This window comes from Acidovorax sp. ACV02, from assembly GCF_014851475.1.
GTDB classification, from domain to species: Bacteria; Pseudomonadota; Gammaproteobacteria; order Burkholderiales; family Burkholderiaceae_C; genus Acidovorax; species Acidovorax delafieldii.
Map to the genome: position 1 here is coordinate 1 of NZ_JACUZU010000003.1, position 57,289 is coordinate 57,289.

The following is a 57,289-nucleotide window of genomic DNA, read 5'->3' on the forward strand; positions in this document are numbered from 1 at the left end:
TCAGGCGCACGGCCTCTTCAACGGCGATTTCGTCAAAGGGGTTCATGCTCATCTTCACGTTGGCGATGTCCACACCCGTGTTGTCCGACTTCACGCGGACCTTCACGTTGTAGTCCACCACGCGCTTGACAGGGACCAAGACCTTCATTGCTGCGGCTCCTAGAGAGTTGGTTGAATTGACGTTTACGTAAACTAGAACATTCTATGTCGCACTGCAGCGAAAGCGCTACGGAGCCACCACACAGACTGCACAATCACAAAAAAGAACGATCGTGCTTTTTGTGAATTATAGGCGAGTGAACCCGGACAGTGTCTAGAGTTTGCTGTCGCCTGCGCTACCGGGCACCCGCCGGGGTATCACCCTGCACCGGATCAACTCGCCGAAGCCGGTGCTGGCGCGGGCGCCCCGCCCGGCGACATCGCTGCAGGGACTGCGCCATCGACCTGCACATGCATGACCCGCTGGGGGTAAGGGATTTCGATCTGGTGGGCCCGCAGCGCACTCAGGATGGCCCGGTTGATGTCCGAGCGCAGTCCCAGGGATCCGTTTTCAGGGTCTGCAATCCAGAAGCCCACGGTGAACTCCAGCCCATCGGCCCCGAAGGCCGACAGCGCGGCGCTGGGGGCGGGGTCGCGCAGCACGCGCGGGCTGACCAGGGCGGCATCGGTGAGCAACTGGGCCACCTGGTCCACATCGCTCTCATAGGCCACGCTGACCACGGTGGACATCCACACGCGCGGGTCTGACAGCGACAGGTTTTCCACCCGCTGGGTGATCAAGAGTTCGTTGGGCACGATGGATTCGCGCCCCGAAGGCGAGCGGATGACGGTGTAGCGGGCATTGATTTGCGTGATGCGCCCCTCGAACGTATCGAGCTTGACGTTGTCGCCGATGCGCATGCTGCGCTCGGCCAGGATTACAAAACCGCTCACATAGTTGGCCGCCAGCTTCTGCAGGCCGAAGCCAATGCCCACGCCGACCGCACCGCCCAGCACCGACAGCGCAGTCAGGTCGATGCCCACCGACGACAAGGCCACCAGCAAGCCCACAAACACCAGCAGCGCCCGCACCGCATTGCTCACCGCCTTGCGCAGCGACAGCTCGGCACCCGTGGCCGAGCGCAGCAGCCGCGACTCGATGGCTGCCGATATCCACAGGGCAATCAGCAGCACTGCCGCTGCGGTGACCGCCCCTTCGATGATGGTGCGCACCGACAGCGTCGCCCCGCCCACTTTCCAGTGGATCTGGTCCAGCTCGTCCAGCACCAGCGGCAGCAGCCCGGTGACCCACAGCACCATGCCCAGCCACGCCATCCAGGAGATGGAGCGCTCAATGGGCCGCACCCAGGCAGCGTCCGGGTAGGCCACCTGCAGCACCTTCACGCCAATGCGAATGACCACCAGCGCCACCAGCACCGGGATCGCAATCTTGAAAGCCGCCAGCGCCACCCAGTGGTGCAGCAGGGTGCGCGCGATGTAGGCCAGACTCAGCAGCACCAGCGGAAACAGCGCGCCATCCACGATCCGTACACCAAACAGGATGGAGCGCGGGTCGCCCCGGCGCAGGCCGCGCTGCAGCAGCGCCACCAGCCCCCAGGCCAGGCCCACGCAGACTGCCAAAACAGCCAGCTCCACCAGCACCGTGGGGCTGAGAAAGGCCTGCACCCACAGGCCCACATCGTCGAGCATCGGCTTGTCCATCGTGCTGTGCCTCAACGCTTCCAGGCGGGCTGGCGTTTTTCGGCAAACGCACGGGCGCCCTCCTGGGCGGCCGGGTCCATCATGTTGGTGGCCATGGTCTGGCCTGCCAGCTGGTAGGCGGCATCAATGCCCAGCTCGCGCTGCTGGTACACCAGCGCCTTGCCCATGGCCACGGCCACACGGGGCTTTTGCAGGATGGATTGCACCAGTTGCTCGACCTCGGCATCCAGCGCATCGGCGGGCACCACCCGGTTCACCAGCCCTTGCGCGAGTGCCGTGGGCGCATCCATGAAGTCGCCGGTGAGCAACATTTCCATCGCCCGCTTGGCGGGCACATTGCGCACCAACGGCACGCTCGGCGTTGCGCAGAACAGGCCGTAGTGGATGCCACTGGTGGCAAAACTCGCGCTGTCGGCCGCCGCGGCCAGGTCACACTGCGCCACCAGCTGGCAGCCTGCGGCCGTCGCCATGCCCTGAACCCTGGCGATCACGGGTACTGGCAGCTTGTGGATGGTCAGCATCATGCGGCTGCATTGCGCAAACAGCTTTTGGTAGTACGCCAGGTTCGGGTTCGCCGCCATGTCCTTGAGGTTGTGCCCGGCACAGAAGGCCTTGCCTGCTGCGGCCAGCACGACCACGCGCACAGCCTCGTCGCGGCCCGCTTCGTCCAGCGCCTGTTGCAGGGCTGTCAGCATTTCAGAGCCCAACGCATTGAAGCGTGCAGGGTCGTTCAAGGTGAGGGTGATCACACCGCGCGTATCACGGGTGATCAGCAGCAGCTCGTCAGAATTTGGAATCGTCATGTTGTTTCTCCTGTGCACAGCGATGCGAGGGGCGTTTGAAACAGGCGCGCATGAGGCCAGTGCCACCGTGGAGCTGGCTCCGCCAGGCCACGGGTGGCGTCCCCCTCAGGGGGGAGACGCCGCAGGCGGCTCAGGGGGAGTCAAAGATCAGCCAGAACCCGCAGATGCGCCTCCACGCTGCGCGCCAGCGGCCCCATCACGTAGCCACCCTCCAGGCACGACACGATGCGGCCCTTCGAGTAGCGCCGGGCCACGTCCTTCACGCGCTGGGTGATCCAGGTGTAGTCCTGCTCGGTCAGGCCCAGCTGGCCCATGTCGTCCTCGCGGTGGCCGTCAAAGCCCGCGCTCACAAAAATCATCTCGGGCTTGAAGGCCTCCAGCCGGGGCATCCACATCATCTCGATGATCTCGCGGATGTCCATGCCGCGTGTGTACGCGGGCACCGGCACGTTGACCATGTTGGGGGCGGGATCGTGGTCGCCGCTGTAGGGGTAGAACGGATGCTGGAAGATGCTCACCATCAGCGCCCGCGGGTCATTGGCCAGGATGTCCTCGGTGCCATTGCCGTGGTGCACGTCAAAGTCCACCACCGCCACGCGCTGCAGGTTGTAGCGCTGCAGCGCATATTTCACCGCCACCGCCACGTTGTTGAAAAAGCAAAAGCCCATCGCTTTGTCGCGGCAGGCATGGTGCCCCGGGGGGCGCACGGAGCAGAAGGCATTTTCGACCTCGCCTGCCATCACCGCGTCGGTGGCGGCCAGCGCAGCACCCGCAGCACGCAGCGACGCCTTCCAGGTGTGGGCGTTGATGGAGGTGTCGGTGTCAATCTGCGCATAGCTGGGGCCGCCGGCCATCAGCTCTTCGTTGAGCCGGTCAGACATCCCGCGCAAGGCGGCGATGTGCATGCGGCCATGGGCCAGTTCGATGTCGGCCAGCGAGGCTTCCGGGGCTTCGTAGCGCTCCAGCGCATCTCCCACGCCAGTGACCAGCAAACGGTCTTCAATCGCATCCAGCCGCTCGGGGCATTCGGGGTGGCCCGGGCCCATCTCGTGCTTCCAACAATCCCGATGGGTGAAATAGCCCGTCTTGCTCACAGTCTTGTCCCCGCGTCTCGCATTTTTTGCCGTTTTTCGGATAACGTCGTGCCATGAATGCACAGCACAAGATCAAATCGCTTCTGGATCAGCTTAACACGGTGATCGTGGGCAAAAAGGCCCAGGTTCAGGACTGCGTGGCCTGCCTGCTGGCGGGGGGGCATCTGCTCATTGAAGACGTGCCGGGTGTGGGCAAGACCACACTGGCGCACGCGTTGTCCCACACCTTTGGGCTGCAGTTTTCGCGCGTCCAGTTCACTGCCGACCTCATGCCCAGCGACCTGACCGGCGTGTCGGTATACGAACGTGGCAAGGAAGCCTTTGTGTTCCACCCCGGCCCGGTGTTTGCCCAGGTGCTGCTGGCAGACGAAATCAACCGCGCCAGCCCCAAGACGCAAAGCGCCCTGCTGGAAGCCATGGAAGAAAAGCAGGTGTCGGTCGAGGGCGAAACCCGCGCCCTGCCCCACCCCTTCTTCGTGATCGCCACCCAGAACCCACACGACCAGCTGGGCACCTTTGCGCTGCCCGAGTCACAACTTGACCGCTTCTTGATGCGCATCTCCATCGGCTACCCCGACCGCGCCGCCGAGCGCCTGCTGCTGTCGGGCGCCGACCGGCGCGACATGGTGAGCAGCCTGCTGCCCCTGCTGTCCGCCGACGAACTGGCCGAGCTGCAGCGCCAGGTGCAGGCCGTGCACACCGCAGACCCCCTGCTCAACTACGTGCAGGACCTGATCGCCGCCACCCGCTCGGGCCGCTGGTTCTTGCAGGGCCTGTCGCCCCGCGCGGGCATTGCCATGCTGCGCGCCGCCAAGGCCCAGGCGCTCATCAGCGGGCGCGACTATGTGGCGCCGGACGATGTGCAGGCCGTGCTGCCGCAAACCATTGCCCACCGCCTGGTGCCCGTGGGCGACGCCGGGCGCGGCGCGGTCGAGCAGGTGCGCGCCATGGTCGACGCCGTGCCGCTGCCCTGATCAATGGAATCCGCCGCCCACCCTTCCCTCACGACGACCACGGGCTGGCGCGGCCTGGCCGCGCGGCTCAGCCCCGTGGCGCGCCTTCGCAGGCGCTTCCAGCGCTGGTGGCAGGCACGCCTGCCGCTGTCCGACACGCTGCAGCTCACCCAGCGCAATGTCTACATCCTGCCCACCAGCTCGGGCTGGATGCTGGCGCTCACGCTCGTGGTGCTGCTGGTGGCCTCCATCAACTACCAGCTCAACCTGGGCTACCTGCTGACCTTTTTGCTGGCTGGCAGCGCGGTGGTGGGCATGCACATCTGCCACGCCAACCTGCGCGGGCTGACGCTGCACCTGAAGGCCCCCGAGCCACATTTTCTGGGCACCAGCACGGCGTTTGAGATCCAGCTGTCCAGTGATCGCAAGTCGCCGCGTTATGGCATTGCCCTGGCCGTGCACGGCACCGGCAAGGCCGAACACCACTGGGCCTGGACCGACGTGCCCGCCCAGGGCCAGGCCAGCGTGCAGGTGGCCTTCCAGCCCGGGCGCCGGGGGCTGCACCGCGTGCCCACACTGACGGCCGAAACGCGGTTTCCGCTGGGCACCTTCCGCGTGTGGACCTATTGGCGCCCTGCTGCCGAGGTGCTGGTGTACCCCGCGCCCGAGGTGCCGCCACAACCCCTGCCGCCGGGCGAGCCCCGCGCAGGGGGCACGGGCAACGCGCCGTCGCAGGGCATCGGCGAATTCGACGGCGTGCGGGCCTACCGGCGGGGCGACCCGCTCAAACTGGTGGTCTGGAAGAAGGCGGCGAAGTCGCTGGCCACCGGCACCGATGACCTGGTGAGCCGTGACGCGCAACAGGCCCAGCGGCACGAGCTGTGGCTGGACCTGGCCCACGCCGCCTTGCCCAACCATGAGGCACGCGTGTCGCGCCTGACGGCCTGGGTGCTGCAAGCCGACCGCCTGGGCCTGGACTATGGCCTGCGCCTGCCCGGCACCGAGATCGCGCCCGACACGGGGGCCGCCCACCGCCGCCGCTGCCTGGAGGCGTTGGCCCTGTGTTGACCTGCCACTGCCCATTCCTGCCGAATTTGGTCCCTATCGGCTCCAAGCGCATATTCTTATTGACCGAATAGCTATCAAATAAATAGCATCATGAAATCCATCCTCCCCCGTTCCACCGCTCAGCCATGACCCTGCGTCAGACGCTCAACGCACTGCCGCGCGACGCGCGCGACACGCTGTTCCTGCTCGTCGTGATTGCGTGGGTCATCGCCCCGCAGGTCAACGTGTTGCCTGTATGGGCGAGCCTGCTGGCGGCCGGACTGATGCTGTGGCGCGGCTGGCTGGCCTTCAAGGGCCGCCCGCTGCCGACGCGCTGGGTGCTGGCCGTTCCGCTGGTGATCGCGGTGGCGGGCACGCTGTACACCCACCGCACCATCCTGGGCCGTGATGCCGGGGTGACGCTGATCGTGATGCTGCTGGCGCTCAAGATGCTGGAACTGCGCGCGCGGCGCGACGCGCTGGTGGTGTTCTTCCTGGGCTTCTTCACGATGCTCAGCAACTTCTTCTTCTCGCAGTCGCTGTTCACGGCCGCTGCCATGCTGCTGGGGCTGCTGGGGCTGCTCACTGCGCTGGTCAACGCCCACATGCCTGTGGGACGGCCACCACTGTCGCAGGCACTGCGCACCGCAGGCACCATGGCGCTGCTGGGCGCGCCCATCATGGCGGCGCTGTTCATGCTGTTCCCGCGCATGGCACCCCTGTGGGGCATGCCCAGCGACACCATGAGCGGCCGCAGCGGCCTGTCCGGCGTGATGAAGGTGGGCAACATTGCCGAGCTGGCGCTGGACGACACGGTGGCCATGCGCGTGCGGTTTGACACCCCTGACGGCGCCGCGCCACCGCAGAGCGACCTGTACTTCCGCGGCCCGGTGTTCGGCACCTTCGACGGTGTCGAATGGCATCCGGTGTCGCCCCGCCCCGGGGATTATTCGCAGGCACGCGCCAGCACCGTCGCCAACCTGCGCGTGCAAGGCCAGCCTGTGCGCTACGAAGTGACGCTGGAGCCCCACCAGCGCCCCTGGCTGCTGCTGCTGGACGCCGCGGTGGACAAGCCCGCCGTGGCCGGCATGGAGACCTTCATGACGCAGGACCTGCAGTGGCTGACCACCCGCGCAGTGACCGATGTGGTGCGCTACAAGGCCGAAAGCTACCCACAGTTTGCCCATGGCCCCAGCGCCCCCAACGCCGCCCTGCGCACCTATACCGAGCTGCCCACCGGCTTCAACCCCCGCACGCTGGCGCTGGCCCAGCAACTGCGCAACGACCCCCAGCTCAACCCCAACCCCGCGCAAGACAACGCCGAGACCCTCGTCAATGCCGCCCTGAACCGCCTGCGCACCGGCGGATATGTGTACACGCTGGAGCCCGGCGTGTACGGCCAGCACACGGCCGACGAGTTCTGGTTTGACCGCAAGGAAGGGTTTTGTGAACACATCTCCTCGGCCTTTGTGGTGCTGATGCGTGCGCTCGACATCCCGGCCCGCATCGTCACCGGTTACCAGGGCGGCGACCGCAACCCCGTGGACAAGCTCTGGACCGTGCGCCAGAGCGACGCCCATGCCTGGGCCGAAGTCTGGCTCTCCGGCCGGGGCTGGGTGCGGGTGGACCCCACGGGTGCCGTGTCGCCCGGCCGCACCGGGGCCTTTCAGCGGCTGCGCGCCCCTCAAGGGGCGTTTGCCACCGCCATGGGCACGGTCATCAGCCCGGGTCTCGCGCAGAACCTGCGCGCCGTGTGGGAGGCCGTCAACAACAGCTGGAACCAGTGGGTGCTCAACTACACGCAAAGCCGCCAGCTGGACCTGCTCAAGTCCCTGGGCTTTGAGTCGCCCAGCTGGCAGGACCTGACCATGGTGCTGGGCATCCTGATGGTCGTGGCAGCCCTCGGAGGCATGGGCTGGAGCCTGTGGGAGCGCAGCCAGCACGACCCCTGGCTGCGCCTGCTGGCCCGCGCCCGCCAGCGCCTGGCCCGTGCAGGCATGGTGTTGCCCGACACCCTGCCGCCCCGGGCCATGGCCGAGCGGGTGCAGGCACAATTCGGCGCACCCGCTGCGGCGGTGGCCGACTGGCTGCTGCGGCTGGAACGCGTACGCTACGCCCCCCACCCCGAGGCCGCCCTGGGCGATTTGCGGCGGGAGTTTCGGAGCATCGCCTGGCCGAAACAGTGAATCATCCCCCTGAGCGGCTGCGCCGCTTCCCCCTTCTCTCGCGCTTTGCGCGGGAAGGGGGACGATGCCCTCGCTGCGGGGCGGCCCTTGCTTGGCATCCCTGGTCTTGGAGCGCGCCGGTATCAGACGCTGCAGGGTGCCACAACATGACGAACCATTGACATGAAGAAGACAGCACCATGGACCGCAGCAGCTATATTTTTGATAGCTGCCTGTGCATTACCCGCTAGCGCAAAGCCCGAAAATCAACCCAAACCGGCGTCCCAGAAAGCGCATGCCAAAGCCGGTCAGGCCCACCAGGGGCGGGCCAGTGCCAAGGCCCCTGTGCTCTACGCATCGCGCCCCGAGGCCATGGACTTTGCCGACGACCTGGCCGCGCGCCGCGACCTGGACCGCGAATGGGTGCGCCAGGCCATTGGGCAGGCGCATTTCCTGCCCCAGGTGCCCAAGCTCATGCTGCCGCCCGCCAAGGGCACGGCCAAGAACTGGCGCGTGTACCGCAGTCGCTTCATCGACCCCATCCGCATCCGTGCAGGCGTGCGTTTCTGGCAGGAGAACCAGGCCACGCTGGAGCGTTCCGAGCGCGAGTTTGGTGTGCCCGCAGAGATCATCGTGGGCATCATCGGGGTGGAGACTATCTATGGCCAGCAGATGGGTACCTTCCGCGTGATGGACGCGCTAGCCACGCTGGCGTTCGACTTTCCCTCCGCCCACCCGCGCACCAAGGAGCGCACCGAGTTCTTCCGCCGCGAGCTGGAGCAGTTCCTGAGCCTCACCAACCGCAGCAACACCGACCCGTTTGAGCCACGCGGCAGCTATGCCGGCGCCATGGGCCTGGGCCAGTTCATGCCATCGAGCTGGGTGCGCTATGCGGTGGACTTTGATGGCGACGGCCGCGTGGACCTGTTCAAGAGCCCGGCCGACGCCATTGGCTCGGTGGCCAACTACTTCCGCGGCCACGGCTGGACGCCCGGCATGCCCACGCACTTTGGGGTGCAGTTCGACAATGCGCGCCTGCAGCTGGACGACCTGCTCGCCCCCGACATCCTGCCCACCTTCAGTGCCGCGAGCATGTTGGCCAAGGGCGCCGTGCTGGACGCCCAGGGCGTGCAGCACACGGGCCCGCTGGCGCTGGTGGAACTGCAAAACGGCAACGATGCGCCCAGCTACGTGGCGGGCACCGAAAACTTCTACGCCATCACGCGCTACAACTGGTCGAGCTACTACGCCATGGCCGTCATCGAGCTGGGGCGCGAGGTGGCGGCAGCGCGCTGACCGCTGCCCCACCGCTGCGTACCACTCGCCGAACGGCGCAACCCGGGGGTTTCTGCGGGCTCGGGGCCCCCGCCCAGCACACTTGTGCAAGTCAGTCCACAATGCCCGGCTTTGACCGCTTGCACAGCGGCCCGGCCACGGCGGAACGCCCTGGCCCTCCCAGAGAACCCTCCCAATGCCTGCATCACCTTCTCCAGCACCCGACACGGACGCCATCGTCCGTGTACGCGGCCTGAGCAAAACCTACGCCGGCGGCTTTCAGGCACTCAAGAACATCGACCTGGACATCCGGCGCGGCGAGATCTTTGCCCTGCTGGGGCCCAATGGCGCGGGCAAGACCACGCTGATCAGCGTGATTTGTGGCATGAGCAATGCCACGGCGGGGTCCGTCACGGCCGATGGACACGACACGGTGCGCGACTACCGCGCAGCCCGCGCTGCCATTGGCCTGGTGCCCCAGGAGCTGCACACCGACTCGTTCGAGACGGTGTGGGCCACGGTGAACTTCAGCCGGGGGCTTTTCGGCAAGGCCCCCAACCCCGCGTACATCGAGAAAATCCTCAAGGACGTGTCGCTGTGGGACAAGAAGGACAACAAGATCCTCGCGCTGTCAGGCGGCATGAAGCGCCGCGTGCTGATCGCCAAGGCACTGTCGCACGAGCCCAAGATTTTGTTCCTGGACGAGCCCAGCGCCGGCGTGGATGTGGAGCTGCGCCACGACATGTGGCGCCTGGTGCGGGAACTGCGTGACGCGGGCACCACCATCATCCTGACCACCCACTACCTGGAAGAAGCCGAGGACATGGCCGACCGCATCGGCGTGATCCGCAAGGGCGAGTTGATCGTGGTGGAAGACAAGGCCGTGCTGATGCGCAAGCTGGGCAAGAAAGTGCTGGCCATCACGCTGCAGCAGCCCATGGCGCAAGTGCCCGCACCGCTCGCCCGCTGGCCTCTGGCCCTGAGCCAGGGCGGCACCGTCCTGACGTACACGTTCGACATGCAGCAGGAAGACACCGGCATCGCCGCCCTGCTGCGCGCCCTGACCGAGCACGGCATCGACTTCAAGGACCTGCACTCCAGCGAAAGCTCGCTCGAAGACATCTTCGTCAGCCTGGTGCACCAGGACAAGGTCCCAACCCCTTCGCCCCAGAAAGCGATCCCAGCATGACCGGTGTGAACCTGCATGGCGTGCGCGCCATCTACCGCTTCGAAATGAACCGCGCCTTCCGCACGTGGATGCAGAGCCTCATTGCGCCCGTGCTCACCACCGCGCTGTACTTCATCGTCTTCGGCTCCGCCATCGGCTCGCGCATGGGCGACATCGGCGGGGTGAGCTATGGCGCCTACATCATCCCCGGCCTGCTCATGCTGTCGCTGCTCTCCGAGAGCATCTCCAACTCGGCCTTTGGCATCTACATGCCCAAATGGTCGGGCACCATCTACGAGCTGCTGAGCGCGCCGGTCAACTGGGTGGAGGTGCTGCTGGGCTACGTGGGCGCGGCAGCCAGCAAGTCGCTGCTGGTGTCGGTGCTCATCCTGTCCACCGCCCGGGTGTTCGTTCCGTACGAGGTGGCGCACCCCGTCTGGATGGTGGGCTTTCTGGTGCTTACCGCCGTCACGTTCTGCCTGTTCGGCTTCCTCATTGGCCTGTGGTCGGACAGCTTTCAAAAGCTGCAGGTCATCCCGCTGCTGGTGATCACGCCGCTCACCTTTCTGGGCGGGGCGTTTTACAGCATCAGCATGCTGCCACCGTTCTGGCAGACCGTCTCGTTGTTCAACCCGGTGGTCTATCTCATCAGCGGGCTGCGGTGGGCGTTCTATGGCCATGCCGACGTGCACATCGCGGTGAGCACCAGCATGACCTTGGTGTTCATGGCCCTGTGCCTCGCCGTGGTGCGGTGGGTGTTCAAGACGGGCCACCGCATCCGGCGCTGAGCGCGATCACCCCGGGCGCCCCGGCCTCCCGCGGCGAATCCACGTTTCAGTAGCGCTGCATCTGGCAGCTGTGCGGCTGCTGCGCCTTGGCCGCTGCGATCTGCCGCACCACGCGGAAGCCGTAGCCCGAGCCTTCCACATCGAACTTCACGCCGGGGGCGCCTTTCTTGTCCATCACGCCCACCGCCAGGGCCTGCTGGAACTGGTGGTCGGCCGCACGCATGGTGCCGCCCTGGCCGGCCAGTTGCACGTTGGCCGACTCCATCTGGCGCGCGACGGCCACCACGTCGGTGCTGCCTGCACGCTCGATCGACTGGGCGAGGGCCTCCACCATCAGCTGCATGCGCATGTGCACGTAGTCGTCCTGCGGCTTGGGAAAGCGCGTGCGGAAGGATTGGTAGAACGCCTCGCTCTGCGCGCCCGGCACATTGGGCAGCCAGTCGGCCACGGCCACCACCTTGCCGATGCCTGCGTCGCCAATCGCGGCGGGAGCGCCCAGCGCGTTGCCGTAGAAGGTGTAGAAGCTGCCCTCGTAGCCCACGTCCCGCGCGGCCTTGACCAGCAGCGTGAGGTCGTTGCCCCAGTTGCCGGTGACCACGGCCTGCGCGCCGCTGGTCTTGATCTTGACGGCATAGGGCGCAAAGTCCTTCACGCGGCCGATGGGGTGCAGCTCTTCGCCCACCACGGCCACATCGGGGCGCTGGGCGGCCAGCTGCTTCTTGGCCTCGCGCAGCACGGCCTGGCCAAAACTGTAGTCCTGGCCGATGAGGTAGACGCTCTTCAAGGCCTTGTCCTCGCGCATCACCTCCATCAGCGCGGCCATGCGCATGTCGGCATGGGCATCAAAACGGAAGTGCCAGAAGCTGCACTTCTCGTTGGTGAGGATGGGGTCCACCGCCGAGTAGTTGAGGAACAGCACGCGCTTGTTTGGCTCGCGCTCGTTGTGCTTGTTGATGGCCTCGATCAGCACGGCGGCCGTGGACGACGAATTGCCCTGCAGGATGACCTGCGCACCATCGTCAATCGCGGCGCGCAGGGCAGACAGGGCTTCTTCGTTCTGGCCTTTGCTGTCGTAGCGCTCCAGCACCAGAGGGCGGGGGCCGCCGCTGCTGGCAGGCAGCTGCACGCCGCCGCGTGCGTTCACGCGCTCCATGGCCCAGTAGATGTTGCGGTACACAGCCTCGCCCGTGTTGGCAAACGGGCCCGACAGGCTTTCGATGAGCGCCAGCTTGACCGGCCTGGCCTGGTCCACGCCTGCCGAGGGCGGGGTCTGCGCTTGCGCGGCAGGCGCCAAGGCCACGGCGCCTGCAAGGGCCACTGCGGCTGCCCAAACGGTGTGACGTAATGCCGCAGCGCCTGATTTCAAGCCCACAGATTGCAATTTATTCATGGCATTTTTCCCTTGAAATGCGGCGTGGCCGCACACACCTCTCTGCCATGCGGCGACCACGTCGAGAGCCGCGCAGTGTATAGGAGTTACCCATGATCTTCGCCCCCGTGATCCGCCGCGCCGCTTATGCCCAAGCCCCCCGTTCCGCCGACCTGGCGCTGCAACGTTTTCTGATGGGCGCGCTGGCACACCCTGCCGCAGCACCCGCTGCGGGCTGCACCGTGACGCAGGACGAAAAGGCCACCACCTTGCAGCTGGACGTACCCGGCCTGGCCCGCGAACAGCTCTCGATCAGCATTGAAGGCCAGGTGGTGCAGGTGCAAAGCGTGGAAGGCGCACCGCGCAAGGTGCAGCGCGCGTGGGAGCTGCCCACCGAGATTGACGCCAGCGCCAGCACCGCCAAGCTGGAAAACGGCGTGCTGACCCTGACACTGGTCCGCCTGGAGCCCGTGAGCAAGGCCACCACGCTGACCATTCACTGAGACCGGCCGCTCCCAAGGCGATGGCGCATGACGGCCATTGCTATATTTTCAATAGCAATCAAGGCATGATGCACTAGCGCTTCATGCCTTTTTTGCTTGTTTTTTTCCAGGGCACCCGGTCAGGCGCCATTCGGCAGCCAGCCCACGGCCCTGCTCACTCGTGCCGTAGCGCATCGATGGGGTCCATGCGCGCCGCGCGCCGCGCCGGGAAGTAGCCAAACACCACACCGATCCCGGCCGAAAACACAAACGACAGCAGGTTCACGCCGGGGTTGAACAGGTAGGGCACGCCCATCAGCCCCGACAGTGCGAGCGACGCGCCCGTGGCCAGCACGATGCCGATGAGCCCGCCCAAGGCGGCCAGCACCACGGCCTCGATCAGAAACTGCAGCAGCACCTCGCGCTCCAGCGCGCCGATGGCCAGGCGCAGGCCGATCTCGCGTGTGCGCTCGGTCACGCTCACCAGCATGATGTTCATGATGCCGATGCCGCCCACCAGCAGGCTCACGGCGGCCACGGCGCCCAGCAGCGTGGTCAGCACCTTGGTGGTGCCCGAGAGCGTGTCGGCCAGCTGCTTGGTGTCGAGCACATTGAAGTTGTCTTCGTCCGAGTCCGATAGCTTGCGCAGCTCGCGCAGCAGTTGGGTGAGGCTCGTCTTCACCCGCTCGGGGTCGCTGCCGTCCTTCATGGACACCAGCAGCGTGTTCACCCGTGTGTTGCCCGTCACGCGGCGCTGCAGCGTGCGCAGCGGCACCAGCACGGTGTCGTCCTGGTCGTTGCCAAACGCACCCTGCCCTTTGGACGCCAGCACGCCCACCACCTCGCACGAAAACGCCTTCACGCGCAGCTGGCCGCCCACGGCATCGGCCGTGCCAAACAGCTCGCGTCGCACGGTCTCACCGATCAGGCAGACGGCGGCACCCGCGCGCAATTCCGCGTCGGTGAAGACGCGGCCAGTGCGCACCGTCCAGTTGCCGGTCTCCAGCCAGGCGTTGGTGCTGCCGATCACGCTGGTCGTCCAGTTGCGCCCGCCCACCACGGCGGTGGCGGCGGCGCGCGCCTCGGGCGCCACGGCCAGGATGCCGCCGATCTGCTGCGCGATCACGTCGGCATCGGTGTCCTTGAAGGCCGGGGCGCCCGTACCGCCGCCAGGCCCCATGCGTTGGCCGGGGCGCACCTGCAGCAGGTTGGTGCCCAGGCCCGAGATCTGGTTCTGGATGGCCAGCGTGGCGCCATTGCCCAGCGTGACCATGGTGATCACCGCGCTCACGCCGATCACGATGCCCAGGATGGTGAGGAACGAGCGCATGAGATTGCGCCGGATGGAGCGCAGCGCCAGCAGCAGGGTGTTGAGCAACATCAGTGGCCTCCCGCATCCGAACCGGCCACCGCCGGCTGGGCCGATGCCGCATCAGCGTCCAGGCCCTTGGGGTGTGGGTTGGCCGCATCGCTGTCCACCACGCCATCGACAAACCGCACGATGCGCCGCGCGTACTGCGCCATGTCGGGCTCGTGCGTGACCATCAGCACGGTGATGCCGTGGTCGGCGTTCAGGCGCCACAGCAGTTCCATGATCTCGACACTGCGCTGGGTGTCGAGGTTGCCGGTGGGCTCGTCGGCCAGCAGCACATCGGGCTCGGTGACGATCGCGCGCGCAATGGCCACGCGCTGCTGCTGCCCGCCCGACAGCTCGGCGGGCGTGTGGTGTTCCCAGCCTTTGAGGCCCACGGCCTCCAGCGCACGCGCGGCCGCCGCATGGCGCGCGGTGGCGGACTCGCCCCGGTACAGCAGGGGCAGCTCCACGTTCTCTTGCGCCGAGGTGCGCGCCAGCAGGTTGAAGCCCTGGAACACAAAGCCAAAGTAGCGCCGCCGCAGCCGCGCCCGCTCGTCGCGCGAGAGCGACTCCACATGCACGCCCTTGAACAGGTATTCGCCCGTGGTGGGCCGGTCCAGGCAGCCCAGCGTGTTCATGGCCGTGGACTTGCCCGAGCCGCTGGGGCCCATGATGGCCACAAAGTCGCCCTGCGCAATGTCCAAGTCCACGCCCTTGAGCGCCTGAAAGGCCAGCGCCCCTTCGCCATAGACCTTGGTCACGCCACGCAGGCGGATGATGGGGGTGTCGCCCGCCACGCTCATGGCTTGGCCCCTGCCGCGCGCTGGTCGGTGATCACGGCCATGCCGGGCGTGAGGCCCTCGCCCGTGACCTCGGTATGGCGGCCATCGCTGATGCCCACCTGCACATCAATGGGCTTGGCGGCACCGTCCTGCAGCACCCACACCTGCCGCGTCTTGCCCGCGCCATCGCCCGCCTCGCCCCCCGCACCCGGTTTGCGTGGGCCCGAGCCAGACCGCGGCATGCGCGGCATGAGCTGCGACATGATGCCGCCACCACTGCCGCTGCCCGACGCGCCGGGCTTGGCGCCACCCGCCCCGGGTTTCGCATCGGCCCCTGCGGCCTGCGCGGGCGTGAAGCGCAGCGCCGTGTTGGGCACCCGCAGCACATCCTTGCGCTCGGTGGACGTAATGGTGGCCGCCGCCGTCATGCCGGGGCGCAGGCTCATGTCACCGTTGTTCACTTCCAGCCAGGTGATGTAGGTGACCACGTTGTCCGTCTTGGTGGAGCCAAACGACACCCGCGTGACCTGGGCCGGGTAGCGGCGAGAGGGATAGGCACTGACCGTGAAGCTCGCGTCCTGACCCACCTTGACCGAACCCACATCGGCTTCGTCCACACTCACATCCAGCCGCAGCCGCGTGAGGTCTTCGGCCACGGTGAACAGCGTCACTGCTTGCAGCGAAGCGGCCACGGCGTTGCCAGGCTCCACCGTGCGCGTCAGCACCACACCGTCGATGGGCGAGCGGATGGAGGCCTTGGACAGGTTGGTTTCGTCGGTGGACAGCGCGGCGCGTGCGTCCTCGACCGTGGCGCGGGCGCTGGTTTCGTCAGCGCGGGCGCGGTCCAGTGTGGCGCGGCCTGCGTCCAGCTCGGAGGCCGAGGGCACCTTGCCGCCGGACAGGCGGGCCACTTCTTCGAGCCGGCCAAAGTTGGCAATGGCCTCCTTGGTGGTGGCCACAGCCTGGGCCAGGCGGGCCTGCGCCGACGCCAGCGAGGCACGCGAGCGCAGCACCTGCGATTCAAGCTTGGCGGTATCCAACTCCACCAGCAGCTGCCCTTTCTTGACCTTGTCGTTCACATCCACCAGCACATTGCGCACCGTGCCTGACAACTCGCTGCCAATGGTGACCGAGCGCGTGGGCTGCAGCGTGCCATTGGCCGACACGGTGAGTATGAGATTGCCCCGGCGCAGCTCTTCGGTGACATAGGTGGGTGCAGCGCTGGCGCTCTGGCGCGATTGCCAGGCGTACAAGCCACCGCCCACCACCACGAGCGCTGCCACCCCCAGCCAAACGGTAGTGCGCTGCCACCAACGGCGCGGACGGTCGGCACCCAGGAGTGCTTCGAGGCTGGACGGGGGAGAGGAAGGTTTATCAGTCATAAGATCAAATCAGTTACTCATAGCGCATGAAACTGGCGCGGCCAAAGTGCAGGCAGCAAGCCAAGGTCCGCCCCGCAGTGAGGGCTGCGTCCCCCAGCCCGCATTGCGCAGCAATGCGAGAGCGGGGGGAAGGCGCGCAGCGACTCAGGGGGGGCTTCATGTCTTCCAGCCGCCGCCCAGCGCCTTGTAGAGGCGCACATGGTCTGCTGCGACCGCAGCGGTGGTGGTGGCCACGCTCTCTTGCGTGGACAGCAGCGTGCGTTGCGTCTCCAGCACCGCCTGAAAGTCAATCAATCCGCTGCTATAGCGCTGCTGCGCCAGCAGCGCAGCGTTGCGGGCGGCGTCTGCGGCGGCCGTCAGTCGCTCCAGCTTTTCCCTGTCGCCACGCAAGGCCACCAGCGCGTTCTCCACATCCTGCAGTGCCGTGAGCACGGTGGCTTCGTAGGCCACACGGGCCTGCTCCAGCGCTGCAGACTGCACGCGCACCTGGGCGCGGGCGGCGCCCCCATCCAGCAGCGGGATGGACACGCTGCCCAGCAAGGCACTGGTCACCGCACCGCCGCCCGACAGCGCGCCCAGCGTGAGGGCGCGAAGGCCCAGCGAGCCACCGAGGGAGAAGCTGGGGTAGCGCGCCGCATCGGCCTGCGACACGCGCGCCAGGGCGGCTGCAATGCGCTGCTCGGCCGCACGCACATCGGGGCGCTGGCGCAGCGTCTCGGCCGGGATTGCCAGCGCCAGTTCTGCGGTGGGCTGCGGCACGGGCGCACCGGTGGCCATGGTTGCGTCGAGCGCGCCGGGCACCTGGCCTGTCAGCACGGCCAGGCTGTAGCGCGACTGAGCCAAGCTGGCTTCTAGGCTGGGAATCTGCGCGGCGGTCTGCTCGGCCGCTGCACGGGCCTGCTCGGTGACGAGCGAGGTGGTGAGCCCGGCCTGCAGGCGCCACTGGGTGATCTGCAAGGTCTCCTGCTGGCTGGCCAGGTTGCTGCGCGCAATGGCCAGGCGCTGCTGCAGCCCGCGCAGCTCGATGTAGTTAACGGCCACCTCGGCGGCCAGCGACACCTGCACGTCGGCCAGGCTGGCCTCTGCCGCGCGGGCATCGGCCTCGCTGGCGCTCACGCCGCTGCGCAGGCGGCCAAACACATCGGGCTCCCAGCTCGCATCAAAACCGGCCTGGAAGGTGTTTCCCGTGCTGTTGCCGGCCCGGCTGCGCTGCGCCGAAGCCGATGCGCCCACGCTGGGCAGCAGGCCGGCCGATTGCACATCCACCTGCGCACGCGCCTGCTGCAGCGCGGCCTGGGCGGTGCGCACGCTGGTGTTGGCGCGCAAGGCTTGCTCGACCAGCGAGGTGAGCACAGCATCGTCAAACCGCTGCCACCACTGGGCCAGGGATGTAGCCGTAGCCCCTCGCGCTGTGCCGTTGCCCCCCGCAGACCAGGCCGGGGAAACGGCCACTGCGGGCAATGCGCCATCCGTGGGTGCCAGGCTGGCACACCCCGCGGTGGCCAGCACGCAAAACAACAAGGCCGTTTGCCTCCACGGCACAGCACGCAAAGGTCGCGCTGCGCGGGCAGTGGGTGTGCCGGGAGAGGCCAGTGGGAGAAAACGCATGGGCAGTGGCTACGCAGGGGAAAACCCCATTGTGAGCAGCGATTGCGCCCACAAGGTACCCACTGGGTCAAGCCCGGGTAAAGAATTGATGCAAGGCAAAGGTCACGCCACTGCATGCCAATGCATGCACATGCGCATGCGTAGAGCGGGTGAGCGTGTTTTACCGCGCAGACGGCCCCACACGCAAGGGGCCGGGGTGCCGCTCAGTGCGCGAGCCGCGATTCGTCCCGCAACAGCACCACCGGCGCCAACGCGCCGGCCCGGTATTCGCTGGGGCTGCACCCCACATGCGAGCGGAACGCGCGGCTGAAATGCGCGCTGTTGCTGAAGCCCCAGGACAGTGCAATGTCGGTGACCGAGCGCTGCGCATGCGCCGGGTGTCGCAGGTCGCGCAGACAGGCCTCCAGACGGCGGCGCTGGATCATGGCGGCCAGGGTTTCCTCGTCATCAGCCACCGCGTTGTACAGGTGCCGTTTGCTGCAGTTGAGCGCCTGGGCCATGCGGTCGATGGTGAGGTCGGGGTCGCCCAGGTGCCGGTCGATGTATTGGCTGATGCGGTCGCGCAGGGCCTCGCGCTGCGACAGCAGGCTCTGCTGCCCGTTGCGCTCCAGCAGCGACAGCTGCACCAGGTGCGTGATCACATCGGCCACGCCGTCGGCGGCGGCGTCGGACATGGTGGGCAGCTCGGCAAACGCAGCGCGCATGGTGTCCCATGCCAGCCGCGACACGCCACTGGTGCCCGAGAACCGCTGCACCATCAGGTCATCGAGCTTGAGCTTGCGCTCGGGCAGTTGTTCCTTGGGGATCATCAGCACCATCTGGCGCACGGCCTCGGGGTTGCTCACGGCATAGGCGCGTGTGGTGTCGTACACGCTCCACTCACCCGGCGACAACCATACCTGGCGACCGTTCTGCTCGAAGCATGCGCGCCCTTCGAGCTGGGCCACCACCTTGATGTAGGCCCGGTCGCTGCCCCGGATGAGGCTGGGGGTGCGCACCACGCGGTGGCGGCTCACGTCCAGCTGGCACAGGTTCACATAGCCCGCCTGGCCCGAGGTGATGTGGCCTGCAAAGGCATCGTCACCAAACGCGTCGGACTCCAGCCCGCCAATCAGGCGCCACACCGCATCGCCCCACAGGTGCAGGCGGTCGCGCGCAGGCACGGCGTCGGTGGATACCTCGGTCAGGGGATGGGCCATGGTGTCTCCAGTGCGGGTTGCGCAAGCCTGATGGTTATGCGGCTGAATTATCGGACGCCCCGTTACCCCGTGCCACCGAGGGAAATCCGGGTAAACCCGCTGCCGCCTGCACGCAGAGGCAAGCGTTTTGTGCACGCTGAGCGCAGCGCGTATGAACGCGTCTGCCTACGATTCCCGGCACGGCGTGCACCACGCAGGCCCCATCCGAGGAGACACACAATGACAGCACACCAACCCTCCAAGCGCCAGTGGATCAAGGGCGCCGCCGCTACGGTCGGCACCCTGGCCGTGGCACCCCAGCTGTGGGCCCAGGGCAGCAGCGCGGCACCCGTGCGCATCGGCTACGCCATCGCCCGCACCGGCCCCTGGGCGGCCGGTGCCCAGGTGAGCCAGGAGCCCAACTACCTGCTGTGGGCTGAACAGGTGAACGCGGCGGGCGGCCTGAGCGTGAAGGGTACCAAGCGCCCCATCGAACTCATAGGCTACGACGACCGCAGCGAAACCGAGACCTGCGTGCGCACCTACGAAAAGCTCATGGGCAGCGACAAGGTGGACCTGATCCTGCCGCCCTGGGGTTCGGGCGCCAACTTCGCCATTGCACCGCTGGCCAACCGCTTCGGCTATCCGCTGCTGGCACCCACGGCGCTGTCGCGCAAGCTGATCGACATGAACCTGCCCTATTTCTTCTCGCTGCTGCAGCAGCCCGACAAGATGATGGGTGCGCTGGTGGACATGCTGGTGGCCAACAACGTCAAGACCATTGCCATCGTCTACATGGACGACCTGTTTGGCCTGGAGAACTTCGCCGCGCTGAATAACGCGCTCAAGAAGACCAGCATCCAGGTGCTGGAGCGTAAGAGCTACCCGCTGGGCGTGAAGGACCTGGCGCCCGTGCTGCGTGGCATCAAGGACCAGAACCCCGACGCCTTCATCGGCATCACCTACCCGCCCGACACCATACTGGCCAGCCGCCAGGCGCGCGAGGTGGGGCTGAACCCCAAGTTCTTCTACGCATCGGTGGGCACGGCCTTCCAGCTGTACAAGAACGTGATGCAGGCCAACACCGAAGGCGTGATCGGCATGGGCTCGTGGAGCGTGAAGACCAGCCCAGAGGCCAAGGCCTACTTCGACGCGCACGTGAAGAAGTTCAACAAGGAGCCCGACCGCTGGGCCAGCGGCCACGCCTGGGCAGGCCTGCAGATCCTGCAGCAGGCCGTGGAAAAAGCGGGTCTGGACCGCAAGGCCCTGCGCGAGCACATCGCCAAGAACGAGTTCCAGACCATTCTGGGCGGCATCCGCTTCCAGGGCAGCGAGAACGCGTCCATCCCCGGCACGGTGAGCCAGTGGCAGGGAAACGACTTCGAAGTCGTGTGGCCCAAGGACCGAGCCACCGCGCAGTTGAACACCGCGAAACCAGCCTGGAAATAACAAAGTGTCTCTGACTTCCTGGGCCGAACTGGTCGCCAGTGGCCTCATTACCGGCGGCATCTATGCGCTGGTGGCCATGGGCCTGAACCTGCAGTACGGGCTGATGCGCATCATGAACATCTCGCATGGCGAGTTCCTGATGCTGGGCGCATTCCTCACCTGGTCCGCGCACACTCTGTGGGGCATCTCGCCGCTGCTGCTGATGCCGCTGGCTTTCATCGCATTGTTTGTTTTGGGTGTGGCGGTGCATGCGCTGTGCTTCAAGCGCCTGGCGGCGCGCGCGCCGAACGTGGACGTGTTCGAGGCGCGCAGCCTGATGGTGGGCTTTGGCCTGATGTTCCTGGTGCAGAACACCGCGCTCCTGATCTGGGGTGGTGACCTGCGTGGGTACGAATACCTGGCCGACCCGGTGCAGATTGCGGGCATGCGCTTCACTGAAAACAAGCTGGTGCTGTTCGGCGTGGCACTGGCGCTGTCGGCCGCGCTGATCGCGCTGCTCAAGCTCACGCTGCTGGGCAAGGCGGTGCGGGCGCTGATGCAGTCGCCCACGGGCGCGCAGCTGGTGGGCATCAACACGCGGCGCCTGCACCCCATGATGTTTGGCATTGGCCTGGGCCTGTCGGGCGTGGCGGGGGCGCTGCTGTCGATGACGTATGAGATTTCTCCGTCGATGGGTGAGCCCTATACCGTGACGGCGCTGATCGTGATCACGCTGGGCGGCTTTGGCAGCCTGGCGGGCAGTCTGGCCGGTGGCTTGCTGCTCGGCGTGGTCGAGGCGCTGGGCATGCACTTCAGCAGCCCGTCTCTCAAGATGCTGCTGAGCTATGCAGTGTTCATCGGCGTGCTCATCTGGCGCCCCAACGGACTGTTCTCAAAGAAATGAGACACCCCCTGAGCCGCTTCGCGTCTTCCCCCTCTCCTTCGGGAGGGGGACGCCACCCCTGGCCTGGCAAAGCCAGTTCCACGGTGGCACTGAGCTGGACCGCGCCAGATTTGATCGCCCATTACGGGGCTGAACACAAAAGATAACTTCATGAAAAATCCATCTTCCAGACCATGGCTCGCGCTGGCAGTGGGCACGGCCGTGGTCGGCACCCTGCCCTGGCTGGTGTCCGAGTTCGTGGCCTCGGTGCTGCTCAGCTGCCTGATGTACATCGCGCTGGCCACCAGCTGGTCGCTGTTCTGCGGCGCCACGCGCTACCTCTCGCTGGCCACATCGGCCTTCTTCGGCATCGGGGCCTATGCCAGCGCCACATTGCTGGAAGTGCTGCCCTGGCCACTGGTGATCGTGTCCGGTGCGTTGATTGCCTCCATCGTGGCGGTTGTGATGGGCGCCGCCGTGCTGCACCTGCGCGGCACCTACTTCGCGGTGCTGACCTTCGGCATGACCGAGCTGATCCGCCACGCAGTCACCTTTGTCGAAAAGCAGGTATCGGGCACCGTGGGCCGCGTGCTCACGGTGGTGCCCAGCAACGAGACCGTGTACCTCACCGTGCTGCTGATCGCGGCGGCGGCCATTGCCACCGCCATTGCCATCCAGCGCAGCCGCTTTGGCCTGGCACTCTCCGGCATTGGCGCCGACGAGCAGCGCGCGCAGACGCTTGGGGTGGACACGCGACTGGCCAAGATCGCAGGCTTTGGCATCACCGCCGCCTTTGCAGGCGCCGTGGGCGCTGCCATGGCCGTGCGCTGGACCTACATCGAGCCCGCAGCCGTGTTCAGCCCCTTCATCGGCTTCCAGACCGTGCTGATCGCGTTGATTGGCGGCGCGACCAGCATTGGCGGCCCCATCCTGGCGGCCATCGTGTTCAGTCTGCTGGCCGAAACGCTGCGCCTGCAGCTGCCCTACGGCTACATGATGGTGCTGGGCCTGCTGCTGATTCTGTGCGTGATGTACTTGCCCAATGGCCTGGCCACGCTGTGGCAACGGCGCAAGCCTGCTGCGGAGGCGCACCATGGCTGAAGCACTTTTGACCATTGACAGCGTGACCGTGCGCTTTGGCGGCCTGACTGCCGTGGATGGCGTGAGCGCCACGCTGCACACGGGCGAGCTGATCGGCATCATCGGCCCCAACGGTGCGGGCAAGACCACATTCTTCAACGCCATCTCGGGCGTGCAGCCGCCCACATCCGGCACGCTGGTGAGCGGCAATGACAACCTCACCGGCAAGGGCCCGCACCACTATGCGGCTCACGGCATTGCTCGCACCTTCCAGACGCCGCGCGTGTTCCCCGACATGACGGTACGCGACAACGTGCGCTTTGGCATGCAGTTCGCGGGCCGCCACCGCCAGGGGCCCCAGGGCCTGCGCAGCGAGGAGGAAATCCTCGCCATGCTGGGCCTGGCGCACCTGGCCGACCGCTCCGCCGCCGACGTGACGCCGTCGCAGCAGCGCCTGCTGGAGATCGGCATGGCCCTGGGCACACGCCCACGCCTGTTGTTGCTCGACGAGGTGGCTGCGGGCCTGACAGAAGCGGAGGTCGATGCCATGGCCCAGCGCATTCGCCGCCTGCGCGACGACTGGGGCCTGACCGTGGTGTGGATCGAGCACGCAGTGACCACCTTGCTCAAGTACGTGGAGCGCGTGCTGGTGCTGCACCAGGGCCGCAAGATTGCCGACGGCACACCCGCCGAGGTGGTGCGCGACCCGCAGGTGATCGAGGCCTATCTGGGTGACGAAATGACCCACAGCGCAGAACACGCGGAACAAGGAGCCACGGCATGACCGGCGCACACCTGCTAGTGCAGAACCTGACCACGGGCTACCACGGCTTTCAGGTGCTGCAAGACCTGGCACTGGAAGCCGCGCCCGGCATCACCGTCATCGTGGGCCCCAACGGCGCGGGCAAGACCACGCTGCTCAAGGCCCTGGCGGGCCTGCTGCCGCGCCAGGGCGCGGTGACGCTCGACGGCCAGGCCGTGCCTGCGATGAACGCCACGGCCTGCGTGCAACGCGGCCTGGCGTTGGTCGCCGAAGGTCGCCAGCTGTTTCCGCAAATGACGGTGACCGAGAACCTGGAGCTGGGCGGCTGGCTGGTGCCATCGCGCGTGCGCGCCGAGCGGTTGCACCAGGCGTTTGAAGACTTTCCCCGCCTCAAGGAACGCGCCCATCAACTGGCCGGCACCATGAGCGGCGGCGAGCAGCAGATGGTGGCCGTGGCCCGCGCCATGATGAGCGGCCCGCGCCTGTTGATGCTGGACGAGCCCTCGCTGGGCCTGGCGCCACGCATGGTCGATGAGCTGCTGGCAATCGTGCAGCGCATCGCCGCACAGGGCATCACCGTGCTCATGGTGGAGCAGAACGTGCGCAAGGCGTTGCAGATTGCGCAGCGCGGCTATGTGCTGGAGCGCGGGCGCATCGTGGCCTCGGGCGAGGCATCGACCCTGCTGCAGTCCGACGTGGTGCGCCAGGCCTACCTCGGCGTGGCCTGAAATCTATGGAGCACCCCCTGAGTCGCTTCGCGCCTTCCCCCTCTCCTTCGGGAGGGGAACGCCCCCAGCGCGGCGGGGCTGCCCTTGCGCGGGGGCACTGGCCTCGGCACCGCCGGTTTCGGGAGCCGTAGGTCATCGCGAAAACCGTGCGGCGCTATCGCCTCCCATCATTTCGATTGCTTCTATTTTCTTTTTTGCCATCCAGGAGATTTATTCCATGACTGCCATTGCCATGTTGATCAACGGCGAGCGCGTGCAAGCCACCGGCGGCGCCACGTTTGAGCGTCGCAACCCGCTGGACGGTTCGGTCGCCACCACGGCACCCGCTGCCAGCGTGGCCGACGCCAAGGCAGCTGCCGACGCAGCCGCAAAGGCCTTCCCGGCCTGGTCGGCCCTGGGCCCCAACGCGCGCCGCGCGCTGCTGCTCAAGGCAGCACATGCGCTGGAGGCCCGCACGGTCGACTTTGCGGTGGCCATGGCGGCCGAGACCGGCGCCTCGGGCATGTGGGCCGGTTTCAACGTGCACCTGGCTGCCGGCCTGCTGCAAGAAGCCGCCGCCCTGACCACGCAGATTGCCGGCGAAGTGATTCCGTCCGACGTGCCCGGCAGCCTGGCCATGGGCGTGCGCCAGGCGGCGGGCGTAGTGCTGGGCATTGCACCGTGGAACGCCCCCGTCATCCTGGGCGTGCGCGCCATCGCCACGCCGCTGGCGTGCGGCAACACGGTGATCCTGAAGGGGTCGGAGCTGTGCCCCGCCACACACGGCCTCATCATCGAAGCGCTGCAGGAAGCTGGTTTGCCTGCTGGCGTGGTGAACTTTGTAACCAACGCTCCGGCGGATGCAGGCGCTGTGGTCGAAGCCATCGTGGCCCATCCGGCAGTGCGCCGCGTCAACTTCACCGGCTCCACCAAGGTGGGCCGCATCATTGCGCAGACCTGCGCCAAGTACCTCAAGCCCGTGGTGCTGGAGCTGGGCGGCAAGGCCCCCCTGCTGGTGCTGGACGATGCGGACATCGATGCTGCAGTCGCAGGCACCGTGTTCGGCGCATTCGCCAACTCGGGCCAGATCTGCATGTCCACCGAACGCATCATTGTGGACAACGCGGTGGCAGACGCGTTCGTGGCCAAGCTGGGCGAGCGCGCCAAGGCTCTGCCCCTGGGCGACCCGCGCAAGGGCCCGGTGGTGCTGGGCTCGGTGGTGGACATGGCCACGGTGCACCGCTGCAACGCCCTCATCGACGACGCACTGTCCAAGGGCGCCAAGCTGGTCTGCGGCGGCAAGAGCGACAGCACGCTGATGCAGGCCACGGTGCTCGACCATGTGACGGCCGCGATGGACATCTACCGCGAAGAATCCTTCGGCCCCGTCAAACCCGTGGTGCGCGTGAATGGTGTGGAGGAAGCCATTGCCTGCGCCAACGACAACGAGTTCGGCCTGTCATCCGCCGTGTTCAGCCGCGATGTGGCCAAGGCGTGGAATGTGGCCGCACGCATCGAGTCGGGCATCTGCCATGTGAACGGCCCCACGGTGCATGACGAAGGCCAGATGCCTTTTGGCGGCGTGAAAAGTTCGGGCTATGGCCGCTTTGGTGGCATGGCGGGCGTACGTGAATTCACCGAACTGCGCTGGATCACCGTGCAGACCACGCCGCGCCACTATCCGTTCTGAGCATCAAAAAAGGTAGCACCTAGCGCATGATTTAACTGCGCCAGGTGCCACTTTTCTTCAAAATCACACGGTGATGGCATCCAGCGGCCAGCGCGGCTTCACGTCAAAGGCGTAGTCGGTGTTGGCCTGCTGCTGCCCTGCCTGCAGCCGCATGGCCGCTGCCATGGCAATCATGGCGCCGTTGTCGGTACACAGGTGCAGCTCAGGGTAGTGCACGCGCACCTTGGCCGCAGCGCAGGCCGCATTGAGTTGCGCACGCAGGTGCCGGTTGGCCCCTACGCCACCGGCGACCACCACACGTTTCAGGCCGGTCTGCTTGAGCGCGGCCAGCGTCTTCTTCACCAGCACTTCGACAATCGCAGCCTCGGTGCTCGCCGCCAGGTCGGCCTTGCTTGCTTCCAGCTCATCGCCCAGCTTCTTGGCCTGCGTGAGCACGGCCGTCTTGAGCCCGGCGAAAGAGAAATCAAGGTTGCCGCTGTGCAGCAGCGGGCGTGGCAGCTTGAAGGCCGTGGCATCGCCCTGCTCAGCCAAGCGCGACAGCGCAGGGCCCCCGGGGTAGCCCAGGCCCATGAGTTTGGCGGACTTGTCGAACGCCTCGCCAGCCGCATCGTCAATGGTCTCGCCCAGAATCTCGTAACGGCCCACGCCATCCACCCGCATCAGCTGCGTGTGGCCGCCCGAGACGAGCAGGGCCACAAAAGGGAACTCTGGCGGGTCGGCGCTGAGGAAGGGCGACAGCAGGTGCCCCTCCAGGTGGTGCACGCCCAGCACCGGCTTGTTGAGCGCTGCGCCCAGCGCGCAGGCCACGCCAGCGCCTACCAGCAGCGCACCCGCCAGGCCCGGGCCGCGCGTGTAGGCCACCACGTCCACATCGGCCAGCGACTGGCCAGACTCGGTAAGCACCTGCGTGGCCAGCGGCAGCACGCGGCGGATGTGGTCACGGCTGGCCAGTTCGGGGACCACGCCGCCATAGGCCTGGTGCATCTCGATCTGGCTGTGCAGCGCATGCGACAGCAGCGTAGGCACGGCATTGCCCGTGGAACGGACCAATGCCACGCCCGTCTCGTCGCACGAAGATTCAATACCCAGGATCAGCAAGCTCATGCCCCGAGTGTAAAACCCGGGGCCGATCCGTCCCGGAGGGCTGTTTACCAGCGGTCCGACCGCATGCGCAACTCCCAGTTGCCGCTGCGCAGCTCGTACACACCCACGGCACCGTAGCGCTGCTCGCCCTTCTCATCCCAGGTCATGGTGCCAATCACCGGGGCATAGCCGTTGATGCTGTGCAGGGCCTTGGTGATTTCCTTGGGGTCGGCGGACTTGGCTTTCTGGATGGCTGCCGAAAGCACATACGTGCTGTCGTAGCTGTAGTGGCCACCGTAGGCCGGAGGCTTCTTGAAGGCGGCGATGTACTTTTCAAGGAAGGGCTTGCCGGTGGTGAACTCCTTGGCTTCCAGCACTGGCGAGGTGGCGTACAGCCCCTGCACGATGCCCGCGCCCTTGGTCATGTCGGTGGTCTTGATGGTGTCGCCACCCAGCAGGCTGACCTTGGTGTGGTCTACCTTCTTGAGCGCTTCGAGCAGCGCCAGGGCCTGGAAGTCGTTGAGGGTAGAGACAATCACCTCCACGTTGGCGGCCTTGAGCTCACCGGCCAGCTCGTCGAAGGCCACGGTCTTGTCGTCGAACGACTTGCGCACCACCACTTCCTTTTTCTCTGCCTTGAGCTGTTCGGCAGCGCCATCGGCGAGGCCCTTGCCGTAAGGGGTGCCGTCGTCCAGCGCGGCGTAGCGGTTGGCGCCCAGCTGCGTGGCCGCAAAGGAGCCGATGGCGCGCGCCTGCAAGGTGTCGTTGGCCACCATGCGGAACGTGGTGGGGAACCCGAGCTGCGTGAACTTGGGATTGGTGGAGATGGCGATCTGTGGAATGTCTTTGGCAGCGTAGATGGGTGCGGTCTCGATGCTCACGCCCGAGTTGAGGTGGCCCACCACGGCTACCACGCCCGCATCCACCAGCTGCTGGGCGACCGCCTTGCCGGTGGTGGCGTCGGCCTTGTCATCCACGGACACCACCTCCAAGGTCACGCGCTTGCCGTCCACGGTGTAGCCGGACTTGTTGAGTTCCTCCACCGCCAGCTTCACGCCATTGAGCAGATCCTGCCCCAGGGCGCCCAGCGGGCCGCTCAAGGGCTGTGCAACACCAATTTTGATGGTGTCCGGCACCTTGCCGCATCCGGTCAGGAGTGCAGCAGTCGCCACTGCGGTCAAGGCCAGGCTGGCCGAGAAGCGGCGCCGGTTCATGTGCTTGTTCATGCAAAAAACTCCATTTCAGTGTGTCTGTGTGACCAGATGTATATGCGACGCTCCGCTGGGTGAGCTACCGGGTATGCCCTCCCACGGTGTCAGTATTAGCAACTTTCAGGCCCCACAACGGGGGCCAGGGCACCCAGGCGTGGCGGGCCTGGGGCCGGTATGGGCCCTGCGTGAAAGCCCATCGCAACGGCGCTCTGGGGCCGTGCACCACCCCGGCGCACCAATTTGTGGCGTAAAAATTGCTTATGCTTACGGGTATGAATGAGGCTTTGCGCATCGTGGTGGTTGCCCCGGATCTGGCAGTCGCCGACCCTGACGACGAACACGCCGTGGAGCAGGCGGAACGGTCGCGGGCGCTGCGCATCGGGCTGCTGGAGAACAACTTCAACCTGGTGGCCACGCTGCCCGCCGACGTGTTTCTGAGCGAGCGCATTGCCCAGCTACAGCCCGACCTGATCATCGTGGACGCCGAGAGCGAGGCCCGCGACGCGCTGGAGCATGTGGTGATGGCCACACGCGACGAACGCCGCCCCATCGTGATGTTCACCAACGATGAAGACACCTCGCACGTGAAGGACGCGGTGGCGGCCGGTGTGTCTGCCTACATCGTGGCGGGCCTGGCACCGCAGCGCATCCGCCCCATTCTGGACGTGGCCATGGCCCGCTTCCAGCACGAACAGGCCTTGCGCGCCGAACTGGCCGACGCCAAAACCGAGCTCAAAGACCGCAAGACCATCGACCGCGCCAAGGGCCTGTTGATGCAGCGCCAGGGCCTGACCGAACAGGCCGCCTACGAAAAACTGCGCAAGACCGCCATGGACAAGGGCCTGAAGCTCGTGGACGTGGCCCAGCGCATGCTGGACGTGATGGATCTGCTGGGGTAAAACCAGATAACAACCCCCTGAGCGGCTGCGCCGCTTCCCCCTTCTCTCGAATGACTGCGTCATTCGGGAAGGGGGACGATGCCCTCGCTGCGGGGCGGCCCTTGCTTGGCATCCCTCGCCTGGGCCGCGCCCAATTCCAAGGCCCCTCCCAAATGGTGCGCCGCACAAAGGCAGTGCGACCACACTGATCACAACAAGAACATCCCTGCTGCAAGCCTTGCAGGCGTGTAGCGCTTATTGATCAAGCGCAGATAGCTATTCATTCCATAGCAACCAGCGCTCCAACATGGCGCAGCGCGCGCTGGCACGCGCTTTGCATTGCACAGTGCAAGACCAATGCAGGTCTGACCACTGACAGCACTGACCCAACGGCGGGCCGGTGCTGGCAAGGAGCCCCGGACCCGTTCCAGGCTCCACCCAGGACAAAGGCGTCCCCACCCGCTCCCGGCGTTGCTTTGATGCAGCCGGGCGCGGTGTGAGGACGCCTTTTTTGTTTTTCACGCCACCAGGGATGCCCCATGACCGATCTGTTGAAAACCAGCCTCAACCGCCGCACCGTGCTGCAGGCCGCCACCGTGGGCGCTGTGGGTGTGAGCCCCGCGCTGCGCGCACTCGTCCACGCAGCGGGCTCCGACGCCCCCGAGAAGAAGGAAGTCAAGATCGGCTTCATCCCGCTGACCGACTGCGCGAGCGTGGTCATGGCTTCAGTGCTGGGCTTCGACAAGAAATACGGCGTGACCATCGTCCCCAACAAGGAAGCCAGCTGGGCGGGCGTGCGTGACAAGCTGGTGAACGGCGAACTGGACTTTGCCCATGTGCTCTACGGCCTGGTCTATGGAGTGCACCTGGGCACCGCCGGTCCCAAGAAGGACATGGCCGTGCTCATGAATCTGAACAACAACGGTCAGGCCATCACCCTCTCCAAGGCCTTGGCCGACAAGGGTGCGGTGGATGGCCCGTCCCTGGCCAAGCTCATGGCCAGCGAGAAGCGTGAATACACATTTGCGGGCACCTTCCCCACAGGCACCCACGCGATGTGGATGCACTACTGGCTGGCAGCGGCGGGCATCAACCCGCTGTCGGGCGCCAAGCTCATCACCGTGCCCCCGCCGCAGATGGTGGCCAACATGCGCGTGGGCAACATGGACGGCTTTTGTGTGGGCGAGCCCTGGAACCACCGCGCCATCATGGATGGCATCGGCATCACGGCCAACACCACGCAGGATATCTGGAAGGACCACCCCGAGAAGGTGCTGGGCACCACGGCCGAGTTCGTCAAGAAGTACCCCAACACCACGCGTGCCGTGATGATGGCCGTGCTCGAAGCCAGCCAGTGGATCGACGCCAGCCTGTCCAACAAGATGAAGATGGCCGAGACCGTGGCCGGCAAGGCGTATGTGAACACGGGCGTGGATGCCATCAACCAGCGCATCCTGGGCCGCTACCAGAACGGTCTGGGCAAGACCTGGGACGACCCCAACCACATGAAATTCTTCAACGACGGCGCGGTGAACTTCCCCTACCTGTCGGACGGCATGTGGTTCCTGACCCAGCACAAGCGCTGGGGCTTGCTGAAGAGCCACCCCGACTACCTGGCCGTGGCCAAGGAAGTGAACCAGGTGGACCTGTACAAGTCGGTCGCCAGCGCCATGAAGATCAGCGTGCCCAAGGATGTACTGCGCACCAGTAAATTCATCGACGGCGTGGTGTGGGACGGCAAGGACCCCGCCAAGTACGCCGACGGCTTCAAGATCAAGGCCTGACGGCAACCCTGCCCCAGCGCCCGCCCGGCCACCCCGCAAGCAAGCCCTGCACAGGAGAAAACCATGGTCAGTGCCGTCTTTCACTCCCCGTTGGATGCAGCCCCCGTGGCCGCACAGAATGCTATGAATACTGTAGCTGCAAGCGCATCATCCACTAGCGCAAGAAGCCAAAAGGCTGCGATATCTGTCCCCAAGGCGCCTGCAACGCCCTCCAGCGTGGCCACTGGCCGCGACTGGTCCGCCCTCTCGCGCAGCTTCTGGCTGGCCGTGCTGCCGCCGCTGTGTGGCCTGGGCCTGCTCATCGGCCTGTGGGCGGTGGTCTCCACCACCACGGGCGGCAGCATCCCCAGCCCCAAGGACACCTGGCTGCAGGCGCTGGAAGTGTTCAGCAACCCCTTCTACCGCAACGGCCCCAACGACCAGGGCGTGGGCTGGAACGTGCTGATGAGCCTGCAGCGCGTGGCCATCGGCTTCGGCATGGCGGCGCTGGTGGGCATTCCGGCGGGGTTTGTGATCGGACGCTTCAATTTCCTGTCGCGCATGTTCAATCCGCTCATCAGCCTGCTGCGCCCCGTGTCGCCCCTGGCATGGCTGCCGATCGGTCTGCTGGTCTTCAAGGGCGCCAACCCGGCGGCCATCTGGACCATCTTCATCTGCTCCATCTGGCCCATGATCATCAACACCGCCGTGGGTGTGCAGCGCGTACCGCAGGACTACATGAATGTGGCCCGCGTGCTCAACCTGAGCGAATGGAAGATCGCCACCAAGATCCTGTTCCCCGCCGTGCTGCCCTACATGCTGACCGGCGTGCGCCTGGCCGTGGGCACCGCGTGGCTGGTGATCGTGGCGGCCGAGATGCTGACCGGCGGCGTAGGCATCGGCTTCTGGGTGTGGGACGAGTGGAACAACCTCAACGTCAAGAACATCATCATCGCGATCTTCGTGATCGGCATCGTCGGGCTGCTGCTGGAGTTTGCACTCATCAAGCTGGCCACCGCATTTACGTTTGAAGAGGTGAAAGCATGAACACGACAGCTCCATCCCCCCACCCTTCCATGAGCACCAAGTTCATCGAGATCCACGGCGTCGAGCAGACCTTCAAGACGGCCAAGGGCCTGTTCCCGGCGCTGCGCGACATCCACCTGACGATTGCCAAGGGCGAGTTCGTGGCGCTCATCGGCCACTCGGGCTGCGGCAAGTCCACCTTGCTCAACCTGATTGCCGGCCTGACCACGCCCACCAACGGCGCGCTGCTGTGCGCCAACAAGGAGATCAAGGGCCCGGGGCCGGAGCGCGCGGTGGTGTTCCAGAACCACTCGCTGCTGCCTTGGCTCACCTGCTTTGACAACATCTACCTGGCCGTGGAGCGCGTGTTTGGCGCCAAGGAAACCAAGGCCCAGCTCAAGGCCCGCACCGATGCCGCACTGGCGCTGGTGGGCCTCACCCACGCGGGCCAAAAGCGCCCGGGCGAAATCTCGGGCGGCATGAAGCAGCGCGTGGGCATTGCCCGGGCCCTGAGTATGGAGCCCCAGGTGCTGCTGATGGACGAGCCCTTCGGCGCGCTCGACGCCCTGACCCGCGCCAAGCTGCAGGACGAGCTGCTGGAGATCGTGGCGCGCACCCAAAGCACCGTGGTGATGGTGACCCACGACGTGGACGAAGCCGTGCTGCTGTCCGACAAGATCGTGATGATGACCAACGGCCCGGCCGCCACGATTGGCGAGGTGCTGACCGTGGACTTGCCCCGCCCCCGCAAGCGCGTGGAGCTGGCCGAGGACCCGCAGTATGTGCACTACCGCAAGGCGGTGATCGACTTTTTGTACACCCGGCAGGGGCATGTCGAGAAGGCGGCCTGACCCCGACCCAACGCTTGGCTCACTCGCGAATCGGCGTGACCGCCGGTGGTACTGCACAATTCAGCCTCCCCGCGCCGCCTGCTTGCGGCGTCTGGTAGCAACTTTTTTGTGAACCACCGCGTCACACCATGGCATCGCAGTTCCCATTTTTCCCGCGCTCGCCCGCATCAGGCAACAGTTTCAATATCGATCAGGCGTACCAACAGGCGCTGGCCTTGCATCGGGGAGGGCAAATTCAGAATGCCGCGAACCTGTATCAGCAGATCCTGCGAAAAAAACCTGAGCATGCGGGCAGCCTGCACATGCTGGGAGTGGTCGCACTCTCCAGCAGTGCTTTTGGGAAAGCCAAAGAGCTGCTGACCGAAGCCCGAAGGCTGCTACCCCAGGATGCTGGCGTCCACGTGAATCTGGCGCTGGCTCTGGCGGAATGTGGCCTCACCGACGAAGCACTTCAGTGCATCGACGAGGCTTTGGCCTTGAACCCGGCCATGCCGGCAGCACGCGTCAACCGGTTGGCGTTGCTGGTCAAGGCGAGCCGCTATGACATGGCGCTGCAGGATGCGGAGGCCCTGGCTTCGGCAGGCATTGATCATCCGGAAATTCAGATCAACCGGGGCATAGCCCTGCTGGAGCTCCAGCGCACTGAAGAGGCGGCCCGTTGCTTCGAAAAAGTATTGCAGGGCACCCCTCAGCATGCCAAGGCCCACAACAATCTCGCCAAAACCCTGATCGCCCTGGACCAGTTCGACGCGGCCATTGGCCACGCCAATCAGGCGCTGTCGATTCAGCCCCACTACCCCGATGCGGTGAGTACCAAAGCCCGCGCATTGGTCAAGCAACGCCTGCTCCCCGAAGCAGAGCTGCTTCTGAAAAACGCCTCGGAGACCTTCCCGCCAACGCCTGCATTGCTTCTGGACCATGCCAACTGCCTGATCGACCTTCGACGGTTCAAGGACGCCATCGCTCAGGTGGAACGCGCACTGGCCGGCGACCCGGAAAACGCTGTGGCCTACACGGTGGGCGGCCGCGCTCTCGCCGCCCTGGGCAGGCACGAGGATGCCATTGGAAATTTCGACAAGGCCTTGTCCATCGACCCCGGGCTGCATGCTGCGCGTTTTGCAAAAGCAGCATCGGAAATTGATTTGAAGCGGTTTCCCCAAGCCATCGCCAATTTGAAGGCCTGCGACACCGATCCATCCACACTGCTTCCCATCCAGATGCAGATTTGTGACTGGCAAGATTTTCAGAAGCGCAGGGAGGAACTGGGTGGGATCGCCATCGAAAACCAACGCAATCCTTTCCCATTTCTGGCCATGCTGGACAGTCCAGAGACGCATCTGCGGATTGCGCAGGCACACCTCGAACATCTGAATGCACGGCAAGCGCAACTGGTCGATTTTCCCCGGCGCGCGCCGGGGAAAATCCGTGTCGGCTACTTTTCCGCCGACTATTTTCATCATGCCACCACGCACCTGATGATGGAACTGCTGGACAGCCACGATCGAGAACGATTCGAGATACATGCTTTCTCCCTGGGACCTCAACGTTATGACGCTGCCAGAGAAAAAGTGGTCCAAAGTGTGGATGGATTTCACGACATCAGCGGCTTGACGGACAAGGAAGCCGCAGCGCTGAGCAGGTCGCTGAACATTGACATCGCCGTAGATCTCAAGGGATTCACCATGGACGGGCGATTGGGCCTTTTTGCCGAACGCTGCGCTCCCATCCAGGTCAGCTACCTCGGCTATCCGGGCACCACTGGCGCGGATTACATGGACTACGTCATCGCGGATGAAATCGTCATTCCATCAGACAAGCAGCGATTCTTCACGGAAAAGCCGGTCTACATGCCGCACAGCTACCAAGTGAACAACAGCCAGCGGGTGATCTCCTCACGCCAGTTCACGCGCACCGAATTGGGCCTGCCAGAGGACGCATTCGTGTTCTGTTGCTTCAACAACAACTACAAGATCCTGCCAGATACCTTCGACAGCTGGATGCGCATCCTGCAAGCAGTACCGGGAAGTGTTTTGTGGCTTTTCAAGGACAACGATGCTGCAGCTGAAAATCTGCGTAAGGAAGCCGAGCGCCGCGGCATCAGATCAGACCGTCTGGTGTTCGCGTCACGCCTACCGGCAGACGAGCATCTGGCCCGCCACAGCGCTGCGGACCTCTTCCTGGACACCCTGCCCTATAACGCTCACACCACTGCCAGCGATGCGTTGTGGGCTGGTTTACCTGTACTGACGCTGGCGGGCCAATCGTTCGCGGCCCGCGTGGCTGCCAGCCTGCTCACCGCCGTGAACCTGGACAGCTTGATTACGCAGACGCAGCAAGAATATGAAGCCACAGCCATTCATCTTGCAAACCACCGAGAAGCACTCACGGCGTACCGCACGGTGCTCCACGCGCAGCGCTCACTGTCACCCCTCTTCGACGGACGGCGATTCACCCATGACCTGGAGACCGCGTATCGCATGATGGTGGAACGCCACGAGTCAGGTTTACCGGGGGAAACCATTGTGGTACCACCTTGGTCACACACGGGTGGTTGAGTGCAGTGACGGAAGTGGCGTTCTTGGCCCTTTGCGGGAGCTGAGCTGAATTCAGTCAGTGCCCCCCGGTGATGTAGTTCTCCAACTGCTCAATGATGAATTTCTGCTCGGAGATGATGTCCTTGACCAGGTCGCCAATGGAAATCATGCCCACCAGCTTGCCGCCATCCACCACGGGCAGGTGGCGCAAGCGGTTGTTGCTCATAAGCTGCATGCACTGCTCGCTGGTCTGATCCGGGCGCACAAACATCACGGCCGAGGTCATCACATCCTTGACCTGGGTGACGGCTGAAGTGCGCCCCATGAGGGCGATTTTTCGGGCGTAGTCCCGCTCGGTGAAGATGCCGACGATGGACGAGCCCTCGGTCACGATGAGCGCGCCAATGCCCTTGTCGGCCATGAGCTGGAGGGCGTCCAGCACGGAAGCAGCAGGGCTGATGGTATGGACGGTGGCGTCGGGTTTGGACTGAAGAATCTTGGCGACTGCGGTCATGGAAACCTCCCTCGTGAAAACGGAAACGGGCACAGGGAGATTTCAGCCCATAAGGCCCGTGCGCGCAACCCACGCAAGCCCCATGTGCAGCGCTTTTTGATCATCTGTTGCACGGCGAATGCAATGGATGTTTCTGCGCGGTTGCATACCGCCTTGCGCGAAACAAACTGAAAAGAAGCGAAACCGCGGCGAGACGACGCCCCCGGCCTACCCCGGCACGATGGAGCCCATGTTCAACGCACCGACCACGTTCACCTCTGCGGCATCTGTTGCCTGCCAGCGCCCGGCGGATTCCATGGCAAACCGCCAGGGTTCCGAGGGCAGGCAGACACGGCAGACGGCCCGGGAGATTGTTTCCAATACTGGAACAGTTAGTTCGCGACTCAGTGGTTTTTCTCTGAACAGCACCGGCGTACAGTTCATCCCATCGATGAGCCGAACCCGCAAGGCGACTCACCGAACCCGGTGCGAAGCGAGTCGTTTCTGATCTTCACCCGGTTTTTTTGAGACGCTTTTTTAACTTCAAGGATTTCCATCATGAACAACACCGCACGTTTCCTGTCTATCGCCGCTGTTGCTGCTTTCGCTTCTTTCGGTGCCCAAGCCGACGAAGCTGACGCTTCGCAGTTCGCCACCCAATTCGAAACCAGCCGCACCCGCGCCGAAGTGATCGCAGAAGCCGCTACGGCTGTGCAAATGCGCAGCCAAGAGCCCGCAGGCTCCCGCGTGGTGACCTACAAGTCCACGGCTGACCGCGCTGCCGTGCGTGCCGAAGCTGCCGCACAAGCCATGCGCACTGGCCGCGTGGGCCCTGCTGAAGGCGGTTGATTCAATTTTTTGAATCCACAGCTTCACCCACCGCGTATTCCAGATACCTCGTCCCCATTTTTCGAATTTCACAGGAGTTTCATCATGAACAAGACTGCCCGTTTCCTCTCTATCGCTGCTGTTGCTGCTTTCGCTTCTTTTGGTGCCCAGGCTGACGAAGCCGATGCTTCGCAATTCGCCACCAAGTTTGAAACCAACCGCACCCGTGCTGAAGTGGCTGCCGAAGCCGCTACCGTGGCCCAGACCCGCTCCATCGAGCCCGCTGGTTCGCGTGTGGTGACATACAAGTCCACGGCTGACCGCGCTGCCGTGCGTGCCCAGGCTGCTGAAGCCCTGCGCACCGGCCAGATCTCGTCCGGCGAAATCGGCTCCATGTAATTCGCTGGGCCTGCACCACGGTGCAGGTAGAAGGTTGCAAATGCCAAAAGGCCGAGGCCCCTGCAGGGGCCTCGGCATTTTTTTGATGGTACTTCGCTAAAAAGAGAAGCTCGAAGCCCGCCCCGACAGCTTGGCGGCCGCCGAGGGTCTCCGCCAAGATTTACTTGCCCGCGCGCGCCTGGGCCACCGCTGCCTGTACGTCCTTCCACAGCGCTTCGCCCACGTTGGAGGCAATGCTGGCGTTCACGGCACTGAGCTTGTCGCGCATGCGGTTGGCTTCAGCTGCGGGCAGATCATTGACCTGCATGCCTTTGCCCTTGAGGTCAGCCAGCGCCTTGTCGGCCTCGGCACGGGTGTCCTGGCGCTCGAAGTCGCGGCTCTTCTTGGCGGCGTCGAGCAGCACCTTCTGCTCGGCCTTCGACAGGCCATCCCAGTACTTTTTACTCACCAGCACGATCCAGGGGCTGTAAACGTGGTTCGTCACCGTGAGGTACTTCTGCACCTCATAGAATTTGCTCGACAGGATGGTGTTGTAGGGGTTCTCCTGGCCGTCCACCGTCTTGGTTTCGAGGGCAGTGAAGAGTTCCGAGAACGGCAGCGGCACCGCGTTGGCGCCCAGGGTCTTGAAGCTGTCGAGGAACACGTTGTTCTGCATCACGCGCAGCTTGATGCCGTCCATGTCTTCCAGCTTGTTGACCGGGCGCTTGCTGTTCGTGAGGTTGCGAAAGCCGTTCTCCCAGTACACCAGGCCCACCAGGCCCTTTTCCTGCAGCTTGTCCATCACCTTCTGGCCCACAGGGCCGTCCAGCACCACATCGGCTTCCTTGGCGTTGTTGAACAGGAACGGCGTGTCCCAGATCGCCATTTCCTTGGTAATGCCCACCAGGGTCGCGGTGGAGCCCACCATCATCTCCTGCGCACCGCCGATCAGGGCCTGCTGCATCTGTACGTCCGAACCCAGTGCGGCGGCACCGATGGCGCGAATCTTCATCTTGCCGCCCGAGGCCTTTTCCACTTCCTGCGCAAACAGCTTGGTGGCCCGGCCCTGGTTGGAGTCCTCGTTCAAGCCGTAGCCAAAACGGATGATGCGCGGCTTGAAGTCTTGCGCTGCGGCCTGGAACGAGCAGGCGATGGCAGCGACCGACAGGGCGGCCAGCAGGGTGCGACGGAAAGTTTTCATGGTTGTCTCCATTGGCAAGAAAAACGGGGAAGAGGAGCAGGCAAACGGCTAGCGCAGCCAGACGACGGGCGCAGTCACGATCTGCGGGAAGACCACCAGCAGCGCCAGGATCAGCACGTAGGTGATAAGAAACGGGTTCACGCCCTTGATGACGCTGTGCATCGAGATGCGCCCCACCCCGGCCACCACGTTGAGCACCGTGCCCACGGGCGGCGTGATGAGGCCAATGGCGCCGTTGAGCACGAACATCAGGCCGAAATACACCGGGTCGATCCCCGCCTTGACGGCGATGGGTAGCATCACAGGCGCGAAGATCAGGATGGTGGGCGTGAGGTCCAGCGCCGTGCCGATGAGCACCAGCACGATCATCATCACGGCCATCAGGAGGCGCGGGTTCTCCACCAGCGGGCCCAGCCAGCTGGTCAGCACGTTGGGCAGGTCGGCCAGCGTGATCATGTAGCTGGCCACCTGGGCACCAGCACACAAAAACATCACGATCGAGGTCGTCTTGGCCGCCCGCACCAGCACGCCGTAGATGTCGGCCAGCTTCATCTCGCGGTGGATGAACAAGGCCACCACCAGCGCATAGAACGCAGCCACCACGGCGGCCTCGGTGGGCGTGAACACGCCGGTCTTCATACCGCCGATGATGATGAGCGGCATCAGCATCGCCCAGAAGGCGCGCACGGTGGCCCGCAGGCGGTCCTGAATGGGCAGGGGCTCGCCCTTTGGCAGGTCCATGTCGCGCAACACCCAGCGCCAGGCAAAGATGAGACCCACGCCCATCATCAGCCCCGGCACTATGCCCGACACGAACAGCGCCGAGATCGAGGTGTTGGTCGTCACACCGTAGATCACAAAGGGCATGGACGGCGGAATGATGGGCGCGATGATGCCGCCCGAGGCAATCAGCCCGGCGGATGTGTTCATGGGGTAGCCCTGCTGGCGCATCATGGGCAGCAGGATGGTGGCCAGCGCTGCGGTGTCGGCCAGGGCCGACCCGCTCATGCTCGCCATCAGCACCGCAGCGCCAATGGCCACATAGCCCAGCCCGCCCCGGATGTGCCCCACCCAGGCCTGCGCCATGTCGATGATGCGGCGGCTGATGCCGCCTGAGTTCATCAACTCACCCGCCAGGATGAAGAAGGGCACGGCCAGGAGCGGAAAGCTGTCCACCCCGGCCACCAGGTTCTGTGCAAGCAACTGCGCATCCCAGAAGTCGAGCACCCAGGCCATGCCTGCGCCCGTGAGCACCAGGGCGAGGCCCATGTTCATGCCGGTGCCCATCAGCACCAGCATGCCAAGCGAAAAAACAAGAAAAGCCTGCGCTTCGGGTCCCATGGTCACTCCACCTCAGCGCCATGACCGAGGTCCAGCGGCTTGCGTTGAATCAATTCGATGGTTGCCATCACACCAATGGCCACCGCGCACAAAAAGGCCGGCAGCGGCAGCAGCGCCGCCGGGTAGGCCATGACGACCGAGCGGCTGCCCATGCCCACCACCACCTGCTGCCAGGCCCCCCAGGCCAGCATCGCGCTGGCGGTGATTACCAGCAGCCGGATCACGGCCGTCAGCAGGCCAAAGGCCACCGGGCGCTTGGCCAGCAGGCCTGCCAGGCTGGTGAAGGCCATGTGTTCGCCTGCCGGATAGGCCGCTGCGGCACCGATGAACACCATCCAGACGAACAACAGGCGCGACAGTTCTTCACTGGCTGCCACGCCGCTGCCAAAGCCGTAACGCAGCACCACGTTGATGAACACGGCCACGGCCATCACGCCCAGGCAGCTGGCCATGAGCACCTGGGAGATCCGCGCAAAGCGGCTCTGAGGCACGGCATGTTGTGCAGGGGAACTCATGCGGTCTCCTTCGTTGCCAGCCAGGCTGAGGCCTGTTGTTGCAGGGTGGGCAGGTCCAGCAATCCATCCAGGCGCAGCACGCCCGTTTCGCCCACGGGGGATTCCAGCGTGGCGAACTGGCTGTCCACCAAGGCACTGGAGAAAAAATGGGTGCCCGCGCGGGCGGCCACCCGCTGGCCGGCGTTGGCGCGGTCGATCTCCAGAAAGACAAAACGCAACCCGGGGCAAGCATTGCGCAAGCGGTCCCGGTAGACCCTCTTGAGCGCAGAGCAGGTCAGCACCACCCCGCGCGGCTGGTCCTGCAGCAGCTGTCCCAACGTGGCCAGCCAGCCTTCACGGTCCGTATCGGTCAATGCAATGCCCTGGCGCATCTTTTCGCGGCTGGCGGGGCTGTGGTGGTCGTCCCCTTCGATCAGGGGCAGGCCCTCGGCCTGGGCCAGGGCGGAACCCAGGCTCGACTTGCCGCAGCCCGCCACGCCCATGACGACCACAAAAGCCGGTGACGCTTGAAAACTCATATTGGTAGCGCTATCCAAACAATCCATAAAAAAGGCATCCGCTCTGGATGCCGCACCATCTGTGGCAACTTCTGCAACTTGATCCAAAATGGTTCCTGTCGCGTTGCCCATCAGCTTGGACAGCGCTATCCTAACCAGATCAAACCCAACCCCCATGAGGGTTAACCCTTGAACAAACCCGAGACAAAACGCCGCTCCAGCGGCCGCATCACGCTGAGCGACGTGGCCAAGGCCGCCGAGGTCAGCCCCATCACTGCCTCCCGCGCCCTGCGGGGAGAACGCGGCGTGGCGCAAGAACTGGTGCAGCGCGTAAAAGCCGCCGCTGAGCAATTGGGCTATGTGCCCGACCCCGCAGCGCGCGCACTCGCTTCACAGCGCAGCGTGCAGGTGCCGGTGCTGGTGCCGCTGCTGTCCAACGCGCTGTTTGTGGACGTGCTGGAGGCCGTGCACCGCACGCTGTTCCCGCAGGGCTACCAGGCGCTGATCGGCGTCACGCATTACGACCCGCAAGAAGAGGAGCAGCTGCTGCGCACCTACCTCGCGCACCGTCCGGCCGGGCTGCTGGTCACCGGCTTTGATCGCACCGAGGCAGCGCGCCACCTGATTGCCGCCAGCGGCGTGCCCTGCGTGCACCTGATGGAGATGACCTCGGCCCCCGGCGTGTTCTGCGTGGGGTTTTCGCAGCAGGATGCAGGCCACAGCATGACGGACCACCTGCTGGCGCGGGGCTACCGAAAGATCGCTTTTGTAGCCGCCCAGCTGGACCCCCGCACCATGCAGCGCGCAGAGGGCTACCGCCGCTGTCTGCGCGAAGCGGGCCTGTACGACCCCAAGCTGGAGCTGCTGAGCCCGCAGCCTTCATCGATGCGGCTGGGTGGGGAACTGCTGGAAGAGCTGCTGCGCACCCGCCCCGGTGTCGATGCCGTGTTCTTCTGCAATGACGACTTGGCCCAGGGCGGCCTGCTGGCCGCGCAGCGCCTGGGTCTGTCGGTGCCCGGCCAAGTGGCCATTGCGGGCTTTAACGACCTGGCAGGCAGCGACCAGATGCTGCCGCCGCTGACCACGGTACACACGCCACGCTCCGCCGTGGGCGAGGCCAGCGCACGCATGCTGCTGGCGCTGATGCGCGGCGAGGTGCCAGAGCACAACTCGGTGAATCTGGGGTTTGAGCTGACGGTGCGCGAGAGCACCTGACCCCTCTCTCCGCGGCGCCCACCGGACGCCACAGCGCCGCCCAGACCTACGCCAAGACCCGGCGGCAGCGCGGTCGCTCGTCTCGCGCAGACAACCCATCCCCTCACTATCGCTCAGGCCAGGGTGAGCGCCGTCGCACGCCACAACCGTCGCGTGCGCCCCCCCCACTTTGCCCACCTTTGAGCTCACGCCTCCTACCGGCTCTGCAGACGGGACGAGACCCTGACAGTCACGCAGCGTACGCCGTCGCGGCGGCCCCCCTACCCAGCATGCGACTCGGAGTCAGCGCACAGAGCTCTCGCCTCAATTTAAGACAATATATTTTCACAAAGGCAACAAGAAGTTTTTATCAAAGGTGCTCTTATTTACCGATAAATCTATCGATTTCCTGGAGAAATTCGGGTTAACACCTATCTCACTACAAACGACAACTGTTTGACACATTCAATTTGCATCACTACGATAAGCAAATATGTTGTCTTAATTGCCTTCTGCTGTTGTAGCAGGGGGTGTGCCCCGAACTACTCAGGAGAGAACCATGCGCAATCTGAATGGAAAGACCGTGATCGTGACCGGCGGCGGCGGCGGCATTGGTGGGGCCACCAGCCGCCGCTTTGCCGAAGAAGGCGCCAAGGTGGCTGTGTTCGACATGAACCTGGAGGCTGCGCAGAAAGTGGCCGAAGGCATCCAGGCTGCAGGGGGCGTGGCCCAGGCCTTCCAGTGCGATATCACCCAGCGCACCCAGGTAGACACCGCCGTGGCAGCGGCCGAAGCTGCCCTGGGACCCATCGATGTACTGGTCAACAACGCCGGCTGGGATGTGTTCAAGCCTTTCACCAAGACCGTGCCTGCCGAGTGGGACAAGCTCATTGCCATCAACCTGACGGGTGCACTGCACATGCTGCACGCCGTGCTGCCCGGCATGGCAGAGCGCAAGACCGGCCGCATCGTCAACATCGCGTCCGATGCGGCGCGCGGTGGTTCGTCCGGCGAGGCGGTGTACTCCGCGTGCAAGGGAGGGCTGGTGGCCTTGTCCAAGACGCTGGCCCGGGAGCACGCCCGCCAGAACATCACCGTCAACGTGGTCTGCCCCGGCCCCACCGACACCGCACTGCTGGCCGGTGTGGCTGAAGGCGCCCGCGACCCCGCCAAGCTGCTTGAAGCGTTTCGCAGCGCTATCCCCCTGGGCCGCCTGGGCCAGCCCGATGACCTGGCCAGCGCCATTGCCTTCTTTGGCAGCGATGACGCGGGCTTCATCACCGGCCAGGTCATCAGCGTGTCGGGCGGCCTGACCATGCACGGTTGATCCCCGGATACCTCCTTACCTTTACCGAGAGAACACCATGAATTTCGAAGACATCCTGTACGAAGTGCGCAACGGCGTGGCCTGGATCACCATCAACCGGCCCGACAAGATGAACGCCTTTCGCGGTCAGACCTGCGACGAAATCATCAAGGCGCTGAACAAGGCCGGCTATGACCGTGATGTGGGTGCCATCGTGCTGGCCGGCGCTGGCGATCGCGCTTTCTGCACTGGCGGCGACCAATCGGCCCACAGCGGCAACTACGACGGCCGCGGCACCATTGGGCTGCCTATGGAAGAGCTGCACACCGCCATCCGCGACGTGCCCAAGCCCGTGATCGCCCGCGTGCAAGGTTTTGCGATCGGCGGCGGCAACGTACTGGCCACCATCTGTGACCTGACCATCTGCTCCGACAAGGCGCAGTTCGGTCAAGTCGGTCCCAAGATGGGCTCAGTGGACCCCGGCTACGGCACGGCTTTCCTGGCCCGGGTCGTCGGAGAAAAGAAAGCGCGCGAGATCTGGTACCTCAACCGCCGCTACAGCGGCGCCGAGGCCGTGGCCATGGGCCTTGCCAACTTCTGCTTCCCGCACGACGAGCTGGATGCAGAAGTGCAAAAAATTGGTGAAGAGCTGTGCGAGCGCAGCCCCACCGCGCTGGCCATTGCCAAGCGCAGCTTCAACGCCGACACCGCCCACCAGGCCGGCATTGCGGGCCTGGGCATGTATGCGCTCAAGCTGTACTACGACACCGAAGAGTCGCGAGAAGGCGTGAACGCTTTGAAAGAGAAGCGCAAGCCCGAATTCCGCAAGTACGTGAAGTAAGCAACCGCCGGAGAAGAACGATGAACCCGAACCCGTACATCAACGAAGACCTGCAGGCACTGGCTGAAACGGTGCGCCGCTTTGCGCAGGAGAAGGTCGCGCCTGGCTTTTTGGAGCGCGACAAGACCCGGGTGCTGGACCGCGCCCTGCTGCGTGAAATGGGCTCGCTCGGGTTCATCGTGCCGGAGTTGCCCGAGCAGTTCGGCGGACTGGGCATGGGGTGTCTGGCTGCGGGCGTGATCCACGAGGAGATTGCCCGCGCCGACCTGAGCTTCTCGTACCTGAATCTGCTGGCATCGCTCAACGCGCAGATCCTGTCCAAGTATGGCAACCCTGACGTGGTCGGCCCCTGGCTGCAGAAGCTCATCCAGGGCGAAGCGATCTGCGCCATCGCCCTGACTGAACCGCGTGGCGGCTCCGACGCCGCCAACTTGCGCCTGAAGATAGACCGGGACGGCGACCACTACGTCATCAACGGTGAAAAGACCTCCATCTCCGCCGCCGACCAGGCCGACATCACCGTGGTGTTTGGCCGCACCGGCACACCCGAGCAGGCCGCGCATGGGGTGACCGCCGTGCTGGTGCCCATGGATACACCTGGCATCACCACCAACCGCTTTGACTGCCATGGCCAACGCGCCATTGGCCGCGGCTCGATCTTTTTCGAGAACGTGCGCGTGCCCATCAGCCACCGCCTGGGCGACGAGAACAAAGGCTTCGTGCAGGTAATGCACGGCTTTGACTTCTCGCGCTCGCTCATCGGTCTGCAATGCCTGGCCGTGGCGCGCGTGGCGCTGGAGGAAACCTGGGAATACATCACCCAGCGCCAGGCCTTCGGCCAGCCGCTGTCGGCGTTCCAGGGCGTGACGCATCCGCTGGCGCAGTACGACACCGAGGTCGAAGGCGCTCGCCTGCTGTGCCTGCAGGGCCTGTGGCTCAAGGACAAGGGCCTGCCGCACACCGCAGAAGCCGGCATGGCCAAGTGGTGGGGCCCCAAGCTGGCCTACGACGTGATCCACCAATGCCTGCTGTGCTTTGGCCACGGCGGCTACGACCGCGGACTGATGGAGCAGCGCCTGCGCGACGTGCTGGGCTTCCAGATCGGAGACGGCACGGCGCAGATCATGAAAACCATCATCGCCCGCGCCCGAGCCGGCCGCAAGTTTGTGCCTGCCTGAGCGCCCCCCCCCAAGTCACCACAGCTCACTGCAGGCCACGGATCACCCACAACAACACCAGGAGACAAGACCATGGAATTTGACGCTGTACTGCTACCCCCGCGCCGCACGCAGCGGGTGGCCGAAGGCCACTGGCGTGACCGCACCATCAACGATGCGCTGGACGCCTGCGTGGCCACCTGCCCCGACAAGCTGGCGCTGACCGCGCTGCAAGTGGAAACGGGAGCCACCACCCGCTTTACCTACCGCGAGTTGGCACGCATGGCTGATCGCATTGCCGTGGGCCTGGCGCGCCTGGGCGTGGGCCGGGGCGACATCGTGGCGTGCCAGTTGCCCAATTGGTGGCAGTTCACGCTGACCTACCTGGCCTGCTCGCGCATCGGTGCCGTAATGAACCCGCTGATGCACATCTTTCGCGAGCGCGAACTCTCGTTCATGCTGCAACATGGCGAGGCCAAGGTGGTGATTGCGCCCAAGACCTTCCGGGGTTTTGACTTTGAGCAAATGATCACCGCCCTCCAGCCCGCCCTGCCGCACCTCAAGCATGTGGTGGTGGTCGGTGGCAGTGGTGCCAACAGCTTTGACGCCCTGCTCAGCGGTCCCGAATGGGAACAGCAGCCCGATGCGCAAGCCATCCTGACCGCCCACCGCCCCGGCCCCGACGAAGTCACCCAGCTCATCTACACGTCGGGCACCACGGGCGAGCCCAAGGGCGTTATGCACTCGGCCAACACCGTGATGGCAAACATCATCCCGTACGCCGAGCGCTTGCACCTGGATGCCGACGACGTGGTGTTGATGGCCTCGCCCATGGCACACCAGACGGGCTTCATGTACGGCCTGATCATGCCCATCCTCCTACGGGCCAGTGCCGTGCTACAGGACGTGTGGGAGCCCACCAAGGCCATTGCAATGATCAATGCAGAGAAGGCCAGCTTCACCATGGCCTCCACGCCGTTCCTCACCGATCTGGCGCGTACGGTGGCCGACAGCGGCGTAGCCGTACCCAGCCTGCGCACCTTTTTGTGCGCTGGCGCGCCCATCCCCGGTCCGCTGGTGGAACAGGCGCGCAAGGCGCTGGGCGCCAAGATCGTCTCGGCCTGGGGCATGACCGAGAACGGCGCTGTCACGCTCACCCGTCTGGAGGACGACGATGAACGCTCTTTCAACACCGATGGCTGCCCGCTGCCTGGCGTGGAGATCAAGGTGGTGGATGTGGACGGCAACGCCTTGCCGGCAGGCGAGCCCGGCAAGCTGCTGCTGCGCTCGTGCTCCAACTTTGGCGGCTACCTGCACCGAGCGCACCTGAACGCCACCGACGCCGACGACTGGTTCGACACCGGCGACCTGGCCCGCATCGACGAGCGCGGCTACCTGCGCATCACCGGCCGCAGCAAGGACGTGATCATCCGCGGCGGCGAGAACATTCCGGTGGTTGAAGTCGAGTCGCTGCTCTACCGCCACCCCGCCATCGCCATGGCGGCCATCGTGGCCTACCCTGACGAGCGACTGGGCGAGCGGGCCTGCGCCGTTGTGGTGCCCAAGCCCGGGCAGACCATCGACCTGCCAGGCCTGGTGCAGTTCCTCAAGGACCAGAAGATCGCCGTGCAGTACATCCCCGAGCGCCTGATCGTGCGAGACGTGATGCCAGCCACACCGTCCGGAAAGATCCAGAAGTTCAAGCTGCGCGAAATGCTGCGCGAACAGGTTGCCTGAAGGATGCCACCGTTTTCCCGTCGATCACTACACAACAAACCAGCAGGAGACAGCGACATGCTTACACGCCAACCTTCCCCCATCCGCAGACGCCTCATCCAGTCTGCCGCCCTGGCACTCTGTGTCCTGGACGCCATCGGCACGGCGCATGCGCAGGCCTGGCCCACCAAGCCGGTCAAGATCGTGGTCGGCTTTGCCCCAGGCGGCACCACCGATGTGATGGCACGCGTCATGGCCCAGTCGCTCACCGAAGCGCTGGGCCAGCCCGTCGTGGTGGACAACAAACCTGGCGCCAGCGGCAACGTGGCAGCGGCCGAAGTGATTCGCGCACCTGCAGACGGCCACACCTTCCTGATTGCGCCTACTTCGTTCGAAACGGCCAACCCTTTCCTCTTCAAGCAGAGCATTGCCCCGGCCAAGGACCTTACGCCCATCGCGGGCGTGGGCCGCAGCCAGATGTACCTGGTGGTCAAGCCCCAGTCCACCTTCAAGGACGCCAGGGAGTTTGTGGCCTATGCCCGCGCCAACCCGGGCAAACTGTCGTACTCCTCCGCAGGCCCCGGCACGCCACCGCACCTGGCGGGCGAGCTGTTCAAGAAAGTCACCGGCGTGTTTGCAACGCACATCCCTTACCGGGGCGCAGCGCCTGCATTGCAGGATGTGATGGCCAACCAGGCGGACTATGTCTTTGACCCAGGCATTGCGTTCCCGCACGTGCGCGCAGGCAAGGTACGCATGCTGGCCGTGGCGGGGGCCAAGCGGTCGTCGTTCTTCCCGGATGTACCCACGCTGGCAGAGCTGGGCTTCAAGGGTGCGGAGCTGGACATCTGGTTTGGCATGTGGGCCCCCAATGGCACGCCTGCAGACGTCACGGCCCGCATGGCCCGGGAGATCGCCAAGGTGCTGGCCCTGCCCAGCACCAAGAACCGATATGAATCGCTGGGCGCCGAGCCCGTGGGCCTGGACAACGCCGAGTTCCGCACCCTTCTGACCGAAGAGACCAAGCTGCTGTCTGGCCTGATCCAGGAAGCCAAGATCAACATCGACTGACCTGACCACCCGCCACTCCCACCATGAACGACGCTTTGGTACTGACGGAAACCCGGGGCCGGGTGGGTGTGATCACGCTCCACAGGCCCCAGCAGCTCAACGCACTCAACGACGCCCTGATGGACCAGCTGGGCGCCGCCCTGCTGGCCTTCGATGCGGAAGACGAAGTCGGCGCCATCGTCCTCACCGGCAGCACCAAGGCATTTGCGGCCGGTGCCGACATTGCAGCCATGGCCGACTGGTCGTTCATGGATGTGTACCGTGGCGCCTTCATCACCCGCAACTGGGAGACCATTCGCCAAGTACGCAAACCGGTACTGGCGGCCGTGGCAGGCTTTGCCATGGGCGGCGGCTGTGAGCTGGCCCTGGCCTGCGACATCATCGTTGCCGCTGAATCAGCCCGGTTTGCGTTGCCTGAAATCAAGCTCGCCATGCTGCCGGGCGCGGGGGGCACGCAGCGCCTGCCGCGCGCCATCGGCAAGGCCAAGGCGATGGACATGTGTCTGTCGGCCCGCATGCTCGATGCGCAAGAGGCCGACCGCTATGGTCTGGTCTCGCGCGTCGTACCCGACGCGGAGTTGCTGGACCGCACGCTCACCCTCGCGGCGCAGATTGCCGGCTTCTCGCTGCCCGCACTCATGGCCATCAAGGCATCGATCAACCGCGCCTGGGAAAGCCCGCTGACCGAAGGCATTCTGTTTGAGCGCCATGCGCTGTACGAGCGCTTTGCCAGTGCCGACGCCCACGAAGGCATGCACGCGTTCCTCGACAAACGCGCCCCCGCATTCGAACATCGCTGAGCTGAAGGCCCCGGTTGCCCCCAACCGGCAGCGGGAAGTCCTTGGCAGGCTCAGCCCTCGGACTCAGCGCCAGTATCCAGGCGCTGCATGTTGTCCAGCAGCTTGAGCAGGTAGTGCAGCGTGTGGGTGATGTCTCCCACCGAGAATTCGTCCAGCGCCTGCTCGTAATAGGCATCGATCTTGGGCCGGGCCTTGACCAGCCACGTCATGCGTCCGGACTCGGTCATCTTGATCAGGCGGGAGCGGCGGTCCTTCTCATCGGTCTCCATACAGATGTGGCCATCGCGCTCCAGGCGTCCAATCACCCCCGCGAGGTTCTGGCGGCTGACCAACAGGTAACGCGCCAGCTCGTTCACCCCCATACCCTGCTGCGCTTCTTCGCGCGAAAGGGCACCCAGCACCGCCCATTGCTGCGTGGTCAGCCCCTCGCTCTCCACCGCTCGCGAACCGGTTTTATGCAACAAGTTCGCACATTGATACAGCCGAAAAAACAACCGGTTAGCCAGCTCCATGCGGGCGATCTGTGCTTTGGAATCAGGGTGGTGCATGCGTGAGTTCTTAGTGGGTTATGCAGACTGCAACCGCGCGGCAATCAAGTCAACATATTGTCTCACTTCAACATCCACCCCGCACCACTCCATCACGATCTACCCAACCACCGGTTTTGTCTCTTGCCCTTTGAACTGAATGAGTCCATGCACGCGGTGCGCAACACAGTCATTGGCGATCTGCCGCTGATCGAAATCCACAACCCACCGAAAGCGGTCGCGCAACGGGCCAACGCCCTCGGCACTGGGAGCGGGCGGACCATAGGGGAGACAACACCGTCATCGAGCGCTGTAGCGCGTGTGGTTGATTGGGCCCTCAGGCCGCCGCCAGGGCCCTGCTGCTGGATGAGGCCTTCATCTCCTTGCGCAGCGCCACAGCATCGCGCGACTGGGTGGGTGCCGACGCGTCGATGCGGAACACCTGCACCGTCTCGGTCATGGTCTGCGCCTGGCCATTGAGCTGCATGGCCGAGGCGGCGTTCTCTTCCACCAGCGCGGCGTTTTGCTGCGTGATGGTATCGAGCTGCGCCACGGCCGAGTTGACCTGCGAGATGCCGCTGAGCTGCTCGTTGGAGGCGCTGTGGATCTCGCCAATCAGTGTGTTGACCCGGCGCACCAGCTCCAGCGACTCGGTCATGGTTTTCTGCGCAGCGTCGGTTTTTTCATGGCCCTCGGTCACCTTGGTGGCCGAGTCGTCGATGAGCTGACGGATCTCCTTGGCGGCCGAGAGCGTGCGGTGCGACAGGCTGCGCACCTCGGAGGCCACCACCGCAAAGCCCCGCCCCTGGTCCCCGGCGCGCGCAGCCTCCACTGCGGCGTTGAGGGCAAGGATGTTGGTCTGGAAGGCAATGGAGTCGATCAGCTGCGTGATCTCGCTGATGCGGCCGGATGCCGCCTGGATCTGCTTCATGGTGCTGGCCACACCGTCCACAGCGGCACTGCTGCGCTCGGTGACCTGGGTGGCCTGGGTCGCCAGCACCGTGGCCTGGCGCGCGGATTCGGCGGTTTGCTTGACGGTGCCGGTGATTTCTTCCATCGACGCGGCTGTCTGCTGCAGGTTGCTGGCCTGCGCCTCGGTGCGCGACGACAGGTCCTGGTTGCCCTGGGCAATCTCGCGGGTGGAGACCTGCATGTGCTCGCTCTCCTGCCGGGCGTCCCGCACGATGGACAGCAGGTTCACGTTGAGCTGCGCCAGCGCCTTTTGCAGCTGGCCCACCGTGTCGCTGCGCGATGCCGATATCTTCTGGGTAAGGTCGCCCGCGGCCATGCGGTTGGCCCACAGCAGCATCTGCGACAACGGCGCCACCGTGACCTGGTGCAGGTAGACCGCCATGCCCAGCGCCAGCACCACCACCCCCAGCCACGCGGCCCCTGACGCCAGCGACAGCGTGTGCCCGCCCAGCAAGGCGGCGCACCACGAAGCCACCACCAGCAGCAAGGTACACACCATCATCTTGCCCATGGGCCCCAGCGCCAGAGCCCGGGCCACACGTCCCCACAGGGTGTCTTTGACCAGTTGCCCGGCCGACAGCCGGTGCACCAGCGTGCCCGCCTGCTTTTCGGCCTGCATCTGCTTGTACAGCGACTCGGCCGCCTGGATCTGTTCGCGCGTGGCTTCAGTGCGCACCGACATGTAGCCTGTGGGCTGGTCACCCTGCATGAGCGGGGTGACGTTGGCCATCACCCAGTAAAACGTACCGTCCTTGCGCCGGTTCTTGACCGGGGCCGACCAGGGAATGCCCTTGGCGATGGTCTCCCACATGTCGCGGTAGGCCTCCTCGGGCATGTCGGGGTGTCGCACGATGTTGTGGGGCTGGCCCAGCAACTCTTCCTTTTCGTAGCCGCTGACCTCGATGAACATCGGGTTGCAGTACAGGATGCGGCCCTTGAGGTCCGTGGTGGACACCAGAGTCTGGCCCTTGGGAAACGCATATTCGTGCTGGCTGACCGGCAGATTGACGCGCATGGGAACCTCTTCGGGAGGACTGGTTGCCCTGTTCTGGAGAGCAACGCAACAGTGGAAGATGCCGATTTCATCGTACGCGCAATCGGCGTGATTTGAAACAAGTTGTTGGTGCCGCCGCACACCATCTCCAACTTGGTGCAAAACACCAACACAGCACGCGTTGCCGCGCTGTAGTGCACCAATGTGAGCACCGAATGGGTGAATCTGCTTCCATTTCGATAGCCTCCAGCGCAATAAATACCTGCACATTCGCTGGTTTTTTGCCCAAACAGCTGCTTGCACGGGCACTGGCATAGCCATTGCTTGCCGTAAGGCGCGGCCAACGCTGGCCGCATGTCAGCCCGGTGCAATGGCGGATTGGGCGAACAGGACGTTGGCGTCTTCATGGAGTGCGTTGGGGCTGGTCAGCCCGCGCGGTCCGTGTGGACGCCTTTTTGTTTTCTGGCCGGGCGAAGGGGTCACCCCCTCAGCCCTTTGCACTCACACCCATGCATTACTTCAGAGAGTTCCTCAAATCCGGCCACGCGCCCACGCTGTGGGCGTCGTTTCTGTACTTCGGCTTTTCGTGCGCGGTGTGGGTCATCAACGGTGCGATGGCGCCGTTCATCCGCGAGAGCTTCCAGCTCTCACCCACCCAGATGGGCATGATGCTGTCCATCCCCATTTTTGCGGGAGCGCTGATGCGGTTTCCGCTGGGCATCCTGGCGCAGTACATCGGCCGCAAGAGCGCCACCCTGGTAGAGATGGCCGGCATCTTTTTGGCCATGGGCTATGGCTACTTGTTCGTGCACACCTTCAACGACCTGCTGGCGCTGGGCATCCTGCTGGGCGTGGCGGGAGCGAGCTTTGGCGTGGCGCTTTCGCTGGGCTCGGGCTCGTTCCCACCGCGCTACAAGGGCCTGGCCATGGGCATCGTGGGCGCAGGCAATGTGGGCACTGCCGTGGCCGCGCTGCTGGCGCCTGCCCTGGCGCAGAAGTTTGGCTGGCAGGCAGTGTATGGCTTTGCCGCCGTGAGCGTGGCCGCGCCCGCCGTGGTGATGGCGGTGTATGCGAAGGAACCGCCGGACCTCGCGCCCCACGCCACGTTTCGCGAACACATTGCCTGTCTCTTTGAAAAAGATGGCTGGGCGTTCAGCCTGATCTACGCCGTGACCTTTGGGGGCTTCATCGGCCTGACGGCCTTCCTGCCCAGCTACTTCTACGACCAGTTTGGCGTGAGCAAGGTGCAGGCAGGGCAACTGACCATGCTGGCCGCCTTTCTGGGTGCGGCACTGCGGGTGATGGGCGGCTGGCTGTCCGACCATTGGGGCGGCGTCAACACGCTCACGGGTGTGCTGGCCATCACCGCCGTGAGCATGGTGCTGTGCGGCCTGGCCGAGAACTCGCTGCCGGTGACGATGCTGCTGTTCCTGGTGTGTTTTGCGGCACTGGGCGCGGGCAACGGCGCGCTGTTCCAGCTGGTGCCGCTGCGCTGGCCGCTGTCCACGGCCGTCGCCGGCTCGATGATTGGCGAGATCGGCGCGCTGGGTGGCGGCCTCATCCCCAACGGCATGGGCTTTTCGCGCCAGTACACCGGCACCTACCTGTGGGGCTTTGTGGGCATTGCGGTGTGCGCCGCTGCCATGCTGGTGCTGTTGCGGGTTATGCAGATCCGCTGGACCCGCACGTGGGCAGAAAAGGGCGGTCGGGCACGCAGTGCCTGAGCCGGCGTAGCCAGCCAATGCGCAGCATTGCCCGCGTTTTCGCCAGAAGGGGGGCCGTGCCCGGGGCGCGTGAACGTCCGTAGTCAGTCAACGCGCCGACCACCCCACATTTCAAGCCCAATCGCCACCAAGCGCATTTCTCATATGCGTCGATAGCTATATTTTCAATAGCAAATCCATCGATCTCATCGCGGCAAAAACAGCAGCCAATACACCAGCAACAGGTTCACCAGCACACTCACCGCCAGCGCGATCTTCCACAGTGCCGTGGCATCGCGCTGCATCAGCGGCTGCGGGCCAGGGGCGGACAAGGGGCGCGAAGCCCCCCGCTCCAGGGCCAGCAGCAGTTCCTCGGCGGTTTCAAAGCGTTGTGTGCGCTGGCGGGCCACAGCCTTCAACGCGATCTGGTCGAGCCAGATGGGCACGCTGGGGTTGTGGCGGCTGGGGGCCAGCGGGTCGCGGTGGTAGCGGCCCAGCTGGTACTGCACCACCTCGCCATAGGGCAGGCGCCCATGGCTCAGCACCTGATACAGCGTGACGCCCAGGGCGAACAAGTCGCTGCCCGCATCGGGCAACTGGCCGGCGGGGTCCCCGTTCTTTTCATAGCCCGGCCACTGCTCGGGGTTCATGTAGCTGGGGGTGCCCGCGTGCAGGCGGCGCGTGGCCTCGGGCTCGCGCCCCGACAGGGCCACGCCCAGGTCCAGCACCCGCAGCACACCGTCGTCGCCCAGGTGCAGGTTGTCGGGCTTGATGTCGCGGTGCACCACCCCTTGCCGATGCAGCCAGCCCAGCACCTGCGCCGCCTGCATCACCACCGACACGGCCTGCGGCACGCCCAGGTGCTGGCGGCCGCGCAGGCGCTGGCCCAGGGTCTGGCCCGCATGCCAGTCATAGAGCAGATAAAACGCACTGGCGCCGGGGCTTGCACCGCCCTGCTCTGGCGGCCAGGTGTTCAGGCGCGCAAGGTGCACCGCCGCGTGGCCGGACTGCATGCGCCGGGCCACCCAGGCCTCATGCGCCAGGGTGGCGCGCTCCTGCGCATCGTGCGCGCGGGCGGGCACCAGCGTCTTGAGCGCGTACAGCCGCTGCGTGGCCGGGTCGCGCACCTGGTAGATGCGGTGCACGCCGCTGTCGGCCACCAGCGCGGTCACCACCAGGCCATCCACCGGCTCGCCCACCTTGAGCAGCGGCAACACTGGCAAGTGCTGCGCCCGGCGGGACTCATCCTGCAAGGTGGCTTCCAGCGCCCCCTGCACCCGCACCACCAGCGCGGTCACGTTGTCGGTGCTGCCCCGGCGCAGGGCTGCGCGCGTGATCTCCTCGCTCAGCGCCTGGGCGCTGACGGCACTGGCGGCGTTGGCATCCTGCGGCTGCAGCAGCAACTGGCGCAGTTCACGCTCGGGCAGGCTGCCGTGCACGCCATCGGACAGCAGCACCAGCAGGTCGCCGCTGTGCAGTTCGCCCTGGCTGTAATCCACCACCACATGGTCGTCCAGGCCCATGGCGCGGGTGAGCTGGTGCGCCAGGTCACGCTGCGCCATCACATGGTCGGTCGTCAGCAGTTGCAGCCGGCCGCCCCGCAGCAGATAGGCACGCGTATCGCCCACATGGGCCAACGTGTACGACTGGCCGCGCAGCACCACGGCGGTGAGCGTGGTCAGGCCCACGGCGGGCTGGCGGCGCCGGTTCATCGACGCCAGCCAGCCGTTGTGCGCGCTCAGGATGCGGTCCAGCGCCACGGTGGTGTCCCAGGTGTCGGGCGTGGCGAAGTAGTCGTTGACCAGGGTGTTCACCGTGGTCTGTGCGGCTTCGCGGCCCTTGCCTCCGGTGCTTACACCATCGGCAATGGCAGCGATGGCGCCGCGTTCGCGCTCGCGCCCCTGCCCCTGCACCAGGGCGGCAAAGTCTTCATTGACTTCGTTGCGCCCGGCCTGCGAGGTGTGGCCGATGTCCAGTTCAAAACTCATGCACCACCTCCATGCAGGTTCCATGCCCAAGGTGGTGCATGCACGCACCGCGCCGCGCAGCCGAGCCACCCGTCAACACCCAAAACTCCGCCCTCGGCAGCGCGGACAACACCGGATCACCCCACATCAGTGCACAAACTCTGGCACGGGCATTGCTTACCCGAAGCAACGGCCCAGCTGGGCCACGCAATTCAGCGGTGCAACGGCGCACCAAGGGGTTGTATGGACGAAGGCGTCCCCACATGCGGTTTCGATGGAATGTCGGAGCTGCATCGTGTGGACGCCTTTTTTGTTTTTTGCATCGCCCAGGCGATGGAACCGACGGAGTCACGATGAAAAAGCTCAAACTGGTGATGGTGGGGAACGGCATGGCCGGTGTGCGCACGCTGGAAGAGCTGCTCAAGATTGCCCCCGATCTGTATGACATCACGGTCTTCGGGGCCGAGCCGCACCCCAACTACAACCGCATTCTGCTGTCGCCGGTGCTGGCTGGCGAGCAGACCATCGACGAGATCATCCTCAACGACTGGCAGTGGTACGCCGACAACCACATCACGCTGCACACCGGCTTCACCGTGACCGATGTGGACCGCGTGCGCCGCGTGGTGAGCGCAAGCAGCAAGGACGGCGATGTGATCACCGCCGAGTACGACCGCCTCATCATGGCCACGGGCTCCAACCCCTTCATCCTGCCCGTGCCCGGCAAGGACCTGAAAGGCGTGCTGGCCTACCGCGACATCGCCGACACACAGGCCATGATCGACGCAGCCGCCACGTACAAGCACGCGGTGGTCATCGGCGGCGGCCTGCTGGGCCTGGAAGCCGCCAATGGCCTCATGAAGCGCGGCATGACCGTGAGCGTGGTGCATGTGATGCCCTCGCTGATGGAGCGCCAGCTCGATGACGTGGCGGGCAAGATGCTGCAGAAGTCGCTGGAAGACCGTGGCATGCGCTTTTTGATGGGTGCGCAGACCCAGGAGCTGGTGGGCAATGCCGAAGGCCGGGTGGCCAGCGTCAAGTTCAAGGACGGCACCGAAGTGCCTGCCGACCTGGTGGTGATGGCCGTGGGTATCCGCCCCAACACGCAGCTCGCCGAAAAGATGCGCCTGCACGTGAACCGCGGCATTGTCGTGAGCGACACGCTGCAGACCACCACCGACGCCCGCATCTATGCCGTGGGCGAATGCGCGGCACACCGGGGCATTGCCTATGGCCTGGTGGCCCCGCTGTTCGAGCAGGGCAAAGTGCTGGCCAACCACTTGGCCGAGTTCGGCATCGGCCGCTACCAGGGCTCGCTCACCTCCACCAAGCTCAAGGTCACGGGCATCGACCTGTTCAGCGCGGGCGACTTCCAGGGCGGCGACAACACCGAAGAGATCGTGATGAGCGACCCCTTTGGCGGCGTGTACAAAAAGCTGGTCATCAAGGACGACAAGCTGGTGGGCGCCTGCCTCTATGGCGATACGGTGGACGGCAGCTGGTACTTCAAGCTGCTGCGCGATGGCCGCAGCGTGACCGACATTCGCGACAAGCTGATGTTTGGCGAATCGCACCTGGGCGACACCGGCCACCAGGGCCAGAGCAAGGCCGCCGCCATGCAGGACAGCGACGAGGTCTGCGGCTGCAACGGCGTGACCAAGGGCGCCATCTGCAAGGCCATCAAGGACAAGGGCCTGTTCACGCTGGATGAAGTGCGCAAGCACACCAAGGCCAGCGCATCGTGCGGATCGTGCACGGGCCTGGTCGAGCAGATCATCATGTTCACGGCCGGTGGCGACTACAGCGCCACGCCAAAGACCAAGGCCATGTGCGGCTGCACCGACCACGGCCACCAGGCGGTGCGCGACGCGATCCGCGCCAACAAGCTGCTGAGCATTGGCGATGTGTTCAAGTTCATGGAGTGGAAGACGCCCAACGGCTGCGCATCCTGCCGCCCCGCCGTCAACTACTACCTCATCAGCACCTGGCCCAAGGACGCGAAGGACGACCCGCAAAGCCGCGCCATCAACGAGCGCAGCCACGCCAACATCCAGAAAGACGGCACCTACAGCGTCATCCCCCGCATGTGGGGCGGCGAAACCACGGCCGACGAGCTGCGCCGCATTGCCGACGCGGCCGACAAGTACAACATCCCCACCATCAAGGTCACGGGGGGCCAGCGCATCGATTTGCTGGGCGTGAAGAAGGAAGACCTGGTCAACGTGTGGAAGGACATCGGCATGCCCAGCGGCCATGCCTATGCCAAGGCACTGCGCACCGTGAAGACCTGCGTGGGAAGCGAGTGGTGCCGCATGGGCACCCAGGACAGCACCCAGATGGGCAAGGACCTGGAGCGCGCCATGTGGCGCATGTACGCCCCGCACAAGGTCAAGTTTGCGGTGAGCGGCTGCCCGCGCAACTGCGCAGAAGCCGGCATCAAGGACGTGGGCATCATCGGCGTGGACAGCGGCTGGGAGATGTACGTGGCCGGTAACGGCGGCATCAAGACCGAGGTGGCGCACTTCTTCACCAAGCTGAAAACAGCCGAGGAAGTGCTGGAGTACACCGGCGCGTTCTGCGAGCTGTACCGCCAGGAAGGCTGGTACCTGGAGCGCACCGTGCACTACGTGAGCCGCGTGGGCCTGGACTATGTGAAAAAGCGCATTCTGGAAGACCACGAAGGCCGCAAGGCGCTGTGGGAGCAGCTGCAGTTCGCGCTGGACGGCGAGCCCGACCCCTGGT

48 protein-coding genes and 1 pseudogene (1 of these 49 cut by a window edge) are annotated in these 57,289 nt (G+C 65.1%); 29 read left to right on the forward strand and 20 right to left on the reverse strand.

Annotation, left to right across the window (positions count from 1 at the left end; genetic code table 11):
- From IB236_RS07360 to IB236_RS07375, 4 genes and pseudogenes are all read right to left on the reverse strand, one after another.
- Positions 1–148: pseudogene (locus tag IB236_RS07360) on the reverse strand (electron transfer flavoprotein subunit beta/FixA family protein); the annotation flags it as partial.
- A 224-nt stretch (positions 149–372) separates the two neighbouring features.
- A complete protein-coding gene (locus IB236_RS07365) occupies positions 373–1,701 on the reverse strand; it encodes a mechanosensitive ion channel family protein (RefSeq protein ID WP_192419817.1) in 1,329 nt (442 codons plus the stop codon).
- An 11-nt stretch (positions 1,702–1,712) separates the two neighbouring features.
- Complete coding sequence (locus tag IB236_RS07370) at positions 1,713–2,504, reverse strand: enoyl-CoA hydratase (protein ID WP_192419819.1); 792 nt, start codon at positions 2,502–2,504, stop codon at positions 1,713–1,715.
- 140 nt (positions 2,505–2,644) lie between these two features.
- The gene (locus IB236_RS07375; protein WP_056058384.1) at positions 2,645–3,550 is read right to left on the reverse strand and encodes a histone deacetylase family protein; all 906 of its coding nucleotides are present in this window, start codon (positions 3,548–3,550) and stop codon (positions 2,645–2,647) included.
- 101 nt (positions 3,551–3,651) lie between these two features.
- On the opposite strand from IB236_RS07375, the gene IB236_RS07380 reads away from it, so the two are divergent.
- The 6 genes from IB236_RS07380 to IB236_RS07405 all read left to right on the forward strand — a co-directional run bounded on the left by IB236_RS07380 (position 3,652) and on the right by IB236_RS07405 (position 10,994).
- Entirely contained in the window at positions 3,652–4,572 is a 921-nt protein-coding gene (locus tag IB236_RS07380) for a MoxR family ATPase (protein ID WP_056058381.1), read from the forward strand.
- 3 nt (positions 4,573–4,575) lie between these two features.
- Positions 4,576–5,619, forward strand: coding sequence for a DUF58 domain-containing protein (locus IB236_RS07385; RefSeq protein ID WP_056058379.1), 1,044 nt, complete (start codon positions 4,576–4,578; stop codon positions 5,617–5,619).
- Positions 5,620–5,744: 125 nt separating this feature from the next.
- Positions 5,745–7,784: a DUF3488 and transglutaminase-like domain-containing protein gene (locus IB236_RS07390; protein WP_192419823.1), complete on the forward strand. Its 2,040-nt coding sequence runs from the start codon at positions 5,745–5,747 to the stop codon at positions 7,782–7,784.
- A 162-nt stretch (positions 7,785–7,946) separates the two neighbouring features.
- The gene (mltB, locus tag IB236_RS07395) at positions 7,947–9,059 is read left to right on the forward strand and encodes a lytic murein transglycosylase B (RefSeq protein WP_192419825.1); all 1,113 of its coding nucleotides are present in this window, start codon (positions 7,947–7,949) and stop codon (positions 9,057–9,059) included.
- A gap of 175 nt (positions 9,060–9,234) precedes the next feature.
- Entirely contained in the window at positions 9,235–10,227 is a 993-nt protein-coding gene (locus IB236_RS07400; protein ID WP_192419827.1) for an ABC transporter ATP-binding protein, read from the forward strand.
- 5 nt (positions 10,228–10,232) lie between these two features.
- The gene (locus IB236_RS07405; RefSeq protein ID WP_192420555.1) at positions 10,233–10,994 is read left to right on the forward strand and encodes an ABC transporter permease; all 762 of its coding nucleotides are present in this window, start codon (positions 10,233–10,235) and stop codon (positions 10,992–10,994) included.
- Between the two features lie 46 nt (positions 10,995–11,040).
- Here the strand turns inward: IB236_RS07405 and IB236_RS07410 are convergent, their stop codons facing one another.
- Positions 11,041–12,384: a branched-chain amino acid ABC transporter substrate-binding protein gene (locus IB236_RS07410; RefSeq protein WP_192419829.1), complete on the reverse strand. Its 1,344-nt coding sequence runs from the start codon at positions 12,382–12,384 to the stop codon at positions 11,041–11,043.
- 92 nt (positions 12,385–12,476) lie between these two features.
- On the opposite strand from IB236_RS07410, the gene IB236_RS07415 reads away from it, so the two are divergent.
- Positions 12,477–12,866, forward strand: coding sequence for an Hsp20/alpha crystallin family protein (locus tag IB236_RS07415; protein WP_056744019.1), 390 nt, complete (start codon positions 12,477–12,479; stop codon positions 12,864–12,866).
- A 154-nt stretch (positions 12,867–13,020) separates the two neighbouring features.
- Here the strand turns inward: IB236_RS07415 and IB236_RS07420 are convergent, their stop codons facing one another.
- The 5 genes from IB236_RS07420 to IB236_RS07440 all read right to left on the reverse strand — a co-directional run bounded on the left by IB236_RS07420 (position 13,021) and on the right by IB236_RS07440 (position 19,170).
- Positions 13,021–14,226, reverse strand: a complete 1,206-nt coding sequence (locus IB236_RS07420; protein ID WP_056744017.1) for an ABC transporter permease — start codon at positions 14,224–14,226, stop codon at positions 13,021–13,023.
- On the reverse strand, positions 14,226–15,002 hold the full coding sequence (locus tag IB236_RS07425; RefSeq protein WP_056744015.1) for an ABC transporter ATP-binding protein: 777 nt from the start codon (positions 15,000–15,002) through the stop codon (positions 14,226–14,228). Before IB236_RS07425 ends, IB236_RS07420 begins: the two co-directional genes overlap by 1 nt.
- Positions 14,999–16,363: an efflux RND transporter periplasmic adaptor subunit gene (locus IB236_RS07430; protein ID WP_056744013.1), complete on the reverse strand. Its 1,365-nt coding sequence runs from the start codon at positions 16,361–16,363 to the stop codon at positions 14,999–15,001. Before IB236_RS07430 ends, IB236_RS07425 begins: the two co-directional genes overlap by 4 nt.
- A 156-nt stretch (positions 16,364–16,519) precedes the next feature.
- Positions 16,520–17,971, reverse strand: a complete 1,452-nt coding sequence (locus tag IB236_RS07435) for an efflux transporter outer membrane subunit (RefSeq protein WP_225581026.1) — start codon at positions 17,969–17,971, stop codon at positions 16,520–16,522.
- 203 nt (positions 17,972–18,174) lie between these two features.
- Positions 18,175–19,170 (reverse strand): helix-turn-helix domain-containing protein, encoded by a 996-nt coding sequence (locus IB236_RS07440; protein ID WP_056744009.1) that lies wholly within the window; start codon positions 19,168–19,170, stop codon positions 18,175–18,177.
- Positions 19,171–19,389: 219 nt separating this feature from the next.
- On the opposite strand from IB236_RS07440, the gene IB236_RS07445 reads away from it, so the two are divergent.
- From IB236_RS07445 to IB236_RS07470, 6 genes are all read left to right on the forward strand, one after another.
- Positions 19,390–20,598 (forward strand): amino acid ABC transporter substrate-binding protein, encoded by a 1,209-nt coding sequence (locus IB236_RS07445; protein WP_056744007.1) that lies wholly within the window; start codon positions 19,390–19,392, stop codon positions 20,596–20,598.
- Positions 20,599–20,602: 4 nt separating this feature from the next.
- Positions 20,603–21,481: a branched-chain amino acid ABC transporter permease gene (locus IB236_RS07450; protein ID WP_192419831.1), complete on the forward strand. Its 879-nt coding sequence runs from the start codon at positions 20,603–20,605 to the stop codon at positions 21,479–21,481.
- A 150-nt stretch (positions 21,482–21,631) separates the two neighbouring features.
- The gene (locus IB236_RS07455) at positions 21,632–22,561 is read left to right on the forward strand and encodes a branched-chain amino acid ABC transporter permease (RefSeq protein WP_056744004.1); all 930 of its coding nucleotides are present in this window, start codon (positions 21,632–21,634) and stop codon (positions 22,559–22,561) included.
- The gene (locus IB236_RS07460) at positions 22,554–23,324 is read left to right on the forward strand and encodes an ABC transporter ATP-binding protein (RefSeq protein ID WP_056744002.1); all 771 of its coding nucleotides are present in this window, start codon (positions 22,554–22,556) and stop codon (positions 23,322–23,324) included. Before IB236_RS07455 ends, IB236_RS07460 begins: the two co-directional genes overlap by 8 nt.
- Positions 23,321–24,031 carry an ABC transporter ATP-binding protein gene (locus IB236_RS07465; RefSeq protein WP_056744001.1) on the forward strand — a complete coding sequence of 237 codons (711 nt, stop codon included), beginning with the start codon at positions 23,321–23,323 and terminating at the stop codon, positions 24,029–24,031. The genes IB236_RS07460 and IB236_RS07465 overlap by 4 nt, the downstream gene beginning before the upstream one ends.
- A 217-nt stretch (positions 24,032–24,248) precedes the next feature.
- Positions 24,249–25,700: an aldehyde dehydrogenase gene (locus IB236_RS07470; RefSeq protein WP_192419833.1), complete on the forward strand. Its 1,452-nt coding sequence runs from the start codon at positions 24,249–24,251 to the stop codon at positions 25,698–25,700.
- 63 nt (positions 25,701–25,763) lie between these two features.
- Here IB236_RS07470 and tsaD read toward each other — a convergent pair whose 3' ends face one another.
- Together tsaD and IB236_RS07480 are read right to left on the reverse strand one after the other, a co-directional pair.
- Entirely contained in the window at positions 25,764–26,804 is a 1,041-nt protein-coding gene (gene tsaD / locus IB236_RS07475; protein ID WP_192419835.1) for a tRNA (adenosine(37)-N6)-threonylcarbamoyltransferase complex transferase subunit TsaD, read from the reverse strand.
- Between the two features lie 44 nt (positions 26,805–26,848).
- Positions 26,849–28,009, reverse strand: a complete 1,161-nt coding sequence (locus IB236_RS07480; RefSeq protein ID WP_056743995.1) for a branched-chain amino acid ABC transporter substrate-binding protein — start codon at positions 28,007–28,009, stop codon at positions 26,849–26,851.
- Positions 28,010–28,266: 257 nt separating this feature from the next.
- Here IB236_RS07480 and IB236_RS07485 point away from each other — a divergent pair, with 257 nt between their 5' ends.
- The 5 genes from IB236_RS07485 to IB236_RS07505 all read left to right on the forward strand — a co-directional run bounded on the left by IB236_RS07485 (position 28,267) and on the right by IB236_RS07505 (position 35,067).
- Positions 28,267–28,893, forward strand: coding sequence for an ANTAR domain-containing response regulator (locus IB236_RS07485; protein ID WP_056058325.1), 627 nt, complete (start codon positions 28,267–28,269; stop codon positions 28,891–28,893).
- 518 nt (positions 28,894–29,411) lie between these two features.
- On the forward strand, positions 29,412–30,656 hold the full coding sequence (locus IB236_RS07490; RefSeq protein ID WP_056743994.1) for a CmpA/NrtA family ABC transporter substrate-binding protein: 1,245 nt from the start codon (positions 29,412–29,414) through the stop codon (positions 30,654–30,656).
- Between the two features lie 63 nt (positions 30,657–30,719).
- Positions 30,720–31,682, forward strand: coding sequence for a nitrate ABC transporter permease (ntrB, locus tag IB236_RS07495; protein WP_056743992.1), 963 nt, complete (start codon positions 30,720–30,722; stop codon positions 31,680–31,682).
- The gene (locus tag IB236_RS07500; protein ID WP_056058319.1) at positions 31,679–32,512 is read left to right on the forward strand and encodes an ABC transporter ATP-binding protein; all 834 of its coding nucleotides are present in this window, start codon (positions 31,679–31,681) and stop codon (positions 32,510–32,512) included. The genes ntrB and IB236_RS07500 overlap by 4 nt, the downstream gene beginning before the upstream one ends.
- A 128-nt stretch (positions 32,513–32,640) precedes the next feature.
- On the forward strand, positions 32,641–35,067 hold the full coding sequence (locus IB236_RS07505; protein ID WP_192419837.1) for a tetratricopeptide repeat protein: 2,427 nt from the start codon (positions 32,641–32,643) through the stop codon (positions 35,065–35,067).
- A gap of 55 nt (positions 35,068–35,122) precedes the next feature.
- Here the strand turns inward: IB236_RS07505 and IB236_RS07510 are convergent, their stop codons facing one another.
- The gene (locus IB236_RS07510; protein ID WP_192419839.1) at positions 35,123–35,560 is read right to left on the reverse strand and encodes a CBS domain-containing protein; all 438 of its coding nucleotides are present in this window, start codon (positions 35,558–35,560) and stop codon (positions 35,123–35,125) included.
- 537 nt (positions 35,561–36,097) lie between these two features.
- Here IB236_RS07510 and IB236_RS07515 point away from each other — a divergent pair.
- Both IB236_RS07515 and IB236_RS07520 read left to right on the forward strand, forming a co-directional pair.
- On the forward strand, positions 36,098–36,388 hold the full coding sequence (locus tag IB236_RS07515; protein ID WP_056058312.1) for a DUF4148 domain-containing protein: 291 nt from the start codon (positions 36,098–36,100) through the stop codon (positions 36,386–36,388).
- Positions 36,389–36,472: 84 nt separating this feature from the next.
- Entirely contained in the window at positions 36,473–36,766 is a 294-nt protein-coding gene (locus IB236_RS07520) for a hypothetical protein (RefSeq protein ID WP_056058309.1), read from the forward strand.
- A gap of 160 nt (positions 36,767–36,926) precedes the next feature.
- Here IB236_RS07520 and IB236_RS07525 read toward each other — a convergent pair whose 3' ends face one another.
- From IB236_RS07525 to IB236_RS07540, 4 genes are read right to left on the reverse strand one after another with little or no spacing between them, the layout of a single operon-like run.
- Positions 36,927–37,946, reverse strand: coding sequence for a TRAP transporter substrate-binding protein (locus tag IB236_RS07525; protein WP_192419841.1), 1,020 nt, complete (start codon positions 37,944–37,946; stop codon positions 36,927–36,929).
- 48 nt (positions 37,947–37,994) lie between these two features.
- Complete coding sequence (locus tag IB236_RS07530) at positions 37,995–39,287, reverse strand: TRAP transporter large permease (RefSeq protein ID WP_192419843.1); 1,293 nt, start codon at positions 39,285–39,287, stop codon at positions 37,995–37,997.
- A 2-nt stretch (positions 39,288–39,289) separates the two neighbouring features.
- Positions 39,290–39,802, reverse strand: a complete 513-nt coding sequence (locus tag IB236_RS07535) for a TRAP transporter small permease (protein ID WP_192419845.1) — start codon at positions 39,800–39,802, stop codon at positions 39,290–39,292.
- On the reverse strand, positions 39,799–40,320 hold the full coding sequence (locus IB236_RS07540) for a gluconokinase (protein WP_225581027.1): 522 nt from the start codon (positions 40,318–40,320) through the stop codon (positions 39,799–39,801). The genes IB236_RS07535 and IB236_RS07540 overlap by 4 nt, the downstream gene beginning before the upstream one ends.
- 168 nt (positions 40,321–40,488) lie before the next feature.
- On the opposite strand from IB236_RS07540, the gene IB236_RS07545 reads away from it, so the two are divergent.
- The 7 genes from IB236_RS07545 (at position 40,489) to IB236_RS07575 (ending at position 48,384) form a co-directional block, all read left to right on the forward strand.
- A complete protein-coding gene (locus tag IB236_RS07545; RefSeq protein ID WP_108499612.1) occupies positions 40,489–41,514 on the forward strand; it encodes a LacI family DNA-binding transcriptional regulator in 1,026 nt (341 codons plus the stop codon).
- 538 nt (positions 41,515–42,052) lie between these two features.
- Positions 42,053–42,820: a 2-hydroxycyclohexanecarboxyl-CoA dehydrogenase gene (gene badH / locus IB236_RS07550; protein WP_099730827.1), complete on the forward strand. Its 768-nt coding sequence runs from the start codon at positions 42,053–42,055 to the stop codon at positions 42,818–42,820.
- A 37-nt stretch (positions 42,821–42,857) separates the two neighbouring features.
- Entirely contained in the window at positions 42,858–43,640 is a 783-nt protein-coding gene (badI, locus tag IB236_RS07555; protein WP_099730828.1) for a 2-ketocyclohexanecarboxyl-CoA hydrolase, read from the forward strand.
- A gap of 20 nt (positions 43,641–43,660) precedes the next feature.
- Positions 43,661–44,818 carry a cyclohexanecarboxyl-CoA dehydrogenase gene (aliB, locus tag IB236_RS07560; protein WP_056058286.1) on the forward strand — a complete coding sequence of 386 codons (1,158 nt, stop codon included), beginning with the start codon at positions 43,661–43,663 and terminating at the stop codon, positions 44,816–44,818.
- A 72-nt stretch (positions 44,819–44,890) separates the two neighbouring features.
- Positions 44,891–46,534 (forward strand): cyclohexanecarboxylate-CoA ligase, encoded by a 1,644-nt coding sequence (aliA, locus tag IB236_RS07565; protein WP_192419847.1) that lies wholly within the window; start codon positions 44,891–44,893, stop codon positions 46,532–46,534.
- Positions 46,535–46,591: 57 nt separating this feature from the next.
- Complete coding sequence (locus IB236_RS07570; protein ID WP_192419849.1) at positions 46,592–47,584, forward strand: tripartite tricarboxylate transporter substrate binding protein; 993 nt, start codon at positions 46,592–46,594, stop codon at positions 47,582–47,584.
- Positions 47,585–47,607: 23 nt separating this feature from the next.
- Positions 47,608–48,384 (forward strand): enoyl-CoA hydratase-related protein, encoded by a 777-nt coding sequence (locus IB236_RS07575; protein ID WP_192419851.1) that lies wholly within the window; start codon positions 47,608–47,610, stop codon positions 48,382–48,384.
- Positions 48,385–48,434: 50 nt separating this feature from the next.
- Here the strand turns inward: IB236_RS07575 and IB236_RS07580 are convergent, their stop codons facing one another.
- Together IB236_RS07580 and IB236_RS07585 are read right to left on the reverse strand one after the other, a co-directional pair.
- Positions 48,435–48,932, reverse strand: a complete 498-nt coding sequence (locus IB236_RS07580; protein ID WP_056743974.1) for a MarR family winged helix-turn-helix transcriptional regulator — start codon at positions 48,930–48,932, stop codon at positions 48,435–48,437.
- 316 nt (positions 48,933–49,248) lie between these two features.
- Complete coding sequence (locus IB236_RS07585; protein WP_146871537.1) at positions 49,249–50,898, reverse strand: methyl-accepting chemotaxis protein; 1,650 nt, start codon at positions 50,896–50,898, stop codon at positions 49,249–49,251.
- Positions 50,899–51,386: 488 nt separating this feature from the next.
- Here IB236_RS07585 and IB236_RS07590 point away from each other — a divergent pair, with 488 nt between their 5' ends.
- Positions 51,387–52,601: a nitrate/nitrite transporter gene (locus IB236_RS07590; RefSeq protein ID WP_192419853.1), complete on the forward strand. Its 1,215-nt coding sequence runs from the start codon at positions 51,387–51,389 to the stop codon at positions 52,599–52,601.
- Positions 52,602–52,786: 185 nt separating this feature from the next.
- On the opposite strand, the gene IB236_RS07595 is transcribed toward IB236_RS07590, so the two are convergent.
- Positions 52,787–54,568 (reverse strand): bifunctional protein-serine/threonine kinase/phosphatase, encoded by a 1,782-nt coding sequence (locus IB236_RS07595; RefSeq protein ID WP_192419855.1) that lies wholly within the window; start codon positions 54,566–54,568, stop codon positions 52,787–52,789.
- Positions 54,569–54,900: 332 nt separating this feature from the next.
- Between IB236_RS07595 and nirB the strand changes: the two genes are divergently transcribed.
- Positions 54,901–57,289: the 5' portion of a nitrite reductase large subunit NirB gene (gene nirB / locus IB236_RS07600; protein ID WP_099730836.1), read on the forward strand. It continues 59 nt past the right edge of the window; only the first 2,389 of its 2,448 coding nucleotides appear in the window; the start codon lies at positions 54,901–54,903; the stop codon falls past the right edge of the window.

Bases quoted from the DNA above. Each gene is read 5' to 3' on its own strand.
- IB236_RS07365 (WP_192419817.1), bottom strand. From the start codon at position 1,701: ATGGACAAGCCGATGCTCGACGATGTGGGCCTGTGGGTGCAGGCCTTT.
- IB236_RS07370 (WP_192419819.1), bottom strand. From the start codon at position 2,504: ATGACGATTCCAAATTCTGACGAGCTGCTGCTGATCACCCGTGATACG.
- IB236_RS07375 (WP_056058384.1), bottom strand. From the start codon at position 3,550: ATGGGCCCGGGCCACCCCGAATGCCCCGAGCGGCTGGATGCGATTGAA.
- IB236_RS07380 (WP_056058381.1), top strand. From the start codon at position 3,652: ATGAATGCACAGCACAAGATCAAATCGCTTCTGGATCAGCTTAACACG.
- IB236_RS07385 (WP_056058379.1), top strand. From the start codon at position 4,576: ATGGAATCCGCCGCCCACCCTTCCCTCACGACGACCACGGGCTGGCGC.
- IB236_RS07390 (WP_192419823.1), top strand. From the start codon at position 5,745: ATGACCCTGCGTCAGACGCTCAACGCACTGCCGCGCGACGCGCGCGAC.
- mltB (WP_192419825.1), top strand. From the start codon at position 7,947: ATGAAGAAGACAGCACCATGGACCGCAGCAGCTATATTTTTGATAGCT.
- IB236_RS07400 (WP_192419827.1), top strand. From the start codon at position 9,235: ATGCCTGCATCACCTTCTCCAGCACCCGACACGGACGCCATCGTCCGT.
- IB236_RS07410 (WP_192419829.1), bottom strand. From the start codon at position 12,384: ATGAATAAATTGCAATCTGTGGGCTTGAAATCAGGCGCTGCGGCATTA.
- IB236_RS07415 (WP_056744019.1), top strand. From the start codon at position 12,477: ATGATCTTCGCCCCCGTGATCCGCCGCGCCGCTTATGCCCAAGCCCCC.
- IB236_RS07420 (WP_056744017.1), bottom strand. From the start codon at position 14,226: ATGTTGCTCAACACCCTGCTGCTGGCGCTGCGCTCCATCCGGCGCAAT.
- IB236_RS07425 (WP_056744015.1), bottom strand. From the start codon at position 15,002: ATGAGCGTGGCGGGCGACACCCCCATCATCCGCCTGCGTGGCGTGACC.
- IB236_RS07430 (WP_056744013.1), bottom strand. From the start codon at position 16,363: ATGACTGATAAACCTTCCTCTCCCCCGTCCAGCCTCGAAGCACTCCTG.
- IB236_RS07435 (WP_225581026.1), bottom strand. From the start codon at position 17,971: ATGCGTTTTCTCCCACTGGCCTCTCCCGGCACACCCACTGCCCGCGCA.
- IB236_RS07440 (WP_056744009.1), bottom strand. From the start codon at position 19,170: ATGGCCCATCCCCTGACCGAGGTATCCACCGACGCCGTGCCTGCGCGC.
- IB236_RS07445 (WP_056744007.1), top strand. From the start codon at position 19,390: ATGACAGCACACCAACCCTCCAAGCGCCAGTGGATCAAGGGCGCCGCC.
- IB236_RS07455 (WP_056744004.1), top strand. From the start codon at position 21,632: ATGAAAAATCCATCTTCCAGACCATGGCTCGCGCTGGCAGTGGGCACG.
- IB236_RS07460 (WP_056744002.1), top strand. From the start codon at position 22,554: ATGGCTGAAGCACTTTTGACCATTGACAGCGTGACCGTGCGCTTTGGC.
- IB236_RS07465 (WP_056744001.1), top strand. From the start codon at position 23,321: ATGACCGGCGCACACCTGCTAGTGCAGAACCTGACCACGGGCTACCAC.
- IB236_RS07470 (WP_192419833.1), top strand. From the start codon at position 24,249: ATGACTGCCATTGCCATGTTGATCAACGGCGAGCGCGTGCAAGCCACC.
- tsaD (WP_192419835.1), bottom strand. From the start codon at position 26,804: ATGAGCTTGCTGATCCTGGGTATTGAATCTTCGTGCGACGAGACGGGC.
- IB236_RS07480 (WP_056743995.1), bottom strand. From the start codon at position 28,009: ATGAACAAGCACATGAACCGGCGCCGCTTCTCGGCCAGCCTGGCCTTG.
- IB236_RS07485 (WP_056058325.1), top strand. From the start codon at position 28,267: ATGAATGAGGCTTTGCGCATCGTGGTGGTTGCCCCGGATCTGGCAGTC.
- IB236_RS07490 (WP_056743994.1), top strand. From the start codon at position 29,412: ATGACCGATCTGTTGAAAACCAGCCTCAACCGCCGCACCGTGCTGCAG.
- ntrB (WP_056743992.1), top strand. From the start codon at position 30,720: ATGGTCAGTGCCGTCTTTCACTCCCCGTTGGATGCAGCCCCCGTGGCC.
- IB236_RS07500 (WP_056058319.1), top strand. From the start codon at position 31,679: ATGAACACGACAGCTCCATCCCCCCACCCTTCCATGAGCACCAAGTTC.
- IB236_RS07505 (WP_192419837.1), top strand. From the start codon at position 32,641: ATGGCATCGCAGTTCCCATTTTTCCCGCGCTCGCCCGCATCAGGCAAC.
- IB236_RS07510 (WP_192419839.1), bottom strand. From the start codon at position 35,560: ATGACCGCAGTCGCCAAGATTCTTCAGTCCAAACCCGACGCCACCGTC.
- IB236_RS07515 (WP_056058312.1), top strand. From the start codon at position 36,098: ATGAACAACACCGCACGTTTCCTGTCTATCGCCGCTGTTGCTGCTTTC.
- IB236_RS07520 (WP_056058309.1), top strand. From the start codon at position 36,473: ATGAACAAGACTGCCCGTTTCCTCTCTATCGCTGCTGTTGCTGCTTTC.
- IB236_RS07525 (WP_192419841.1), bottom strand. From the start codon at position 37,946: ATGAAAACTTTCCGTCGCACCCTGCTGGCCGCCCTGTCGGTCGCTGCC.
- IB236_RS07530 (WP_192419843.1), bottom strand. From the start codon at position 39,287: ATGGGACCCGAAGCGCAGGCTTTTCTTGTTTTTTCGCTTGGCATGCTG.
- IB236_RS07535 (WP_192419845.1), bottom strand. From the start codon at position 39,802: ATGAGTTCCCCTGCACAACATGCCGTGCCTCAGAGCCGCTTTGCGCGG.
- IB236_RS07540 (WP_225581027.1), bottom strand. From the start codon at position 40,320: ATGAGTTTTCAAGCGTCACCGGCTTTTGTGGTCGTCATGGGCGTGGCG.
- badH (WP_099730827.1), top strand. From the start codon at position 42,053: ATGCGCAATCTGAATGGAAAGACCGTGATCGTGACCGGCGGCGGCGGC.
- badI (WP_099730828.1), top strand. From the start codon at position 42,858: ATGAATTTCGAAGACATCCTGTACGAAGTGCGCAACGGCGTGGCCTGG.
- aliB (WP_056058286.1), top strand. From the start codon at position 43,661: ATGAACCCGAACCCGTACATCAACGAAGACCTGCAGGCACTGGCTGAA.
- aliA (WP_192419847.1), top strand. From the start codon at position 44,891: ATGGAATTTGACGCTGTACTGCTACCCCCGCGCCGCACGCAGCGGGTG.
- IB236_RS07570 (WP_192419849.1), top strand. From the start codon at position 46,592: ATGCTTACACGCCAACCTTCCCCCATCCGCAGACGCCTCATCCAGTCT.
- IB236_RS07575 (WP_192419851.1), top strand. From the start codon at position 47,608: ATGAACGACGCTTTGGTACTGACGGAAACCCGGGGCCGGGTGGGTGTG.
- IB236_RS07580 (WP_056743974.1), bottom strand. From the start codon at position 48,932: ATGCACCACCCTGATTCCAAAGCACAGATCGCCCGCATGGAGCTGGCT.
- IB236_RS07585 (WP_146871537.1), bottom strand. From the start codon at position 50,898: ATGCGCGTCAATCTGCCGGTCAGCCAGCACGAATATGCGTTTCCCAAG.
- IB236_RS07590 (WP_192419853.1), top strand. From the start codon at position 51,387: ATGCATTACTTCAGAGAGTTCCTCAAATCCGGCCACGCGCCCACGCTG.
- IB236_RS07595 (WP_192419855.1), bottom strand. From the start codon at position 54,568: ATGAGTTTTGAACTGGACATCGGCCACACCTCGCAGGCCGGGCGCAAC.